At 70.4% G+C, this 55251-nt stretch carries 52 protein-coding genes (1 of these 52 running past the window's edge); 23 read left to right on the top strand and 29 right to left on the bottom strand.

The annotated features are described in order from the left end of the window. Positions 1 to 626, bottom strand: partial view of an SPFH domain-containing protein gene (locus V2J18_RS22285; RefSeq protein ID WP_336132942.1) — the 5' portion only. It extends 439 nt beyond the left edge of the window; 626 of the gene's 1065 nt are visible here — the first part of the coding sequence; the start codon lies at positions 624 to 626; its stop codon lies off the left edge, out of view. A gap of 500 nt (positions 627 to 1126) precedes the next feature. Between V2J18_RS22285 and V2J18_RS22290 the strand changes: the two genes are divergently transcribed. Continuing rightward, positions 1127 to 2170 carry an energy transducer TonB gene (locus tag V2J18_RS22290; protein WP_336132943.1) on the top strand — a complete coding sequence of 348 codons (1044 nt, stop codon included), beginning with the start codon at positions 1127 to 1129 and terminating at the stop codon, positions 2168 to 2170. Positions 2171 to 2278: 108 nt separating this feature from the next. Here V2J18_RS22290 and V2J18_RS22295 read toward each other — a convergent pair whose 3' ends face one another. The 4 genes from V2J18_RS22295 to V2J18_RS22310 form a co-directional block, all read right to left on the bottom strand. Further along, a complete protein-coding gene (locus V2J18_RS22295; protein WP_336132944.1) occupies positions 2279 to 3466 on the bottom strand; it encodes an ABC transporter permease in 1188 nt (395 codons plus the stop codon). Further along, positions 3463 to 4209, bottom strand: coding sequence for an ABC transporter ATP-binding protein (locus tag V2J18_RS22300; protein WP_064748070.1), 747 nt, complete (start codon positions 4207 to 4209; stop codon positions 3463 to 3465). The genes V2J18_RS22295 and V2J18_RS22300 overlap by 4 nt, the downstream gene beginning before the upstream one ends. Positions 4210 to 4316: 107 nt before the next feature. After that, positions 4317 to 5858: an alpha/beta hydrolase gene (locus V2J18_RS22305; protein WP_336132945.1), complete on the bottom strand. Its 1542-nt coding sequence runs from the start codon at positions 5856 to 5858 to the stop codon at positions 4317 to 4319. Positions 5859 to 5967: 109 nt separating this feature from the next. Next, the gene (locus V2J18_RS22310; protein WP_064748069.1) at positions 5968 to 6717 is read right to left on the bottom strand and encodes a ferredoxin--NADP reductase; all 750 of its coding nucleotides are present in this window, start codon (positions 6715 to 6717) and stop codon (positions 5968 to 5970) included. A 296-nt stretch (positions 6718 to 7013) separates the two neighbouring features. Between V2J18_RS22310 and V2J18_RS22315 the strand changes: the two genes are divergently transcribed. From V2J18_RS22315 to V2J18_RS22330, 4 genes are all read left to right on the top strand, one after another. After that, the gene (locus V2J18_RS22315) at positions 7014 to 7940 is read left to right on the top strand and encodes an ABC transporter ATP-binding protein (RefSeq protein ID WP_064748073.1); all 927 of its coding nucleotides are present in this window, start codon (positions 7014 to 7016) and stop codon (positions 7938 to 7940) included. Next, complete coding sequence (locus V2J18_RS22320; protein WP_064748068.1) at positions 7937 to 8749, top strand: ABC transporter permease; 813 nt, start codon at positions 7937 to 7939, stop codon at positions 8747 to 8749. The genes V2J18_RS22315 and V2J18_RS22320 overlap by 4 nt, the downstream gene beginning before the upstream one ends. After that, on the top strand, positions 8746 to 9114 hold the full coding sequence (locus tag V2J18_RS22325) for a hypothetical protein (RefSeq protein WP_064748067.1): 369 nt from the start codon (positions 8746 to 8748) through the stop codon (positions 9112 to 9114). Before V2J18_RS22320 ends, V2J18_RS22325 begins: the two co-directional genes overlap by 4 nt. A 118-nt stretch (positions 9115 to 9232) precedes the next feature. Next, positions 9233 to 9754 (top strand): hypothetical protein, encoded by a 522-nt coding sequence (locus tag V2J18_RS22330; RefSeq protein WP_064748066.1) that lies wholly within the window; start codon positions 9233 to 9235, stop codon positions 9752 to 9754. 42 nt (positions 9755 to 9796) lie between these two features. On the opposite strand, the gene V2J18_RS22335 is transcribed toward V2J18_RS22330, so the two are convergent. Beyond that, the gene (locus V2J18_RS22335) at positions 9797 to 10672 is read right to left on the bottom strand and encodes a hypothetical protein (RefSeq protein ID WP_336132946.1); all 876 of its coding nucleotides are present in this window, start codon (positions 10670 to 10672) and stop codon (positions 9797 to 9799) included. Between the two features lie 203 nt (positions 10673 to 10875). Here V2J18_RS22335 and V2J18_RS22340 point away from each other — a divergent pair, with 203 nt between their 5' ends. Together V2J18_RS22340 and V2J18_RS22345 are read left to right on the top strand one after the other, a co-directional pair. Further along, complete coding sequence (locus tag V2J18_RS22340; protein ID WP_141233483.1) at positions 10876 to 11343, top strand: hypothetical protein; 468 nt, start codon at positions 10876 to 10878, stop codon at positions 11341 to 11343. A 297-nt stretch (positions 11344 to 11640) separates the two neighbouring features. Next, positions 11641 to 14790, top strand: a complete 3150-nt coding sequence (locus tag V2J18_RS22345) for a TonB-dependent receptor domain-containing protein (protein WP_064748063.1) — start codon at positions 11641 to 11643, stop codon at positions 14788 to 14790. Between the two features lie 120 nt (positions 14791 to 14910). Here the strand turns inward: V2J18_RS22345 and V2J18_RS22350 are convergent, their stop codons facing one another. Further along, positions 14911 to 15702 (bottom strand): TatD family hydrolase, encoded by a 792-nt coding sequence (locus tag V2J18_RS22350; protein WP_064748062.1) that lies wholly within the window; start codon positions 15700 to 15702, stop codon positions 14911 to 14913. A gap of 253 nt (positions 15703 to 15955) precedes the next feature. On the opposite strand from V2J18_RS22350, the gene V2J18_RS22355 reads away from it, so the two are divergent. The 3 genes from V2J18_RS22355 (at position 15956) to V2J18_RS22365 (ending at position 19658) form a co-directional block, all read left to right on the top strand. Then, positions 15956 to 16441, top strand: a complete 486-nt coding sequence (locus V2J18_RS22355; protein ID WP_064748061.1) for a hypothetical protein — start codon at positions 15956 to 15958, stop codon at positions 16439 to 16441. Positions 16442 to 16503: 62 nt separating this feature from the next. Continuing rightward, entirely contained in the window at positions 16504 to 19056 is a 2553-nt protein-coding gene (hrpB, locus tag V2J18_RS22360; RefSeq protein ID WP_336132947.1) for an ATP-dependent helicase HrpB, read from the top strand. A gap of 233 nt (positions 19057 to 19289) precedes the next feature. Further along, positions 19290 to 19658 (top strand): hypothetical protein, encoded by a 369-nt coding sequence (locus tag V2J18_RS22365; RefSeq protein WP_336132948.1) that lies wholly within the window; start codon positions 19290 to 19292, stop codon positions 19656 to 19658. Between the two features lie 144 nt (positions 19659 to 19802). On the opposite strand, the gene V2J18_RS22370 is transcribed toward V2J18_RS22365, so the two are convergent. Next, complete coding sequence (locus V2J18_RS22370) at positions 19803 to 20903, bottom strand: hybrid sensor histidine kinase/response regulator (RefSeq protein WP_336132949.1); 1101 nt, start codon at positions 20901 to 20903, stop codon at positions 19803 to 19805. Positions 20904 to 21147: 244 nt separating this feature from the next. Between V2J18_RS22370 and V2J18_RS22375 the strand changes: the two genes are divergently transcribed. From V2J18_RS22375 to V2J18_RS22385, 3 genes are read left to right on the top strand one after another with little or no spacing between them, the layout of a single operon-like run. Beyond that, positions 21148 to 22101 carry an aldo/keto reductase gene (locus V2J18_RS22375; RefSeq protein ID WP_064748057.1) on the top strand — a complete coding sequence of 318 codons (954 nt, stop codon included), beginning with the start codon at positions 21148 to 21150 and terminating at the stop codon, positions 22099 to 22101. Further along, positions 22098 to 23066 carry a DMT family transporter gene (locus tag V2J18_RS22380; RefSeq protein ID WP_079248186.1) on the top strand — a complete coding sequence of 323 codons (969 nt, stop codon included), beginning with the start codon at positions 22098 to 22100 and terminating at the stop codon, positions 23064 to 23066. Before V2J18_RS22375 ends, V2J18_RS22380 begins: the two co-directional genes overlap by 4 nt. 11 nt (positions 23067 to 23077) lie before the next feature. Next, the gene (locus V2J18_RS22385; RefSeq protein ID WP_336132950.1) at positions 23078 to 23533 is read left to right on the top strand and encodes a hypothetical protein; all 456 of its coding nucleotides are present in this window, start codon (positions 23078 to 23080) and stop codon (positions 23531 to 23533) included. Positions 23534 to 23584: 51 nt separating this feature from the next. On the opposite strand, the gene V2J18_RS22390 is transcribed toward V2J18_RS22385, so the two are convergent. From V2J18_RS22390 to V2J18_RS22400, 3 genes are all read right to left on the bottom strand, one after another. Then, on the bottom strand, positions 23585 to 24118 hold the full coding sequence (locus tag V2J18_RS22390; protein ID WP_336132951.1) for a pseudouridine synthase: 534 nt from the start codon (positions 24116 to 24118) through the stop codon (positions 23585 to 23587). Between the two features lie 55 nt (positions 24119 to 24173). Further along, entirely contained in the window at positions 24174 to 25058 is an 885-nt protein-coding gene (locus V2J18_RS22395; RefSeq protein ID WP_064748054.1) for a class I SAM-dependent methyltransferase, read from the bottom strand. Positions 25059 to 25192: 134 nt separating this feature from the next. Further along, positions 25193 to 26161, bottom strand: coding sequence for a LysR substrate-binding domain-containing protein (locus tag V2J18_RS22400; protein WP_064748053.1), 969 nt, complete (start codon positions 26159 to 26161; stop codon positions 25193 to 25195). A gap of 132 nt (positions 26162 to 26293) precedes the next feature. Here V2J18_RS22400 and V2J18_RS22405 point away from each other — a divergent pair, with 132 nt between their 5' ends. Next, on the top strand, positions 26294 to 26506 hold the full coding sequence (locus V2J18_RS22405; RefSeq protein ID WP_064748052.1) for a hypothetical protein: 213 nt from the start codon (positions 26294 to 26296) through the stop codon (positions 26504 to 26506). Between the two features lie 249 nt (positions 26507 to 26755). On the opposite strand, the gene aceK is transcribed toward V2J18_RS22405, so the two are convergent. Further along, positions 26756 to 28483 (bottom strand): bifunctional isocitrate dehydrogenase kinase/phosphatase, encoded by a 1728-nt coding sequence (aceK, locus tag V2J18_RS22410; protein ID WP_336132953.1) that lies wholly within the window; start codon positions 28481 to 28483, stop codon positions 26756 to 26758. A 104-nt stretch (positions 28484 to 28587) separates the two neighbouring features. On the opposite strand from aceK, the gene V2J18_RS22415 reads away from it, so the two are divergent. Next, complete coding sequence (locus tag V2J18_RS22415; protein WP_064748050.1) at positions 28588 to 29031, top strand: hypothetical protein; 444 nt, start codon at positions 28588 to 28590, stop codon at positions 29029 to 29031. A 760-nt stretch (positions 29032 to 29791) separates the two neighbouring features. Here V2J18_RS22415 and V2J18_RS22420 read toward each other — a convergent pair. Continuing rightward, positions 29792 to 30283 carry a hypothetical protein gene (locus tag V2J18_RS22420; protein WP_064747358.1) on the bottom strand — a complete coding sequence of 164 codons (492 nt, stop codon included), beginning with the start codon at positions 30281 to 30283 and terminating at the stop codon, positions 29792 to 29794. Continuing rightward, positions 30280 to 30672, bottom strand: a complete 393-nt coding sequence (locus V2J18_RS22425; RefSeq protein ID WP_064747359.1) for a hypothetical protein — start codon at positions 30670 to 30672, stop codon at positions 30280 to 30282. The genes V2J18_RS22420 and V2J18_RS22425 overlap by 4 nt, the downstream gene beginning before the upstream one ends. Before the next feature lie 245 nt (positions 30673 to 30917). Between V2J18_RS22425 and V2J18_RS22430 the strand changes: the two genes are divergently transcribed. Then, entirely contained in the window at positions 30918 to 31943 is a 1026-nt protein-coding gene (locus V2J18_RS22430) for a DUF4344 domain-containing metallopeptidase (RefSeq protein ID WP_336132955.1), read from the top strand. 194 nt (positions 31944 to 32137) lie between these two features. Here the strand turns inward: V2J18_RS22430 and V2J18_RS22435 are convergent, their stop codons facing one another. Both V2J18_RS22435 and icd read right to left on the bottom strand, forming a co-directional pair. Beyond that, the gene (locus tag V2J18_RS22435) at positions 32138 to 32620 is read right to left on the bottom strand and encodes a hypothetical protein (protein ID WP_336132956.1); all 483 of its coding nucleotides are present in this window, start codon (positions 32618 to 32620) and stop codon (positions 32138 to 32140) included. Between the two features lie 138 nt (positions 32621 to 32758). Then, positions 32759 to 34087, bottom strand: coding sequence for an isocitrate dehydrogenase (NADP(+)) (gene icd, locus V2J18_RS22440; protein WP_064747362.1), 1329 nt, complete (start codon positions 34085 to 34087; stop codon positions 32759 to 32761). 311 nt (positions 34088 to 34398) lie between these two features. On the opposite strand from icd, the gene V2J18_RS22445 reads away from it, so the two are divergent. Beyond that, the gene (locus tag V2J18_RS22445) at positions 34399 to 34632 is read left to right on the top strand and encodes a hypothetical protein (protein ID WP_087960689.1); all 234 of its coding nucleotides are present in this window, start codon (positions 34399 to 34401) and stop codon (positions 34630 to 34632) included. Positions 34633 to 34720: 88 nt separating this feature from the next. Here V2J18_RS22445 and V2J18_RS22450 read toward each other — a convergent pair whose 3' ends face one another. Further along, on the bottom strand, positions 34721 to 35089 hold the full coding sequence (locus V2J18_RS22450; RefSeq protein ID WP_064747363.1) for a YkgJ family cysteine cluster protein: 369 nt from the start codon (positions 35087 to 35089) through the stop codon (positions 34721 to 34723). Between the two features lie 327 nt (positions 35090 to 35416). Further along, the gene (locus V2J18_RS22455) at positions 35417 to 36124 is read right to left on the bottom strand and encodes a UPF0149 family protein (protein ID WP_064747364.1); all 708 of its coding nucleotides are present in this window, start codon (positions 36122 to 36124) and stop codon (positions 35417 to 35419) included. 71 nt (positions 36125 to 36195) lie between these two features. Between V2J18_RS22455 and V2J18_RS22460 the strand changes: the two genes are divergently transcribed. Continuing rightward, a complete protein-coding gene (locus V2J18_RS22460) occupies positions 36196 to 36594 on the top strand; it encodes a YchJ family protein (protein WP_336132959.1) in 399 nt (132 codons plus the stop codon). 152 nt (positions 36595 to 36746) lie between these two features. Here V2J18_RS22460 and V2J18_RS22465 read toward each other — a convergent pair whose 3' ends face one another. The 5 genes from V2J18_RS22465 to V2J18_RS22485 form a co-directional block, all read right to left on the bottom strand. Then, positions 36747 to 37241, bottom strand: coding sequence for a hypothetical protein (locus tag V2J18_RS22465; RefSeq protein ID WP_336132960.1), 495 nt, complete (start codon positions 37239 to 37241; stop codon positions 36747 to 36749). A gap of 49 nt (positions 37242 to 37290) precedes the next feature. Continuing rightward, complete coding sequence (locus V2J18_RS22470) at positions 37291 to 37593, bottom strand: LysM peptidoglycan-binding domain-containing protein (RefSeq protein WP_064747367.1); 303 nt, start codon at positions 37591 to 37593, stop codon at positions 37291 to 37293. A gap of 228 nt (positions 37594 to 37821) precedes the next feature. Beyond that, a complete protein-coding gene (gene queF / locus V2J18_RS22475; protein ID WP_336132961.1) occupies positions 37822 to 38649 on the bottom strand; it encodes an NADPH-dependent 7-cyano-7-deazaguanine reductase QueF in 828 nt (275 codons plus the stop codon). Between the two features lie 143 nt (positions 38650 to 38792). Then, positions 38793 to 40118, bottom strand: a complete 1326-nt coding sequence (locus tag V2J18_RS22480) for a M20 family metallopeptidase (protein ID WP_336132962.1) — start codon at positions 40116 to 40118, stop codon at positions 38793 to 38795. A gap of 400 nt (positions 40119 to 40518) precedes the next feature. Beyond that, positions 40519 to 41520 carry an aldo/keto reductase gene (locus V2J18_RS22485; protein WP_336132963.1) on the bottom strand — a complete coding sequence of 334 codons (1002 nt, stop codon included), beginning with the start codon at positions 41518 to 41520 and terminating at the stop codon, positions 40519 to 40521. A 185-nt stretch (positions 41521 to 41705) separates the two neighbouring features. Here V2J18_RS22485 and V2J18_RS22490 point away from each other — a divergent pair, with 185 nt between their 5' ends. The 5 genes from V2J18_RS22490 to V2J18_RS22510 all read left to right on the top strand — a co-directional run bounded on the left by V2J18_RS22490 (position 41706) and on the right by V2J18_RS22510 (position 48898). Beyond that, a complete protein-coding gene (locus V2J18_RS22490) occupies positions 41706 to 42602 on the top strand; it encodes a LysR family transcriptional regulator (protein ID WP_336132964.1) in 897 nt (298 codons plus the stop codon). A 284-nt stretch (positions 42603 to 42886) separates the two neighbouring features. Continuing rightward, positions 42887 to 44239, top strand: a complete 1353-nt coding sequence (locus V2J18_RS22495) for an APC family permease (protein ID WP_336132965.1) — start codon at positions 42887 to 42889, stop codon at positions 44237 to 44239. A 350-nt stretch (positions 44240 to 44589) separates the two neighbouring features. Then, entirely contained in the window at positions 44590 to 46242 is a 1653-nt protein-coding gene (locus tag V2J18_RS22500) for an MFS transporter (RefSeq protein WP_336132966.1), read from the top strand. Between the two features lie 17 nt (positions 46243 to 46259). Next, positions 46260 to 47492 (top strand): HlyD family secretion protein, encoded by a 1233-nt coding sequence (locus V2J18_RS22505; RefSeq protein ID WP_064747374.1) that lies wholly within the window; start codon positions 46260 to 46262, stop codon positions 47490 to 47492. Continuing rightward, on the top strand, positions 47489 to 48898 hold the full coding sequence (locus V2J18_RS22510; RefSeq protein WP_222423734.1) for an efflux transporter outer membrane subunit: 1410 nt from the start codon (positions 47489 to 47491) through the stop codon (positions 48896 to 48898). The genes V2J18_RS22505 and V2J18_RS22510 overlap by 4 nt, the downstream gene beginning before the upstream one ends. A gap of 59 nt (positions 48899 to 48957) precedes the next feature. Here the strand turns inward: V2J18_RS22510 and V2J18_RS22515 are convergent, their stop codons facing one another. The 6 genes from V2J18_RS22515 to V2J18_RS22540 all read right to left on the bottom strand — a co-directional run bounded on the left by V2J18_RS22515 (position 48958) and on the right by V2J18_RS22540 (position 55138). After that, positions 48958 to 49770 (bottom strand): aminoglycoside phosphotransferase family protein, encoded by an 813-nt coding sequence (locus V2J18_RS22515; protein ID WP_064747376.1) that lies wholly within the window; start codon positions 49768 to 49770, stop codon positions 48958 to 48960. Between the two features lie 248 nt (positions 49771 to 50018). Continuing rightward, the gene (locus tag V2J18_RS22520) at positions 50019 to 50297 is read right to left on the bottom strand and encodes a hypothetical protein (RefSeq protein ID WP_064747377.1); all 279 of its coding nucleotides are present in this window, start codon (positions 50295 to 50297) and stop codon (positions 50019 to 50021) included. Between the two features lie 254 nt (positions 50298 to 50551). Continuing rightward, positions 50552 to 50935, bottom strand: a complete 384-nt coding sequence (locus V2J18_RS22525; RefSeq protein WP_064747378.1) for an HU family DNA-binding protein — start codon at positions 50933 to 50935, stop codon at positions 50552 to 50554. Positions 50936 to 51325: 390 nt separating this feature from the next. Next, entirely contained in the window at positions 51326 to 52414 is a 1089-nt protein-coding gene (gene zapE, locus V2J18_RS22530) for a cell division protein ZapE (RefSeq protein WP_064747379.1), read from the bottom strand. A gap of 108 nt (positions 52415 to 52522) precedes the next feature. Further along, positions 52523 to 53215: an alpha/beta hydrolase gene (locus V2J18_RS22535; RefSeq protein ID WP_064747380.1), complete on the bottom strand. Its 693-nt coding sequence runs from the start codon at positions 53213 to 53215 to the stop codon at positions 52523 to 52525. 135 nt (positions 53216 to 53350) lie between these two features. Next, positions 53351 to 55138: an ExeM/NucH family extracellular endonuclease gene (locus V2J18_RS22540; protein ID WP_336132971.1), complete on the bottom strand. Its 1788-nt coding sequence runs from the start codon at positions 55136 to 55138 to the stop codon at positions 53351 to 53353. Positions 55139 to 55251: the final 113 nt, after the last annotated feature.

The raw sequence follows: 55251 nt of genomic DNA on the forward strand, positions 1-55251 counted from the left end.
ATGCCGTACTTGGCGGTCATCGCCGGGTTGATCAGCGGCAGGAGCGCTTCGCCGAGTTCGCCATAGCGCGAGGCCACGTCCAGCGCCGGCACCTTGGCCGTGGCCAGGGCGTCGGTGAACACGCTGACGATGCGCGAGCGCATGGTGTCGGCGAATTCGTCGAGGCGGAAATTCTGGTCGGTGCCGGCCACTTCCTTGAGGAACTTGGGCGGGTCGACGATGCGGAAATCGTAGGTGCCGAAGGCGCGCAGGCGGACCACGCCGAAGTCGGCGTCGCGCATCATCACCGGGTTGGACGTGCCCCACTTGTTGCCGGTGAACAGGCGCGTGTTGAGGTAGTAGACGTCGCACTTGAACGGCGAGTTGAAGCCGTACTTCCAGCCCAGGATGGTGGACAGGATCGGGATGTTCTCGGTCTTGAGCGTGTGCTTGCCCGGGCCGAACAGATCGGCGTACTGGCCGGCGGCGACGAACTGGACCTGCTGCGACTCGCGCACGATCAGCTGGGCGCCGTTCTTGATCTCTTTGTCGTCGTCGGGAAAGCGGTACGACAGGGTGTCGCGCGAGTCATCGGTCCACTCGATGATTTCCAGCAGCTCGCCCTTGATGAAACCCAGAATGCTCATGTTCCGCTCCCTGCCCGTGGTGATCGGCCCGCCTGCGATGGATGGGCTCGTCTGTGATGGGTTCGATTCTAGTGGACCCAGGTCGAAAGGACGTCGGACGGGGCCGGGACCGGACGGGCCCCCCGCTGCCGCCGGCGCGGCGCGGCCGGACCCGCGCCCGCTTTGCGGATTCTGGCGGGTCGCCCGCGCGGCCGGCTGCCCGCGACGGGACCGGCCCGGCGGGCCGGTCGCACCCAGGCGAGCGGCGGCGCCCCGGCCGTTTTCATGCCGTTGCCCGCGCCAACGTCGAACTGAGCGCCCGGTCGCGTCCCAACGGGCGAACCGACACACCCGGTATCGGTGGCAGCCGCGATGGGTGGCACACTCGGCATCTGACGCCTATCGCGGGGACCTCGCCAACCTGAACGCTTGACAAACGCGGCGCGCTAGCGCGTCCTATCGGGCGTGCGCCCGGCCCCGTATCGGACGGGTCTCGCGTACTTCAGGGGAGTTTTTAATCAATGATCGTCGCCAACAATGACCGGCAATACAGCCGGCTGTCCGCTGTAAAGCAGGTGTCCGTCGTGCTCGCGCTCGGATGCGCGCTGGCGGCCTGCGGAAAGAAGGAAGACGCCGCACCCGCCACGGACGCGGCGCCCACGGCCGCGGCCACCGCTCCGGCGGTGACTGCGCAGACCGCCGTCTCGGCCAAGGTTTCGGCCATGTCGGTGGATCAGTTGCGCGAAGCCGCGCGCAAGGCTTATGTCGAAAACCGCCTGTACGCCCCGGCCGAAGACAACGCGGTCGAGTACTACCTGGCCCTGCGCGAGAAGGCTCCGGCCGATGCGGCGGCGTCCAGCGCCCTGACCGACCTGCTGCCGATGACGGTCATCGCGACCGAACAGAGCGTGGGCCGGGAAGACTTCAGCGAAGCCCAGCGCCTGTCGGCGCTGATCGAACGCGCCGATCCGCAGCACCCGGCCCTGGCCCGGCTCAAGGCCAGCGTCGGCGCCGCCCAGGACGCCCAGGCCAAGCGCGCCGAGCAGGAAAAGCTGACCGCCGAAGAGCAGGCCAAGAAACAGGCCGAGCTCGAGAAGCAGCGTCAGCAGCAGCAGCAACAGCAACAGCAGCAGGCCGCCCAGCAACTGGCGACCCAGCAGGCCGCCGAGCGCCAGGCGGCGACGCAGCGCGAAGCCGAGCAGCGTGCGGCCGAGCAACGCGCCGCCGAACAGCGCGCCAGCGAGCAACGCGCCGCGGCGCAGCGGGCCGCGGCCAGCGAGCGCGCGGCCCCGGCCGCGGCGGCGCCGAGCGAACTGCGCGCGGTGTCGACTCCGGCTCCGCGTTACCCGCCCGAAGCCCTGCGCGCCGGCCAGTCCGGCGAAGTCCAGGTCGAGTTCACCGTCGCCACCGACGGTTCGGTCACCGCCGCGCGCGTGGTCCGTTCCAACCCGGCACGGGTGTTCGACCGCGAGGCGGTCAATGCGGTGCGCAAGTGGCGGTTCCAGCCGGTGCCGTCGCCGGTCACCACCCGCCGCACGATCGGCTTCAACCCGGGCGGCGGTTGATCCGTCGCGTTCCGGGGCACTCCCGCAACAACGAAAAAGCCCGGCGCGAGCCGGGCTTTTTCGTGTCCGCGGCCCGGCCCGCGCGGGGCCGGAGCCGAGAGCCGGGGCTCAGCCCGACACCGCCAGCGACTCGTTGTGATAGCGGCGCACGGCCGCGTACCAGAGCAGGCCGGCGAGGGCGAAGCTGCAGCCCAGGTACACGCCCCACACCGACGGCTCGATGGCTTCGGCCCGGATCACCTTCAGCAGCAGCTGGTTCTGGGCCAGGAACGGCACCGCGAACTGCCACAGCTGGGTTTTGATCGGGTTGACCATCAGCACGAAGGTCGGCAGCAGCGGCAGCAGCATCAGCCAGGTGAAGTGGCTCTGCGCTTCCTTGACGCTCTTGGCCGTGGCCGCCAGGAAGGTCAGCAGGGCGGTGCCGAAGAAGCACATCGGGGTCAGGATCAGCAGCATCTTGCCGATCGCCGCCAGGCGCACGTCGAGCATCTGGCTCAGGCCGCGGCCCAGCTGCGCGCTGAGCTTGAACGCGAGCAAGGTTAGCAGCAGCGACAACAGGCCGAGCAGACAGGCCGCGGCGATCTTGCCGCTGACGATCGCGCCGCGCGAGGCCGGCGTGGCCAACAGCGGTTCCAGCGACTGGCGTTCGCGCTCGCCGGCGGTGGCGTCGATGATCAGGTGGGCGCCGCCGATGAACGAGGTCAGGATCAGCAGGTAAGGCAGCAGCGACGACAGCAGCAGGCCGCGCTTGGCCTCGGCGGTGGCGATGTCGCGATCGCCGACGTTGATCGACTGGGCGACGCTGGGGGCGATGCCGCGCGCCAGCAGGCGCAGCGAACCGACCTGGCGGCTATAGCCTTCCAGCGCCGCGCGCAGGCGCCGGCTGGGGATCTCGGCATCGCGGCGGGTGCTGTCCTGGACGATCTCGACCAGCGCCGGGCGGCCCTGCTTCCAGTTTTCGGCGAAATCCGCCGCCACGATCAGGGCCACGTCGTGGTCCTGGCGATGGATCGCGCCGTCGAGGTCGGCGGGCGCCGGGATCGCGACGATGTTCTGGATGGCCAGGAACTTGATCAGGTTCGGCGCATGCTCGGCGCCGCGCACCGGCAGGCGCAGCTCCGCGTCGAGCTGGGTGCGGGCGCGGTTCTCGGCCAGCGAACCCATGCCCGCCATCAGCAGCGGGTACAGCAGCGGGCCCAGCAGCAGGGCGATGGCCAGGGTGCGGCGGTCGCGCGAGATGTCGAGCAGTTCCTTGCGGACCACCGCCCACATCGCGGAAAGGGAACGGAGATTCATGCGAGCAGTCCTTCTTCGCTGCCGATCGCCTTGACGAAGGCGTCTTCCAGGTTGGGTTCGCCGGTCAGCGCGCGCAGCTCGTCGGCGGTGCCGGCGGCCACGACCTGACCCTTGGCGACGATCACGATGCGATCGCAGAGCGCGGCCACCTCCTGCATGATGTGGCTGGAGAAGATCACGCAGCGACCTTCTTCGCGCAGGCCGCGCAGGAAACCGCGCATGGCGCGGGTGGTCATCACGTCCAGGCCGTTGGTCGGTTCGTCCAGGATCACGTTGCGCGGGTCGTGGACCAGGGCGCGGGCGATCGCGGTCTTGGTGCGCTGGCCCTGCGAGAAGCCCTCGGTCTGGCGATCGAGGATGTCGTCCATGTCCAGCGCGCGGGCCAGTGCGCGGGTGCGCTGCTCGACCACGCTGCGCGGCAGGCCGTGCAGTTCGCCGAAGTAGGCGATGTTCTCGCGCGCGGTCAGGCGCTTGTAGACGCCGCGCGCATCGGGCAGCACGCCCAGCGCGCGCCGCACCGCGGCCGGATCGCGCGCCGCGTCGACGCCGTCGACCCGCACTTCGCCGCGGTCGGGCCGCATCAGGGTGTAGAGCATGCGCAAGGTGGTGGTCTTGCCGGCGCCGTTGGGGCCGAGCAAGCCGGTGATCTGGCCGTCGCGGGCCTCGAATTCGACCCCCTGCACAGCGTGCACCGTGCCGGTCTTGGTCTTGAAGGATTTATGCAGATCGTGGGCGGTGATCATGGTCTTTCCACGGGAATCGGGATTGGGATTCGGGATTCGCAACAGCGGCAGGAAGGGGACGAATCCGGGCGTTGGCTCTGCCAATCCCGAATCCCCAATCTCCGCTGTTACGGCTCCCACCCGCTGAACGACACGAACGGCGGCACGTAGCCGAGGCTGTCCAGGCAGCGCGCGTCGAGCTGCTTGGCGTTCGCGGTTTCCAGGAACTGGCCGAGCAGCTTGGGCGTGCAGCCGATGCGCAAGGCGCCGTGGCCCTGGCCGCGCAGGATCAGATGGCGGCCGTTGCGCAGGTGCTTGACCACCTGGTCGCCGTAGCGCGGCGGCGTGACCGGATCGAGTTCGCCGGACAGCAGCAGCGCCGGCGCGTCGCTCTTGAGCGGCTCGTGGAAGTTCTTCGGCCGGGCGCCGGTCGGCCAGGCCTTGCACTGTTCGGTCAGCGAGCGGGTCAGGCTGTCGCCTAGCACGGTGTCGGCATCGGCCGGGTCGGGGCGGAACAGATCGACGTCCTCGGCGCAGCTCACCGACAGCTGCATGCCGAAGTTGATCTCGTCGCCGAGCTGGGCCTCGAGCATCTTCGACAGCGCCATCAACGGCGCGTAGCGGCCCTGGTCGGCCTCGTTGAGCACCAGCGGCAACAGCGCCGCCGCTTCCGGCGCGTAAGAGAACATCCGGGTCAGGATCGCGACGTGGCCGGCGGTGATCGGCGCGCGCTTCTGCTCGCCGGTACTGGGATCGCGGTAGTCGATCTCGACCGGCGCGGCCTGCAGCCGCGCCATCAGCTGGCGCAGCTGTTCGCGCGGATCGGCGCCGAAGCGCTGGCGGCAGGCGGGCGTCTGCTGGCACAGCTTGAATTGCAGGGCCAGCGCGGCGTCGAGGTTGCGCGCGTGCTCGCTGCCCAGCACCAGCTCGTTCGGCGCCACGCCGTCGAGCACCAGGCTGCGCACCCGCTGCGGATAGCGCATCGCGTACTGCTGGGCGACGCGGGTGCCGTAGGACACGCCGACCAGGTTGATCCGGTCCGCGCCGATCGCCGCGCGCACCGCGTCGAGGTCGGCGATCGCCTCGGTGGTGGTGAAGTAGCGCGGATCGACCGAGAGGCCCTGCACGCACTGCTTGATGGCGCGCAGCGAGGCGTCCAGGGCGGCGGCCTGGTCCTGGATCGGGTCGCCGCCGACCGCCTCCGCGCACGTCAGCGGAGCCGATTGGCCGGTGCCGCGCTGATCGATCAGGACGATATGGCGGCGCTTGCGCACCTCGCGGAATGCGGCGTCGACCATCGGCCAGGAGGTGGTCGCGGCCTGGCCCGGTCCGCCGGCAAGGAAGAACACCGGATCGGCGCTGCCGGCGCCCTCGGTGGCCGGCAGCCAGGCCAGGTTGAGGCTGAGCTTGCGGCCCTTGGGCTCGGCCGGGTTCTCCGGCACGTCATAGCGCGCGCATTGCGCGGCGAAAGTGCCGTTGGCGTACGGCGTCGACAACGTGCACGGATCGAACGCGATCCGGCCGTAACGGCGTTTGTCGCCCTCCCCGGAGCCGGTGTCGGCGCCGCGGCCGCGGTCGCCGCAGCCGCTCAATGCGGCCGCCGCGAGCAACGCGGCCAGGCCGGCGACCGCGACGGCGCGCGGTCGGTGTGACGTCAGTGCTGAGTGCATGTCCGTGTCTCATCCCAAGGCGGTGCGCCTTCAAGGATGACAGACGGTCGGTCCGGGAAAAATGTGACCGGACCCGGCAGCGGCCTCGCGCCGCCGGCGGTGCGCGGGCTTACTTGGACGAGACGTACTTCTCGCGGCGGATCTGCGGCACCGGCAGGCCGTGGCCTTTGAGCGCTTCGAAGCAGGCATCGACCATGTTCGGATTGCCGCACAGGTAGGCGATGTCGCCGGCCGCATCGGGCGCGAACTCGTCGAGGAACTGTTGCACGTAGCCGCGGCGCACGTCCGCATGCGGCTGCTCCGGCAATTCGCGCGAGAAACACGGCACGAAGCGGAAGTGCTGCGGATGGCGGTCGGCGAAAGCACGGAATTCGTCGCCGTACAGCAGCTCGGCCGGGGTGCGCGCGCCGAACAGCAGCACCACCTGGATGCCGCGTTCGCGGATCAGGGTTTCCAGCTGCGGCAGCATCGAGCGGTACGGGGTCACGCCGGTGCCGGTGCCGATCAACAGATAGCGCCGGTTGCTGTCCGCGGGCATCAGGCAGAAGCGCCCGAACGGGCCGCTGGCCTGGACCTGTTCGCCGTCGCCCAGCCCTTCGAACAGCGCGGTGGCGGCGCCGCCGGGCACGAAGCTGACCGCGATCTCGACCGTTTCGCCGGCGCCCAGGGCGTGGTCGTGGAGGGTCGCCAGCGAGTAGCTGCGCTTGGTCGCGGTGCCGTCGGCGTACTGGAAATGAACCTGGATGAACTGTCCGGGGATGAAGTCCAGCGGCTCGCCGTCGTCGCGCAGGAACACGTAGTGGCCGACGGTCGGGGCCAGCATGCGGCGGGACACGAGCTTGAGGGGGAATTGCTTCATTGCAGCGCGTTTCTCGATCGTGCTCCCGCGGCGGGCGGCCGCGGGCGCAATAGGACCGGGCGCGGGGCCCGGTGCGGCGGTTGCGCGGGGCCGGGGACCGGTCCTGGGCTGCGCAACGCGGATTTTCGCAACAGTCTGTGGCCGGAGCGCCGCCACGGGGCCGCCTATACTAAGCCATTCGCCGCGAGGCCCGCGGCCCAGCGATCCGAGACCCTCCCACGATGACCCAGCCAACGGCCCCCGCCACGGGCCCCCGTCCGGTCCCGTCCGGCACCGCCGAGGTGCCCGCCCTGCGCGTGCGCGACCTGCGCAAGACCTACGACAACAAGGTGCAGGCGCTCAAGGGCGTGTCCCTGGACGTCGCCGAGGGCGACTTCTTCGCCCTGCTCGGCCCCAACGGCGCCGGCAAGTCGACCCTGATCGGCATCGTCAGCTCGCTGGTCAACCTCAGCGACGGTTCGGTGGAGATCTTCGGCACCGACCTCAATCGCCGCCGCGACCAAGCGATGCGCCTGATCGGCCTGGTGCCGCAGGAGCTGAATTTCAACATGTTCGAGAAGCCGCTCGACATCCTGGTCAACTACGCCGGGTTCTACGGCGTGCCGCGCGCCGTCGCCCTGCAGCGCGCCGAGGAAGAGCTCAAGCGCGCCCAGCTGTGGGACAAGGCCGACAAGATGAGCCGCACCCTGTCCGGCGGCATGAAGCGGCGGTTGATGATCGCCCGCGCGATGATGACCCGGCCGCGCCTGCTGATCCTCGACGAGCCCACCGCCGGCGTCGACATCGAGATCCGCCGCGGCATGTGGAAGACCTTGCGCGAGATCAACGCCGCCGGCACCACCATCATCCTGACCACGCACTACCTGGAAGAAGCCGAGAGCCTGTGCCGCAACCTGGCGATCATCGACCAGGGCCGGATCGTCGAGCAGGGGCCGATGAAGGCGCTGCTGGCCAAGCTCGACGTCGAAGGCTTCCTGCTCGACATCGACGGCCGCCTGCCGGCGACCCTGCCGGCGATCGAAGGCGCGACCCTGAGCGCCGCCGACGATCACACCCTGGACCTGGAAATGCCGCGCGCGATGGACCTCAACCGGGTCTTCGCCGCGCTCGGCGAAGCCGGCATCCGGGTGCGCTCGATGCGCACCAAGTCCAATCGCCTGGAGGAGCTGTTCGTGCGCATGATCGCCCAGCCCTCGCCGGCCGCCACCGGGAGCGCCGCATGAGCAGCCATACCGACGCCGCGCAAACGCGCGAGCTTTCGCCCGCGCGGCGCAACCTGATCGCGCTGGGCACCATCGTCCGGCGCGAAGTCGCGCGCATCCTGCGCATCTGGGGCCAGACCCTGGTGCCGCCGGCGATCACCATGACCCTGTACTTCCTGATCTTCGGCGGCCTGATCGGCTCGCGCATCGGCGACATGGGCGGTTACAGCTACATGGAGTTCATCGTCCCCGGCCTGGTGATGATGAGCGTGATCCAGAACAGCTACGGCAACATCTCCTCGAGTTTCTTCGGCGCCAAGTTCGGCCGCCACGTGGAGGAGCTGTTGGTCAGTCCGATGCCGAACTGGGTGATCCTGTGGGGCTATGTCGCCGGCGCGGTGCTGCGCGGGCTGATGGTCGGCGCGATCGTGCTGTTGATCGCGATGTGCTTCACCTCGGTCCGGGTGCCGCATCCGCTGGTGACCCTCACCACCGTGCTGCTCGGCGCGACCATCTTCTCCCTGGCCGGCTTCGTCAATGCCGTCTACGCCAAGAAGTTCGACGATGTGGCGATCGTGCCGACCTTCATCCTGACCCCGCTGACCTACCTGGGCGGCGTGTTCTACTCGGTCAAGCTGCTGCCGGCCTGGGCCGAAGCGGCGACCCACGCCAATCCGATCTTCTACATGGTCAACGCGTTCCGCTACGGCCTGCTCGGCAGCAGCGACGTGCCGCTGTGGGTGGCCTATGCGTTGATGCTCGGCTTCGTGGCCGCGCTGTCGTCGCTGGGCCTGTGGCTGCTCAAGCGCGGCGTCGGGCTGCGCAGTTGAGCCCTCGCGCCTGGCTGTTGGCCGCCGCGCTCGGCCTGGTCCCGGCGGCGGTCGCCGCCGCGACGCCGGGGCAAGAAACCGCGGCGCGCCACGCCGCCGACGGCATGCGCCTGGCTCAGGCGCGCTATTGCGGTCTGGCGCAGGAACCGCTTAGCCGGATCGCCGAGGCACTGCGCGACGCCGCCCGCCGAGAGGCACGGGCGCGCGGCGAGGGCTTCGACGAGGCCGCCTATGGCGACGCGTTCCGCCGCGGGGCGCGCGAGATGGATGCGATCTTGCAGCGTCTGCCGGCGAATCCCGAACGCGACCGCGACCAATGCCGCGAGGTCCGCGCCGAACTGGACGCGCTGCAGGCGCCGCATTGATCCGGCCTGCACCGCGCTCGGGCTACAAGGGCGGAGCCTCGTCCCGGCGCTCAACGGCGCCGGCCTGCAAGAGCGACGGCCTTTTAAGTGCCATGTTTCCGATACCGAGGACTGCCCCATGCGTTCGATTGCCCTGACCGCGGCCCTGTGCGCCGCCCTGCTGGCCGGCTGCGCCGCGCCGGAGCCAGCCAAGACCGCCGAACCCGCGGCGCCGGCTGCGAACCAGGCCGGCGACACCGGCGCGAGCGCCGTCGGCGGCGAACGGCCGCTGGGCAAGATCGGCGCCGACCAGGTCGGCAAGCTCAGCCCGGTGCCGGCGCTGAAAGGCTTCGGCGAGCACTGGAGCATCCAGATCCAGGCCACCGGCGAGATGAACCACCGGGTCGAGCTGACCTGGGGCAGCGGCAGCGAGAAGGCCAGCGGCCAGGCGCGCTACCTCGGCCAACCGGCCGATGCGCCGGCGGACCTGATCGTACTCAGCGGCGAGCTGAGCACGGTTCAGGGCGCCAAGCCGATGACGATCGAGATCGACCGCATGGAGTGCATCGACGACGGCGACGGCCGCCACCGCAACAGCATCCGGGTCAGCGTCGACGGCATGGACAAGCTGGAAGGCTGCGCCGACCTGGCGATGTACTGAGGCCGACCCCAACCCCGCGGCGCCGTAGCGGGCGCCGCCGGTTCAATCCGCCGGTGCGACGGGCCGCCCGCGCCGATGCAGTGCGCGCACCGTCAGCCACGCCAGCAGCGGAGCGGCGACGATCAGCGCCAGGGCCAGCGCGATCAGCATCGGCAACTCCAGCGCCTGCCCATACAGCGCCAACGGCACCGCCGCGGCCAACAACAGCAGCGGCGTCAGCGCCGCCGCCGCCAGCGCGCCGAGCGCACCGTGACCGGAGCGCAACGGCCACACGCCGGCGACCAGCGCCAGCACCGCGCCGACCGCGAGCGCGACCGCGCTCATGCCGCTGCGATGGCCGTCGCCGTCGAGCGCGGCGAAGCCGGCCGCGCCCTGCTGCAGCGCCAGCACCAGGCCGGCGCAGACGCCGCCGCCGACCAGGGCGCCGATCGCGCGCCGTGCCGCGCCGCTCCAGGCCACCGGCGTCGCACCGCGACCGCCGATCCACCACGCCAGCGGCCAGGCCACGGCGATCTGCGCCGCCGCCTTGAGCAGGCCGGACCCCGCGAAGGCCGCTTCCAGTTCGCGCCGCTGCCCGCCGAGACGGCCGTACAGCCAGGCGTCGACGGTGGTCGACCACAGCAGGGCGACGGCGAACGCCAGCAACAGCGCGCAGATCGCAGCGCCGATCGGCCGCCGCGGCGCACCGCGGCGCTGAGTCAGCACGCAGGCGACGGCCAGTCCCAGGCCCGCCAACAGGCCGTCCTTGCACAGCCACTGCAGCAGGATCGGGGCCAGCTTGAGTTCACTGCGCACCGCCTCGGGGACGGCGAGCGCCCCGATCAACAACAACAGCGCGGAAGCGGCGAACAAGGCGGCGGCCAGCGCCAGCGGCACGAGCAGCGGCGAACGCGCCGCTGCGGTCGGAGCGAGAGACATGCGCAAATCCATGGGGTCGGGGAAGCGCCGCGCCGCCGGGCGGCGTCGCAGCGGCGCCTAGCTTAGCGACTGGGCCGGCGTCCGCAGCCGGCACGATCGCGGCGTGGGTCGCAGTCCCGCGCCCGGCAACGCTTCACGCCGGCCGGCTTGCGCCGTTTGCAGCGTTACGGCGACTGGTCGTCGCCACTCAAGAGGAGTCGTTCATGCGTATTTCGTCCGTCGTTGCCGGTGCGGTGCTGGGCCTGGCCGCGTTGCTCGCTGCGTCGCCCGCACCGGCCCAGCAGATCACCTTCCCCGCGCCGGTGTTCCGCGGCGGCAACACCGACTGGCAGGTCAAGCTGACCACCGCCCGTGACCTGTCGGTCGGCTACGAGCTGAGGGTGCCGCGAGCCAAACGGCTCAGCGGCCCGTTGCAGCAGCAGGCGACCGAGGGCCACGGCCGTTACACCCTGGTCGGCAAGATCGCGCTGAAGACCACGACCAATATCTCGGTGCAACTGGCGCCGGTGAAGCTGGGCGAGGTCTGCAAGGACAAGAAGGGCAACACCAAGGATCCGAACGGCCAACCCTTCACCTACGCGATCCAGATCTTGGACTTGGACAAGCCGGTCAAGATCGGTTCGACCGTAATACCGCTGTGGTTCGGTTGCGGCCGATTCACCGACCAGTGAGCCCGTCGCCGCAGTCCGGGCGCCCCCGATGCCGGGGCGCCGGCGCGGCCGGGTCAAGACCTTCATCCAGGCGGCTCGCGCTATAGGCGAAAGCCGCCTTTTCATTTGCCATTTCTGGCGCAATTCTTTGCCGCCCTGCAGTGAAACGACCGTTCGATCTGCCGCTATAGGCACGTGAAATCAATTAGTTACATAGGAAAACAAACAAAAAAACCGGGCCTCTTGCGCGTGTTGTGTTTAACAATCTATTAATGCGCATCCGACCCGTCGGTCGGATGTCCATTCGGGGGAAAACTTATGGTTACGACTCAGGCCCGTCGCGCGTCCCTGCGCCGCCGCCCGCTGTTGCTCGGCATCCTCGCGGTCATCGCCGCTCCGGCGTTCGCGCAAGACCCGACGCCCGCTCCGCAAACCGCGACCACGGCCAAGCCGGAGGCCTCCGAAGGCTCGGCGCCGACCGACCTGGACCGCATGGTCGTGACCGGTTCGCGCATCCGCCGCGCCGGCTTCGACACGCTCGAGCCGGCCACCGTCGTGACCAAGGAATACATCGCCGACCGCGGCCTGACCAACGTCGCCGATGCGCTCAACGAAATTCCGGGCTTCGGCGTCGGCGTGACCCCGGAAGGCGGCCAGGCCACGTTCGGCACCGGCGTCAACTTCGTCAACCGCTTCGGCATCGGCAGCAACCGCACCCTGACCCTGGTCAACGGCCGCCGCTACGTGTCCAGCTCGCCGACCACCCTGTTCGGCCCGGCCGCGCCCGGCGTGCAGGTCGACCTCAACGCGATCCCGACCGCGATGGTCGAGCGGGTCGAGAACATCGCCATCGGCGGCGCCCCGACCTACGGTTCGGACGCCATCGCCGGCGTGGTCAACGTGATCCTGCGCAAGGACTTCGAAGGCGTCCAATTCGGCGGCAACTACGGCGTCACCGAGGAAGGCGACAACGAGCGCTACAACGTCTGGGCCCTGGTCGGCGCCAACTTCGACGACGGCCGCGGCAACGTCACCTTCTCGCTGACCTACGACAACGTGAAGGGCGTGCTGCAGCGCGAGCGCGACTACTTCCGCGAAGGTTTCTTCAACAGCACCAACCCCAACGCCACCCAGATGGCGACCTTGTTCCCGGGACGCACCCCGGCCAACGACGGCCGCTACAACCCGAACATCCCGTTCAACACCGGCGCGACCGACGGCATCCCCAACGGCGTGCTGATCCGCGACCGGCGCATCTGGACCACGCCGTTCGGCGGCCTGATCTCGCCGACCACCGGCGCGTTCCGCACCGGTTCGGGCAACCTGATCCCGAACGGCTTCGGCACCGGCAACCGCACCGTGCTGGCCTTCGACCCGAACGGCAACCTGGTGCCGTACAACCCGGGTTCGACCTTCTCCGCCACCGACGCCAGCGGCGGCGACGGCCTGAGCCTGATCGAGGCCGGCCAGATCACCTCCGACCTCAAGCGCATGTCGTTCAACACCACCGCGCGCTGGGGCCTGACCGACAACATCGACGTGTTCCTGGAAGGCTCGTTCTACTCGGCCGAGAGCACCGAGCTGGTCGACCAGTGGGCCTACAACTCGCCCCTGTTCGCCGGCGCCAGCGGCATGATCCGCTTCCCGACCACCTACGCCGGACTGACCGACCAGGCCCGCACCACCCTGCAAGGCCTGGGGGTGACCTCGTTCAATCTGTCGCGCGCTTCGCGCGACCTGGTCACCAACAACGGCAGCGCCACCACCGAGCTCGGCCGCATCGTGGTCGGCCTGGAAGGCGACTTCGAGCTGGCCGATCGGGTGTTCTACTGGGAAGCGTCGGGCAACTACGGCCGCAGCGATTCGCGCGCCTACGGCACCTCGCTGGTGCAGCAGAACTTCGTCAACGCGCTGCACGTGGTGCGCAACGCCCAGGGCCAGCTGGTCTGCAACGGCGCGCCGGTGGCCGGCGTGGTGGTGCCGGGCGGCATCGCGCCGCGTCCGGACCCGAACTGCGTGCCGCTGGACCTGTTCGGCGAAGGCCGTCCCAGCGCGGCGGCGCGCAACTACGTCACCACCCGCACCGAGTCGCAGGCGCTGCAGGAGCAGAAGGTCTTCAACATCAACCTGTCGAGCACCCTGTTCGACCTGTGGAGCGGCCCGCTGCAGTACAACATCGGCTACGAATACCGCAAGGAAAGCGGCCTGTTCGATCCGGGCACCTTCCTGACCCAGGGGCTGGGCCGGTCGGTGCCGATCACCCCGCTGCAGGGCGAATACTCGACCAAGGAGTGGTTCGGCGAGTTCGTGCTGCCGCTGGTCAATCCGGAAGCCGATATCCCGCTGCTGAAGAAGCTGGACGTGGTCGGCAAGTACCGCCAGGTCGACAACAGCATCAACGGCAAGTTCGACACCTACACCTACGGCCTGCAGTGGAAGCCGTTCCAGGATCTGGAAATCCGCGGCAACTTCACCCGCTCGCTGCGCGCGCCGGCGATCACCGAGGCTTTCCTGCCGCAGGCGACCTCGTTCCAGTTCGTCACCGGCGATCCCTGCGACACCCGCTTCATCACCGGCGGCAACAACCCGGCGGTGCGCGCGCGCAACTGCCAGGCCTTCCTCAGCTACTACGGCCTGACCAGCTTCAACTCCAACGCCAACGGCGCCTCGATCCAGGGCGTGTCCGGCGGCAACCCGAACCTGCGCAACGAGTCGGCCGATTCGCACACCTACGGCTTCACCTGGGCGCCGTCGTTCCTGGAAGGCCTGACCGTCGCCGCCGACTACTACAAGATCAAGATCACCGACGTCATCAGCAACCTGACCGCGACCGAAATCGCCACCGCCTGCTTCGACGCGCCCGACTTCGATGCCTCGAACGTGCCCAACGCGAACGCGTTCTGCAGCCGCATCACCCGCAACGCGCCGGGTACCGGTCCGGCCAACGCCGGCCAGGCCACGACCTTCGTCAGCGGCTTCGTCAACGGCAAGTACCTCAACATGGAGGCCTACTCGGCCGAAGTGTCGTACCGTTTCGACACCGACCGCTTCGGCCGCTTCGCGTTCGGCGTGACCGGCTACTTCCCGAAGGAACTGACCGTCGACAACACCGGCGTCAGCCCCAACCCGGCGGTCGGCGAGATCGGCACCTCCAAGCGCCAGTACCAGTTCAGCGGCGCTTGGGAGAAGGGCAAGTTCGGCGCCAACCTGTCGGCGAACTACCTCAGCAGCGCCGAGTTCGACGTGCTCAACACGCCGGAAACCCGCGACATCCTCAAGGTCGGCGACTACTGGCTGTTCAACGGCGGCGTGCGCTACCGCTTCAACGATCGCACCATGGTGCGCCTGGCGGTCAGCAACCTGTTCGACAAGGACCCGCCGTTCCCGGCGCAGACCTCGGCGAACTTGTTCAGCACTTACGACATTCTCGGCCGTCGCTACAACCTGGCCTTCGAATGGAAGTACTGATCTGAGCCGATGCGCAGGAAAAAAAGCCCCGATCTGAGGATCGGGGCTTTTTTGTTGCGCGCGATTCGGGATTCGCGATTCGGGATCGGGGATTCGGCGACGGCAACAGCCGACTTGGGATCAGGCCGGCAGGCGAAAGAAGGCGCTGGCGGTGGCGGTGCTGTGGGCGGCGGCGACGGCGACGTCCTCGCCGCGGTCGCGGGCCAGCTCCTCGACGATGTGGGCCAGGTACATCGGTTCGTTGCGCCGATGCGAGGGCGCCGGCTTGACCGTGCGCGGCAGCAGGTAGGGCGCGTCGGTTTCGATCATCAATCGCTCAGCCGGGATGTGCTTGACCAGTTCGCGCAAGTGCAGGCCGCGGCGTTCGTCGCACAGCCAGCCGGTGATGCCGATGTGCCAGTCCTGGTCGAGGTAATCGAACAGTTCCTCGCGCGTGCCGGTGAAGCAGTGCACCACCGCCGGGCCGAGCTTGCCGTCGAAGTTCTTCATCATCGCCATGAAGTCGGCATGGGCGTCGCGCTGGTGCAGGAACAACGGCTTGCCGGTGTCGGCGGCGGTCTGCAACTGCATTTCGAACGCGCGCCGCTGCGCCGGGCGCGGCGAGAAGTCGCGGAAGTAATCCAGCCCGCATTCGCCGACCGCGACCACCTCGTCGTGGCCGAGCAGGGCGCGCATCTCGGCGTCGCATTCGGCGGTGTATTCGACGGCATGGTGCGGATGCACGCCGGCAGTGGCGAACAGCTCGCCCGGATAGCGCCGGGCCAGTTCCAGCGCCTTGGGCGAATGCTCGCGACTGGCGCCGGTGATCACCATCCGCGCCACGCCAGCCTCTCGCGCGCGCTGCAGCACCGCCTCGCGGTCGTGGTCGAAGCTGTCGTGGGTGAGGTTGGCGCCGATGTCGATCAGTTGCATGGGGCGGGCACAGCGGGAACGGAGCAGCGCGCAGTGTAGAGGCTCGCCGCGTCCGACCCAACCCGGCGGCGTTGCGGCGCTGCGCGTCCGCCGGGTCCGACCGGAGCCGCACAGCGATCGCGTTCGCACCGACGACGTCCGCGCTTTCCCCGCGCCGATTCGCAGCCCACTTTCCTGCAGCCGCTTTTTCACAGCCTGCGTTCCGCCGCGTTGTTGCGTAGAAGGCGCCGTCCGGCCGCCAAGGGAAACCCTCATGCGCATCGTCACCTTGCTTTTGGCCGCGATCCTGGGCTGGGCCGTTCCCGGCCATGCCGAGCAGACCGATGCAGCGGCCGCATCGGCCAAGCCCAAGTTCGATTTCTCCGCCCAGCCCTTCGATGGCGGCAACGTCGGCAAGCTGTCGTGGAACATCCAACTGCAGCGCACCGTGCCCGGTGCGGCCGAGTTCCACCTGACCAAGCCGCGCGGCGTACTGCTGGCCGCCGGCGGCCTGACGTCGACCGTGCCGGTGCTGGACCTGCCGGTGCTCGGCGTGCTCAAGGGGCGCTACGGCCTGGCCGGCACGATCACGGTCGGCATGCAGACCCGGCCGATGAGCGTGCTGATCGCGCCGAGCAAGCCGGACGAACCGTGCCAGGACGCCAAAAAGAACACCTACGCCAACGCGGTGATCGTGGTGATCGGCGACGTCAAGAACCCGACCCATTTGCTGATGGGCTGCGGCGAGTTCGAGGACTGACGCGACCGGCGCCGGCGGCCGCGCCATTCCGGGCGCCGCCGCCGGTCCGTATCCTTGCGCGGGTGAACAGTCCCGCCTTCCCGATCGATTCCCTGCTGCCGCAGATCCGCGCCAGCCTCGCCGAGCACCCGCGCCTGGTGCTGGAAGCCCCGCCCGGCGCCGGCAAGACCACCCAGGTGCCGCCGGCCCTGCTCGACGCGCCGTGGCTGGGCGGGCGCAAGATCGTGATGCTGGAACCGCGTCGGGTCGCCGCGCGCGCCGCCGCGACCTTCATGGCCCGCCAGCGCGGCGAGGCCGCCGGCGACACCGTCGGCTATCGCATCCGCTTCGAGAACAAGGTCTCCGAGCGGACCCGGATCGAGGTCGTCACCGAGGGCATCCTGACCCGGATGATCCAGGACGACCCGACCCTGGACGGGGTCGGCGCGCTGCTGTTCGACGAATTCCACGAACGCCACCTGGCCGCCGACCTCGGCCTGGCCCTGGCCCTGGACGTGCAGGCCTCGCTGCGCGACGACCTGCGCATCGTGGCGATGTCGGCCACCCTGGACGGCGAGCGGCTGGCGCAGTTCCTCGACGCGCCGCGACTGAGCAGCGCCGGCCGCAGCTATCCGGTGACGCTGGCGCACTTTCCGGCGCGGCGCGAGGAAAAACTCGAGCACCAGCTGCGGCGCGCGGTCGAACATGCGGTCGCGCAGCATCCGGGCGATGTGCTCGTGTTCCTGCCCGGCCAGCGCGAGATCGGCCGCGCCGATGCGGCGTTGGCCGGCAGCGAGGCCTTGCGCGGCATCGACGTGCTGAGCTTGCACGGCGAGTTACCGGTCGAACAGCAGAGCCGGGTGCTGCAGGCCGATCCCGACGGCCGCCGCCGGGTGGTGCTGGCGACCAATGTCGCCGAATCCAGCGTGACCCTGCCCGGCGTGCGCGTGGTGATCGACAGCGGGCTGGCGCGCGAGCCGCGCTACGACCCCAACAGCGGCTTCTCGCGCCTGGACGTGGTCGCCATCGCCCAGGCCTCGGCCGACCAGCGCGCCGGCCGCGCCGGTCGCGTCGCCGAGGGCTGGGCGTATCGCCTGTGGCCCGAATCGCAGCGGCTGGAACCGCAGCGGCGGCCGGAAATCGCCCAGGTCGAACTGGCCGGGCTGGCTTTGGAACTGGCCGCGTGGGGCGATGCCGGGCTGCGTTTCCTCGATCCGCCGCCGGGCGGCGCGATGGCGGCGGCGCGCGAGCTGTTGCTGCGGCTCGGCGCGCTGGAAGGCGTCGGCAAAGCGGCGACCATCACCGCCTTCGGCCGGCGCATGCTCGCGCTGGGCACCCATCCGCGCCTGGCGGCGATGCTGCTGGCGCCCAACGATCCGCACGAACGCGCCCTGGCCTGCGATCTGGCGGCCTTGGTCGAAGCGCGCGATCCCTTGCGCGGCGGCGGCGATGCGCTGGCCGCGCGCTGGCAGGCATTGGCCGCGTTCCGCGCCGGCCGCGCCCCGGCCGAGGCCGCGCGTTCGGCCTTGGCGGCGCTGGACCAGGCGGCCCGGCAATGGCGCCGGCGCCTGCGCGTCGACGCCGCGCCGCCGGCGTCGGTGCCGGCGCACGCATTGGGCGATCTGCTGCTGCATGCGTTTCCGGACCGGATCGCGCGCCAGCACCCCGGCGACCCGTATCGCTACCAGCTCGCCAACGGCCGCAGCGCGCGTCTGTTCGACGACAGCGCGGTGTACGGCGAACCCTGGCTGGTCGTCGCCGAACTGCGCGACGACCCGCGCGACGCGCGCATCCTGCGCGCCGCGCCGCTGGACGAGGCGCGGCTGGAGCGCGAGTTCCCGCAGCGCTTCGTCAGCGAAGACCGGGTGGTCTGGGACGCCGCCGCGCGCGGCATCGCCGCGGTACGCGAGCGTCGTTACGACCGTATCGTGCTCGACAGCCGGCCGCTGGCGCGGCCGGACCCGGCGCGCTATGCCGATGCCTTGGTCGATGCGGTGCGCCAGCTCGGCCTGTCGGCCTTGCCGTGGACCGAATCGCTGCAGCAGTGGCGCGCGCGCATGCGCTGCGTGCGCGCGTGGATGCCCGAGCTGGCCGATGGCGAGGCCGCTCTGCCCGACCTGTCCGATGCGGCCCTGCTCGACGGCCTGGAGCATTGGCTGAAGCCGGCCCTGAGCGGCAAGACCCGGCTCGATGCGCTCGACGAGGCCGGCTTCGGCGAAGCCCTGCGCTCGCTGGCCGACTGGACGTGGCGGCAGCGGCTGGAGGCTTTGGCGCCGACCCGGATCGTGGTGCCCTCGGGGATGGAACGGCGGATCGAATACGCCTACGACGACGAGGCCGACAACGGTCGCGGCGACCGCGGCGCGCCGCAGCCGCCGGTGCTGGCGGTCAAACTGCAGGAGTTGTTCGGCCTGGCCGATACGCCGCGCATCGCCGACGGCCGCGTGCCGCTGACCCTGCACCTGCTGTCGCCGGCCGGGCGTCCGCTGCAGGTCACCCAGGACCTGCGCGGCTTCTGGGAGCGCACCTATCCGGAAGTGAAAAAAGAAATGAAGGGCCGCTATCCCAAGCACCCCTGGCCCGACGATCCCTGGACCGCGACCGCGACCCATCGCGCCAAGCCGCGCGGCACCTGAGCGCTGCGCGGCGCGCGCCGCCGCGCTCGTCCGCTCGTCCGGCTGTCGCGCGCCGTGGGCGGTCCGTATCATCCGGCGTGGTTGTGCGCAGCGGCAGATCTGGCCGCCGTTTCGTGCCGCTCGCGGCGTCGCCGGCATTCAGCCGCGAGCCGGACCGGCGCGCGTGCGATCACAGAATTTCAACGGCAACGCGCCGACACTGAAGCCCTTTCCCTCATCACAGGATTGCAACGATGAGCAAATTCGAATCCCTGCCCGACCGTGCCATGGAACTGGTTCACGCGCTCAGCGCCAACCTCAAGGACGCGGCGCCGAAGGCGGGCCAATGGCTGGAAACCGGCGCCAAGCTCGGCGCGCTCAAGGCCGGCGCACGCACCGCCGGCGGCTTCGTGCGTCGCAACCCGGTGATCGCGGTGGCCGCGGTCGCCGGCGCCGGTTTGCTGTGGTACGCCGCCGCGCGGCGCAAGGCGCGCAAGCAGGCCGAAGGCGATCCGATCGAAGGCAGCGCGCGCCGCATCGACGCGCGCCGCGCCGAGTCCGGCAGCGGCCGTCGCCGCAGCAGCGCGCAGCGCAACGGCAACGGCGAAGAGTCGGCCGAATAAGCCACGGCGGTAGCGCGATCGCTGCATCGCCGATCCGACATCGGCTCTGCGGGCCGCAGGCCGGTCGATCCCCGTCGCTCCGTCGCCCTCGTCGGGTGGAGCGCGGGGCTCCCGGCCTGCGGTCGTGGCAGGCCGGGCGGCCGGCTACTTCGCCGCTTCCGGCAACTCGATGATGAAGCGCGAGCCGCCGTTGCGGCGCTCTTCGTACCACAGCTGGCCGCCGGCATTGACCACGATCTGCTTGGCCAGCGACAGGCCCAGGCCGCTGGACAGGCCGTCGTCGACGGCGTCGTCGTGCAGGCGCACGAAAGGCTTGAACAGTTCGCGCTGGCGCGCCACCGGAATGCCCGGGCCGCGGTCGGCGACGATCAGCTGCCAGAAACCGGGCGCGCTGTTGCGCGCGGCCAGCAGCAGCTCGCTGTTGGGCGCGTACTTCATCGCGTTGGTGACCAGGTTCTCGCTGACCTGGCGCAGCACCCGCGCGTCCATCGCCACCAGCGCGGCGCCGTTCGCCGGCGGCGGCACCACCTGGATGCGGATGCCGCGCGCGTCGAGCTGCATCTCATAGCGCCGCACCAGCCACTCCAGGGTCTCGCCGAGGTCGGCGCGGCCTTGCGCGCCGGCCGGGTCGCGGGGTCCGGCCTGGCTTTCCAGGTAATGGCGGATGTAGCCCAGCGCGTCGTCGGCGCTCTCGTGGATCATCTGCAGATAGCGCGGCACGCGCTCGGGCTTGCAGCCGTCGTGCAACAGCAGGTCGCTGGCGAACAGCACGCTGGTCAGCGGGTTCTTGAGATCGTGCGCGACCAGGTTGACCAGTTCCTCGCGCTCGCGCGCGACCCGTTCCAGGCGGTCGCGGGTCAGCTTCAGGCCGACGTGGGCGTTGACCCGCGCCAGCAGTTCCTCGGGCAGGAAGGGCTTGGTGACGTAATCGACCACGCCGGCATCGAAGGCGCGCAGCAACAGATCGCGGTCGTGCGCGGCCGTCACGAACACCACCGGCACGCGCAGCGGCGAATCGGCGCGCAGCGCGGCCATGACTTCGAAACCGTCCATGCCCGGCATCATCACGTCGAGCAGGATCAGGTCCGGCGGCTGCTCGGCGTACAGGCGCAGCGCCTCGTCGCCGGTGGCGGCCGACACCACTTCGTAGCCCTGGCGCGAAAGCAGCGCGGTGACCACGCGCAGGTTCGCGGCCTGGTCGTCGACGACGAGGATCCGGCCCGTGGATGTCGCGGGAGTACTCATTGCGTCCAGTAGATCCCCAGAGGCGGGTTTTTCACGCGGAATTCGCATAAATGAACCCGCATGAGCGTTCCGAAAGTTAACAGAAACCCACTGCCAAAGGCGGGCGGGCGAAGGAAAAAAATGAATCGTTCACTGCCGCGGCGCAGGCCGATCGCCGCATCCGGCACGCTGCGTTTGCGACGCGGGTATCGCAGCGGCTTTTGCGGCGGCGCATCATGAGCGTTCCCCGATTAAGGAATCCGCAATGAGCCTTCGCCCGCTCGGCCGTTCGCCCCTGGCCGTGGCCCCGATCGCGTTCGGCGGCAACGTATTCGGCTGGAGCGCGGACGCTGCGACCAGCTTCGCCCTGCTCGACGCATTCAGCGACGCCGGCTTCAACCTGGTCGACACCGCCGACATGTATTCCTCCTGGGCCCCGGGCAACGCCGGCGGCGAATCGGAAAGCCTGATCGGGCGCTGGCTGGCGCAGGGCGGCGGCCGTCGCGAGCGGATCGTGATCGCGACCAAAGTGGGCAAATGGGGCCCGCGGCGCGGTCTGGCGCCGGCCAACATCCAGGCCGCGGCCGAGGAGTCCCTGCGTCGTCTCGGGGTGGAGACCATCGATCTCTACCAGGCCCACGAGGACGATCCTTCCGTGCCGCTGGAAGACAGCCTCGGTGCGTTCGCGCGCCTGATCGAGCAAGGCAAGGTGCGCGCGATCGGCGCCTCCAACTACAGCGCGGCGCGCCTGGCGCAGGCCCTGGACCTGGCCGAGCGCCACGGCCTGCCGCGCTACGAGACCCTGCAGCCGGACTACAACCTGGCCGACCGCACCGGCTACGAGGCCGAACTGGAACCGCTGGTGCGCGAACGCGGGCTCGGCGTGCTCAATTACTACGCCCTGGCCGGCGGCTTCCTGACCGGCAAATACCGCAGCCGCGCCGACCTGGACAAGAGCCGCGTCCGCGCCGGCAAGGTCGAGCGCTATCTCGACGCGCGCGGCCTGCGCATCCTCGATGCGCTCGATCGGGTGGCGGCCGGCCATGCCGCGACCCCGGCCCAAGTCGCCCTGGCCTGGCTGCTGGCGCGGCCGTCGGTCAGCGCGCCGATCGCCAGCGCGACCAGCGTCGCCCAGTTGCGGGAGCTGCTCGCCGCGGCGCGGCTGCGCCTGAGCGCCGAGGAGATCGCCGCGCTGGATGCGGCGAGCGCGCCGGCATGAGCGCATCGGCGTCTCCGCTGGCCGAGTCGGGCGTCATCGCCGCGACCCGCGCGCGCCGGATCGGCATCGCCCTGGCCGCGACCGGCGCGGTGCTGTTCTCGGCCAAGGCGATCCTGGCCAAGCTGCAGTACCGCTACGGGGTCGACTCGCTCGACGTGCTGGCCCTGCGCATGGGCCTGTCGTTGCCGCTGTTCCTGGTCCTGGGCCTGCGCGAAACCCGCCGCGCCAAGGCCCGCGGCGCCTTGCCGACCCGGCGCGACCTCGGCCTGATCGCGGTGCTCGGCGTGCTCGGCTATTACTTGTCGAGCCTGCTGGATTTCTGGGGCCTGGAATACGTGCCGGTCTCGCTGGAGCGGCTGATCCTGTTCCTCAACCCCACCATCGTGCTGCTGATCGGCTTGTTCGCTTACGGCCGCCAGGTCGCCGCGCGCGAGTGGATCGCGCTGGCGGTCTGCTACGCCGGGGTGATCCTGGTGATGGTCGAAAACCTGCGCGTGGAAGGCGACCATGTGCTGCTCGGCAGCGCGCTGGTGCTCGGCGCCGCGGTCAGCTACGCGCTGTACCTGGCGATGTCGGGCGAACTGGTGAAGCGGCTGGGTTCGCTGCAGCTGGTGGCCTGCGCCATGGTGGTGTCGACCGCGGCGACCCTGATCCATTACCTGATCGCGCGCGACGCCGCGGCGCTGTTCGGCCTGCCCTGGCAGGTCTATGCCTTCGCCGCCGCCAACGCGCTGTTCTGCACCTTCCTGCCGGTGACCTTCACCATGGCCGCAGTGAGCCGGCTCGGCGCCGGCAGCGCGGCGCAGTTCTCGGTGATCGGGCCGGTGTCGCTGGTGTTCCTCGGCGCCTGGGTGCTCGGCGAACGCATCACCGCGATCCAGCTGATCGGCACTGCGGTGGTGCTGGGCGGGGTGGTGCTGGTCTCGCGGCCGGGCGCCAACTCGGTGCCGATCGAGCGCAAGTGAGCCGCCGGCGCATGCCCGCGGCGCCGCGGGCATACTGCCCCGCCGCTCCGACCGCCACGCACAGGCAACGGATTCTGCTGCTGATCGCCCTCGCCGCCGCCGGCGGTTTCGTTTACCTGCAGTGGTTCGCCGCGCCGTCGCGCGGCGATTACCGCATCGCCGAGATCGAACGGCGGCCGATCCCGAAGACGGTCCTGATCGAGCTGTGGCGCGACATCGCGCTGGGGCAGTGCGCGCGCGCGCAAGATCGCTACCGTCTCGCGCCGGATGCCTGCCGCGGCATCGTCCGCGAGCGTCATGCGGCCTGCGCCGCCAGCGCTTCCGCCGGCGCGCCCGAGCTCATCGCCGGCAAGCAGGCCTCGCGCCGGATCGCCCGGCCGTACCTGGATTGCGTGTTGCCGCATCCGCATTGCCGCGGGGTCGAGGTGCGCACCGAGGAACAAGCGCGGCAGCACTGCCGCGACTGAGCCGGCGCGGCGAAGGCGCGGCCGGTGAAAGCGCTGCGGGGGGCGGAACGCTCAGCAGGCCCGCCACTGTCCCGGCGCGAGCCCGTCCAGGCGCTGGCCGCCGACCGCCACCCGCACCAGGCGCAGGGTCGGCAGGCCGACCGCGGCGGTCATCCGTCGCACCTGGCGATTGCGGCCTTCGCGCAGGGTGATCGCCAGCCAGGCGTCGGGCACGGTCTTGCGGAACCGCACCGGCGGATCGCGCGGCCACAGCGCCGGCGGGTCCAGGCGTTCGACCTGCGCCGGCAGGGTGCGGCCGTCGTTGAGCTCGACGCCGCGGCGCAGCGCCTGCAGTTGTTCCTCGCTCGGGTCGCCTTCGACCTGAACCCAATAGACCTTGGGCTGCTTGTGGCGCGGGTCGGTGAGCCGATGCGCCAGGCCGCCGTCGTCGGTCAGCAGCAGCAGGCCTTCGCTGTCGTGGTCCAGGCGTCCGGCGGCGTACACGCCGGGCGGCAGGCCGAAGCCGGCCAGGGTCGGCCGCGGCGGTTGGCTGCGGTCGGTGAACTGGCACAGCACGCCATAGGGCTTGTTGAACGCGATCAGCACGGGCGAAACCTGGACATCGCGCCGGCGGCGGTGCGCACCGCCGCCGGCGTGGGGATCAGCGCGGCTTGCGGAAGCGCAGGGTCATGCGGTCGCTTTCGCCGATCGCCTGATACTTGGCGTCGTCGGCCGCGTCGTGGCGGTTCACCGGCGGCAGCGTCCACACGCCGTTGGGGTGATCCTTGGTGTCGCGCGGGTTGGCGTTGACCTCGCTCTTGGCCTCGAGCTTGAAGCCGGCCGCTTCGGCCAAGGCGATGACCTGGGCCTGGCCGACGTAGCCGCTCTTGTCGTCGGCCGGCACGTCGCCCTGGGCGCGGTGTTCGACCACGCCCAGCGTGCCGCCCGGCTTCAGCACTTCGAAGAAGCCCTGGAACATCACTTCGGCCTGGCCGGCGCTGCGCCAGTTGTGCACGTTGCGGAAGGTCAGCACCGCGTCGGCCGACGCGGGCGCGCCGAACGCCGGTTTATAGCTGTCGTAGGCGGCGAACACGGCCTTGTCGTACTGCGCCGGGCCGGCGGCGAACTTGGCTTCCAGGTTCTTCTTGGCGTTGGCGTAGTACTTGCGCGAATCGGCGCTGGATTGGGTGTCCGGGTCGACGATCGCGGCGACGTAGCGGCCGCGTTCGCGCAGATAGGGCGCGAGGATTTCCGAGTACCAGCCGCCGCCCGGAGTGATCTCGATCACGGTCTGGTCGGGGCGGATGCCGAAGAACTGCAGCGTTTCCAGCGGATGGCGCGCGCCGTCGCGGGCGACGTTCTTCGGGTCGCGCCAGCTGCCGGCGATGGCGGCCTTCAGCGCGGCGTTGGCGGCCGGTTCGGCGGCGGCCGTCGCCTTGGGGGAGGCGGCGTCGGCCTTGGCCGGCTTCTGGGCGTGGGCGATCAGGCTCAGGCCGGGCAGCAGCGCGGCCAACAGCCACAGGCGGGCGGGGCGGTTACGTTCCATGCAACGGACTCCGGGGCAACGGGAAAGGGCGCCAGCCTACCGCAAGCCCTTCGCCGCCGGGTACCGCAGTGCGGCAAACCTGGCGGCAACGCGTCGCCAACGCAGCGCTCGGCGCGGCGAACCCGAGGCCGCGCTCAGCGGCGCTTGCGCGCGGCCTTGGCCGGGGCGATCGCGAGCGTGCCGGGGTCGGCGGCGCCGCGCTGGGCGAGATCGGAATCCATCGCCGCAACGTAATCGCGCGCCTGCTCGTGCAGCCAACTGCGGAAAGCTTCCAGGCCGGCGTGGTCGACCGAACGCTCCGGATACACCAGGTAATGGCCCCAATCGATCTTGAGCCGGCCCTGGCTGAGCGGAATCAGCTGGCCGTTCTGGATCAGCAGGCGGGTGCGCGCCAAGCGGCCCAGGGCCACGCCCAGCCCTTCGACCGCGGCGCGGTGCATGGTCTCGGAATCGTCGAAATGGGCGACGAAGCGGTTCGGGCGTTTGCCGCCGTAGCGGTCGAACCAGTCCTGCCAGTAAGTCGACAGATCGCCGAGCAGCGGCCAGCGGTGCAGGTCTTCCTGCGCCGGCAGGCCGCCCATGCGTTCGACCAGGGCCGGGCTGGCCACCGGCACCAGGGTTTCGTCGAACAGGTGCTCGATCACCAAGCCCGGCCAGCGCCCGTAGCCGCCGCGCATGGCCGCGTCGATGCCGGGTTCGCGGTCGAAATCGACCAGGGCCGAGGTCGAAAACAGATTCAGTTCCAACTGCGGGTGGCGGGCGACGAAGCCGCCCAACCGCGGCACCAGCCAGGACGAGGCCATCGAGGCCATCAGGCTCAGGGTCAGCACGTCGTTGCGGCGCGGACTGTAAGGGCGCAACGCATGGTCCAGCGCGTCCAGATGCGGCGCCACCACCGACAGCAGCCGGTCGCCGTCCGGGGTCAACCGCACCCCGCGCGGGCCGCGCTCGAACAGGCGCCGGCCGAGCCGGTCTTCGAGGGTGCGGATCTGATGGCTCAGCGCGCTGACCGTGAGGTTCATGGTCTCGGCGGCACGGGTCAGGTTGCCGAGCCGGGCGGCGGTGGCGAAGCCCAGCAGGGCGTGCAGCGGGGGGCGGTTCATCTTGAGCACCCTTCAAGTCTGGCTTGCAAACGGCGCGCTTTTTCGCCGCACCGGGCGAGCGTACCTTGCGAATCACTCAATTGGCCAGTGCGCGACGGGGTGTCGCGATGGCCCTGGACCGGGAGTCCGATCATGAACGTCTACAAGAACCTGATGTTCCTGCATGGCCATTTCGTCGACCCGCGCGATGCCGACGACGAGGCGGTCGTCGCCGAGGCCGCCGTGGCGGCGCCGGCGGCACGCACGCCGGCCAAGCCGGCCCCGCGCTGGTGGTCGGCGTTCGCCCGCACTCCGGAAAGCGCGCAGCGCGCCGACGGCTGCGGCGATGCGCATGGGTGTGCGTGAGGCGGTTCGAGGAGCGAGCGCGATTCCCTTCTCTATCCCCATTTCAGAAGGGGAATCGGCGAAAGCTTGCGCGATCGCGACGGCTGCGCTTGCCGCTCTCCTGCGCTTGGTTCGCAACGTCCTGGGGCGCGATCGGGCGAGCCGGCTCGCGCCCTTTGCAAAGCGGGCCGGTGCCCGGCATAGGCACGCCGTCGCACCGTCGCAAGCAGCGCGGGGATCGGCCCGCCGTCGCTCACGCCGCCTACAGGCTTACGGCAGCCGCCGCTCCGAGGGATACGGCGCGATGTCGTTGTGGCGGCCCTGCACCAGCCCCTCCTGCACCTGCTGCCACCACTCGACCCGGAAGATGTCGGCGTGCGCATGCATCAGCGCGCCGAGCAAGGGCGGCGACAGGCCGAGGAAGCGCGGGAACTGGGCCGGGAACACATCGTGCCCGGCGGCGTAGAACCAGGCGCCGGCCTCCATTTCTTCTTCGTGGTTGCGTGGCTGCGGCACATGCCGGAACCGGCAGTCGGTGACCAGGCACAGCTCGTCGTAGTCGTAGAACACCGCCCGGCCGTGGCGCGACACGCCGAAATTCTTCAGCAGCAGGTCGCCGGGGAAGATATTGCTCAGCGCCAGGTCGCGGATCGCCTGGCCGTAGTCGATCACCGCCGCGCGCGCGGCCTCCGGGGTCTGTTCGCGCACGTATAGGTTGAGCGGGCGCAGCCGGCGTTCGACGTAGCACAGGTGCAGCACCAGGTCGTCGCCGTCCAGGCTGATGCTGCTGGCGCAGGTGCTGAGCAGTTCGTCGAGCAGGTCGGGGGCGAAGCGCGCGCGCGGGAAGCGCAGGAACCGGAACGGCTGCGCGTCGACCAGGCGGCCGACGCGGTCGTGCTTGAACACCAGCGCGTACTTGGCCTCGACCTCCTCGCGCGCGACCTCCTTCGGGTAGGCGAAGCGATCGCGGATCAGCTTGAACACCAGCGGATAGCTGGGCAGGGTGAACACCGCCATGACCATGCCGCGCTCGCCCTCGGCGCGGATCAGGCGCTCGCCGGACTGGCTGGCGAACTGGCGGAAGAAGGTGCGGTAGCGCTCGGTCTTGCCCTGCTTGGCCCGGCCGAGCACGGTGTACAGCTCGTCGATGGGCTTACCCGGCAACAGGGTGCGCAGGAACACCACCGCGTCGCCGACCGTGCCCAGGTCGGCATGGAAATAACTGCGCGAGTAGCTGAACAACTGCACCACTTCGCTGCGCAGGGTCAGCACCGCATCGACCCGCAGCGCGCCGCCGTCGTTGACCAGGGCGATCACGCAGGGCGAGAACGCGCGCTCGCCGAACACGCGCCCGACCAGATACGCGCGCCGCTCGCGGTAGAACACCGTGTCCAGCAGCTCGACCGCGCGCACCGGGTGCGGTCCCCAGTGCTGCAGGTCCTCCTGCAGCCGCACCGCGATCCCGGCCGCGCAACGGGTGCGGTGCGCGTACGGCACCGCGAACGGGTAGTCGCCGAGCACGCGCACGAAGGTGTCGATCAGGCGTTCTTCGGACACCGCATAGCTGTGGCGCGCCACCGGATGGGTGATGGCGTCGGTCGGCTCGATGTCGAGGGCGACGAATTCGATCGCCGCATCCACGCCGCGGGTCTTGAAGAAGCGCCGGGTGAGGGTATTGAAGAAAGTCTTGTACAGCTCGCCGTCGAGCAGCGGCGCGACCGCTTCGGCGTAGGCGGCATGCACCGCCGACCACAGCGCGCGATCGCGGTCGCGTTCGCCCAGGCGCGCTTCCAGCGCGTCGCTGGCTTCGGCAATGCAGCGGTCGTACAGCTCGATGCGCTCGAGCGCGTCGTCGCGTGCGCCGCTCCAGTCGCAGCGCTCGAACCGGTCCTTGGCGCGACGGGTGATCGCGGCGAAGCGGGCGTGGTAGTCGGCGAAGGCGTCGCGGATCTGGCCGGCGACGGCTGCGGCTTCGGCGGCGTGGGCGGGAGAGGCCATGCCGGCAGTGTAAGACGACGGCGCGGCGGCTGTGGCATGCTCGCCGCCGCCGTTATTCCTTTCCGATGAAACTTTCAGGTGACCGCATGACGCTCAGGACATGGATGCCCATCGCCGCTTTGCTGGCCGCAACTCTCCTGCCGCGCGCCGCCAGCGCCGGCGACGAGACCACGGTCGCGCAGTACACCGGCCGGGTGGGCGAGCGCGCGGTGACGATGTACCTCAAGGACGAGCCGGCCCCATGCGGCGGCGTCGCCCGCATCGTTACCGCCATCTACCGCTACGACCACGTGTCGAAATGGTTGTTGTTGCGCGCCAACAGCGACGACCAGGGCCACCTGGCCCTGGTCGAGTCCGGCCTTGAGGCCGGGGTCAGCGGCGCGCTGATGCTGGTGCGCGACGGCACGGTCCTGAAGGGCAAGTGGATCAGCCCCGACGGCGAACGGCTGCTGCCGGCGCGGTTCGATCGGGCCCCGACCTCGGCCAAGAAGCGCGCGGAGATCGAGGACACGCTGGAAAAGATGCACTACGAGAACGACGATTGCTGACGCTCTGCGTTAGCCGGGCCGCCGAAAAGCCTGTGACGATAGCGGTAGCTGCTGCTGCTGCTGCTGCTGCTGCTGCTGCCGCCGCTGCCGTTGCCGTTGCCGTTGCCGTGAAAAGCTTGGCGTGGTTTCGAACTCGCGAGAACGCCCTGAAGCCCCGGAGGGCGGGCCGCAGGTATGCGGGCCGTGCGCAGCCAGGCCAGGGATGGCCTGTGCGGAGCAGCCCCGCGCAAGCTCCGTCCCATCGTGGCTTTTGATTCGAAACAGATATGGCGTTTTCTTTGGTTACTTTCTTTGTCGCCTTGGACAAAGAAAGTGACCCGGCCGCTTGCGGACGGAAGCTCTGTTTTTAGGGCTTAGAGCTTTTAACCTTTCGAAGCCTTTGAACGACAGACGGCGCGAGACCGCAGCAACGCGGTCGCGGCTTACGCCGCTCCTACAGGGGCGTAGGACAAAGACGCGGCGAACGGGCGAGATGGCGGTCGCGGCTTACGCCGCTCCTACAGGGGACGCGGGACAAAGACGCGGCGAACGGGCGAGATGGTGGTCGCGGCTTACGCCGCTCCTACAGTGATGCAAGACGAAGGCGCGGCGAGATCGGGGCGATGGTTTCGGGCTTCGATCGATGGCGGAGGCGTTGATTCCTCTGCGCGTCCCTTGGTCGCGGCTCACGCCGCTCCTACAAAGGCGCAGGACAAAGACGCGGCGAGATTGAAGGATGGCCGTCGCGGCTCGTGCCGCTCCTATCCCTGCGCAGGGTGGGTCATCGCTCCGGCGCTTGGCGGAGGGCGTCGACGTCGGCGTCCGCCGGCGCCGGTTTCGCGGCCCCGCCGCGTAGCTCCAACGCCACCGCGACCGCCACGCAAGCCGTGATCCACGGCCACTGCGGCAGGAAGAAGCCGAAGGTGGGTTCCAACAGGCCCCAGGTGTTTCCGTAGAAGCGCGCGTAATCGGTGAGATTGGCGTGCAGCGCCAGCAGCAGGGACGCGGCCGAGATCGCCGCGAACGCAAAACGATCGTGGCGGCGCGGGCCGCGCCGGCGCTGGCGCCAAAGCAACAACAGCGACCCCGGCAGCAGCGTCGTCGCCATCAGCGCCAGGCTCAGCAGGGCCAGCTCGCCGAGGAACACCTCCGGCGTCAGGATCCGCATCCAGGCCGCGTCGAGCTCGTCGACCACGTCCAGCCACAGTGCGTTTGCCGGGACCACGACGCTGGCGGCCAAGTACCACAGGCAGCGCAACAACAGGCGGCTCATGCCCGATGCCCCAACAGCGTGCGCAAGGCGTCGCCAGCGTAGAAGCGGGTGGCGCTCAGCGCCGGCACCTGCGGCGCGATGGTCGGGTCGAAGCGCAATTCGGGCCCGTAGACCAGACCGTCGACGCCGCCGAGCCGGGCCAGGCGCTTGAGCACGAACAGGCGATAGCCGCGACCGAGATAGGACAGGCTGCCGCCGTCGCTGAGCATCGGCGCGTCCGTCTCCAGCGCAGCGTGGCGCGGCGCGCGGCCGGCCAGCGCATCGAGGTAGTCCTCGCCGGCTTCACCCAGGCAGCGTCGCAGCTCGGGCGCCAGAAGATTCGGGTCCAGTCCGGCGTAGGGGCCGTCGGCGGCGAAGGCGGCGGGACGGTCGGGCGGGGCGGCGGTCATGGCATCCGGTCCAGGACGTTCGGCGGCCGGCGCGGACGGCCTCGGGGTTGCCGCGCAACTGTCAGAAATTCGATGCCATCCTCGGAACGAACGGAGTACCATCCGCCCGACGGTGCATGGACGCTGCTGGCGCCGATTGGAACGGCCGGCCTTCCGGTCGGAGGCAATCCAGTCGTCGACCGCGTCTTGTGCGCTCGGAACCGGGATCGTCGTGTCCCGCAACGCAGCAGACAAGAGCCACAGACATGGTACAGAAAATCATCATCGGCATTCTGGCGACGGCCCTGATCGCAGTCTGCTCGATTTGGGGCTACACCGAATGGCAGAAGCGTCAGGTCGCCGCGCCCGTGGCGGCGGTCGTGCCCGCGCCGGTCAAGCCGCCGGAACCGGTGAAGGCCGAAACCGAACTGGCGCCGACCGTGGCCGAAGTGCCGGCGGCGGAGAAGGCCGACGGCACCCACTTCACCTACCAGTACGTCTCGCCGCGCAACCCCGAGCTGTTGGCCATGTACAACATGGCGCGCGAGATCGACGTGCTCAAGCAATTGCCGGAGATCAAACAGCTCGACGGTTGGCTGACCCTGCCGCGGCCGATCAATTTCATCGCCGCCGAATGCGGCACGACCAACGCCTTCTACGCCAAGGACAAGGGCGACATCGTGCTGTGCTACGAGATGCTCGAGCTGCTGGTGCGCCAGGGCGGGGCGATGGCCCAGGCCAGCGGCGGCGGCACCCGCGATCAGCTCGAATACCTGATGGCGAACCTGCGTTTCCTGATGTTGCACGAGACCGGCCATGCCCTGGTGGACATGCTCGACTTGCCCTCCACCGGGCGCGAAGAGGACGCGGTCGACCAGCTCGCCACCACCCTGATGCTGTCGCTGGTCAGCGCCGACGAGTCGCAGGGCGATATCGCGCAGAAGCTGCAGTTGGCGTCGAACTTCTTCCTGATGACCGACGACGGCAACCACGACATGGCGACCTACGCCGACGAGCACTCGGTCGGCGCACAGCGTTTCTTCAATCTGCAGTGCATGATCTACGGCAACAACCCCGGCAAGTACCTGCGCATCGTCACCAGCGGCCGCCTGCCGGAGGCGCGCGCGCTGCGCTGCGAAGAGGAAAGCAAGCAGATCACCCGCAACTGGATGCGCCTGATCGAGCCGAACATCGCGCCCAAGCACCGCATGACCCGCGAAGAGGAAGCGGCCAAGATCGCCGAGATCCAGCAGAAGCAGGTCGAGAACAGTCAGGCGCCGTACATGCGCTGAGCGCGAACGGGCGCCGGTATCGCACGGCCTGTGTAGGAGCGGCGCAAGCCGCGACCGAACGAAGCGATGAACAACGCGTCGCGTCCGAGGCCCGGTCGCTCAAGGCACGTAGGTCAGGGCTTCGGTTGCCTCGCTTGCGTACATTGCTTCGTTTGGTCGCGGCTCACGCCGCTTCTGCAGGAGCAGGCGGCGACTCAGGGCTCGTGCCCGTCGGGCATCAGCAGCACCAGCGGCTCGCAGGCTGCGGCGTCGCAGCCCCATTCGCGCACCGTGTCGCCGTCGCGCCAGGTCGCGGTCGCGGCGGCGTTGATAGAGAACGACCACTCGCGACCGTCGGCGCGCAGGCGGCCGCCGATCGTGCAGGGCAGCCAGTAGAAGTCGTGGCGGCCGCCCTCGCGCAGCTCGCGGCTGACGGCGAAGAACGCGGCGATCTGGCCTTCGCTCAGTCGCCAGGCGCGGCAGGCCGGCCGCAGCGCGGCGTCGCGGCCCGCGGGGTCGTCGAACACGGCCGCTTCCACCTGCAACACGTCGATAACGCCGCGGCCGGTCGCGGGCGGCGGCGCATGCGCGCAGGCCGCCGCCAGCACTGGCAGCGCGGCAGCGGCGGCGATTCCTCGCCATGCCGGCGTAGCCGATCGGATGAATCCGAGCGCGGTGCGCTGAAATCGCGTGCTCATCGGCGGTCCTCGGTCTCGGTGCCGGCGGATGCGCCGGCACTGGCCTGCATGGTAGCGGCCGCGAGCGGCGGACGCGCGCAAAAAAGACACGGGGCGCCGAAGCGCCCCGTGCCGGTATCGCGGTGCGCGTCGCGCGCCTCAGAGATGCTTGATGATCTCGTCGGCGAACTCCGAGCACTTGACCTCGGTCGCGCCGTCCATCAGACGGGCGAAGTCGTAGGTCACGCGCTTGCTGCCGATGGCCTTGTCCATCGCGGCGATGATCGCGTCGGCCGCTTCGGTCCAGCCCATGTAGCGCAGCATCATCTCGCCGGACAGGATCACCGAACCCGGGTTGACCTTGTCCAGGTCGGCGTACTTCGGCGCGGTGCCGTGGGTCGCTTCGAACACGGCGTGGCCGGTCACGTAGTTGATGTTCGCGCCCGGGGCGATGCCGATGCCGCCGACCTGCGCGGCGAGCGCGTCGGACAGGTAGTCGCCGTTGAGGTTCAGGGTCGCGGAGACGTCGTATTCCTTCGGCCGCAGCAGGATCTGCTGCAGGAAGGCGTCGGCGATCGCGTCCTTGATGACGATGCCGGCGCCCGGCTTGCCTTCCGGAATCACGTGCCACGGGCCGCCGTCGAGCTCGACCGCGCCGAAGTAGTCGCGCGCCACCTGATAGCCCCAATCACGGAAGCCACCTTCGGTGAACTTCATGATGTTGCCCTTGTGGACCAGGGTCACCGACTTGCGCTTGTTCTCGATCGCGTAGGCGATGGCGCTGTGCACCAGGCGCTCGGTGCCGAGGCGGCTGACCGGCTTGATGCCGATGCCGACTTCGACCGGCAGCTCGCGCGCCGGGGCGCCGATGGCCTGCAGTTCCTTCAGCCACGCCGCGTTCTTCTCGGCGGTGCCGAAGCGGATCTTGTCGGCGGCCTGGGGGAATTCCTTGCTCAGGAAATCCAGCACCTTCTGCGCCTCGGCGCTGCCGCCGGCCCATTCGATGCCGGCGTAGATGTCCTCGGTGTTCTCGCGGAAGATCACCATGTCGACATCGCCCGGCTTCTTGACCGGCGAGGGCACGCCTTCGAACCAGCGCACCGGGCGCAGGCAGACGTACAGATCGAGCATCTGGCGCAGCGCGACGTTGAGCGAGCGGATGCCGCCGCCGACCGGCGTGGTGAGCGGACCCTTGATGCTGACCAGGTAGTCGCGGCAGGCCTGCACGGTGCCGTCCGGCAGCCAGGTGCCGTAGGTGTTGTTGGCCTTCTCGCCGGCGTAGACCTCCATCCACTCGATCTTCTTCTGGCCGCCGTAGGCTTTGGCGACCGCCGCATCGAGCACGCGCACGGACGCGCGCCAGATGTCCGGGCCGGTGCCGTCGCCTTCGATGAACGGGATGATCGGGCGATCCGGCACGTTGAGGCCGGTCGGGGTCTTGGTGATCTTGGCGCCGCCTGCGGGCGGCGTCGCTACGAACTCGGTCATTACGATCTCCAGTGGGGCCGCCGTGCGCGTGCGCATGGACGGTGCAGGGTGCCTGCGGGTCGTGGTGGCGAGCCGACCCGGCCCGCCATTGTCGCGGTTCGGGCCGGACGAGGCAAAGCGCACGGCTGTGCGCGAGCCGGCCGCGCCGCGGAACGCCCCGTTGCGCCCGCAGGCGCTTGCCGTTGATCGGGCGGCCGGCGCCGGACGCCGGATCGCGGTTCCGCGCTCGTCGCTTTGATGGATACTCGTGGCCGCGCCCTCGCAGCCGGTTCCGGGCCGTGCGAGCGGACAGCGACAGGAGGTCTGCCGATATGCAGCTGCTGCAATATCCCGACGGCCAGCGCATCCAGCCCGGCGATCGCGTGCGCATCGCCGACCGCTACCGCGGCACGGTCGTGGCCTGCATCGATACCGGCCGCTATCTGGACGGCTACGAGCAGTGGCTGTATCTCGGCGAGGGCATCATGGTCGACACCGATTTCGGCGGCCTGGTCCACTACCTCGACGCCGACGAACTGCAACTGCTGCGGCGTACCGCGCACTGAGTTTCGACGAGCTCCGTCCACCCGCATGCACGGGTGCGGCGGTGGCGTGCGTTGGCGCCGCTGCGGCCGGCCGCGATTCGGCGGCAGCTCAGGCAGCGCCCGCACCGGCGGGCCAATCCGCCGGCGTCAGCGGCGCCAGGCCATGGGCGACCCGTGCCTTGTCGCATTGCGGACTCGGCGCGCCCTGTTCCCAGGCCGGCTGCAACGCATGGCAGGGCGAAGGCCGCAGCGCATAGATCCCGCAATGCGCGTCGCGGCCGATCTGGCCGCGCAATTGCTCGCAACGTACCGCCGTTCCGCCGTAGGTGCCGCGCATGACCACCCGGTGCGGATCCAGGGGCTCGGTCAGGCCCTGCGGCGTCAGCCCGCCCGCGCAGGCGTCGGTCTCGCTCCAGTGGAAGGCGACGCGGAAAAAGGCGCAGCAGGCGCCGCAGCGCAGGCACGGATGGGAGGACATACGCCGATCGGCGGCCGGGAGGGGAGCGGTATTGTCCGGCAAGGCCGGGGTGCGAAGAAGAGCCGCAGCGAATCCCTGGCCCGTCCGGCCAACAGGCAGGGCCTGCGGGCGTTCGATCGCGCGCGAACCTGCGGCCCGCAAGCGCATGCTCTCGCTTCTTGAAAGCAGGAACAGCCAAACACCGGGCACGAAGTCCGACGCGGCCGGCGGCATGGGGGATCGGCTTTCGGCGCGCTGGAGCGGAGCCAGAGCGAATCCCTGCCCCTTTTTAGGCGCAACCACTGAACCACGACGGACGGGAAGCGTCCGTCGTCGGGACGGCGATCCTCAGGCCCCGCAGCACTTCTTGTACTTCTTGCCGCTGCCGCAGGGGCAGGGGTCGTTGCGGTCCGGGGTGTCGGCGCGGCGCAGCGGTTCGCGCGGGGTCAGCGCGTCGATCCGGTGGTGGTGCAGGTCGGCCAGCATGCCCGGCAGGCCGGCGACGATTTCCAGCCGCTCGCGGTAGCTGATCGGGGTCGCCGGCGCGGTCGGGTCTTCGCCCAGCACCTCGCCGCTGGCGAGGCGGTCGAGCAGGCCGAAGATCTCGTCGATCCAGTCGTTCTCGTCCAGCCAACGGTCCCAGCCGGCTTCGCGCAGTTCGACGCCGCGGAAGAAGCCGAACGCCCAGTCGCGGCCGACGTCGAGCTCGTCCGGTTGCTCGGTGTCGGGCTCTTCCGGCAGCCACAGCAGCGGCGCCAGGTGATCGGGCAGGTCGTCGTCGCCGTGGCGCACGCGGGCGCTGACCATGTTCCAGTGGCCCTGCAGCAGGGCGGCCACCTCGGCCGCCTCGGCCTCGTCGTTCCAGCGCGGTGCCTTGCCGCCCCACACCGGCGGCTGCCATTCCGTCGCCGGCGGCTGTTCCGGACCGACCACCAGGGCCGAGACGAACCCGTCCAGGGCCTCCAGGTTGAAGCCCTTGTAGGGCACGGCGCGCTGATCGAGCAGGTCGGCCAGGCGTTCGATCTGGTCGTCGTCGAGGTAGGCGGGCGCTTTCATGATCGGGTTCTGCGGACGAGAGGGGACGCGCATGGTAGTCGCTGCGGCGTGTTCGCGCCGAAAATGGCGCCATGACCGCCCGCATCGCCCTGCCCGCCGCCTGCCCCTGCGACCCCGCCCGCCGCTACGCCGCCTGCTGCGGCCGCCTGCACCGGGGCGACCCGGCCGAGAGCGCCGAGGCCTTGATGCGTTCGCGCTACAGCGCCTACGTGCTGGGCGATCTGGCGTATCTGCGGACCAGCTGGCACCCCACGACCTGCCCGGACGAACTGGAGTTCGATCCGGCCGTGCGCTGGCTGGGACTGCAGGTGAAGCGGCATCGCCAGGACGGCGCGGACACAGCGACGGTCGAGTTCGTCGCCCGCTATCGAGTCGGCGGCGGTTCGGCGGTGCGGCTGCACGAAATCAGCCGTTTCGCGCGGGTTGACGGCGGCTGGCGCTACCTGGACGGGACCTTCCCGCAGGGGTGAGCGCCCCCTCGGTACGGCCGCGCCCGCCGCGCCTGCGGCGACAGGCGGAGCACTGGGCCAGCGCATCGCCGGCCCCGAGCCGCGGACAAAAAAAGGGCGCGGCAGTGAGCCGCGCCCGGGCTTGCCCGCCCACGAGAGGCGGAGAGAGAGGGTTACTTCACTTCCAGTTCGGCAGTGTTGGCGATCGCGCCGTTGGCGCTGACTTCGACCTTGTACTTGCCGGCCGGCCACGGCGACTTCTTGGAGAAGTTGAAGTTGGTGGTTTCGGCGCCGGCGGTGTTGAGGGTCTGGGTCTCTTCGCCCGCCACCTGGCCGTCCTGGTAGGTCAGCTTGGCGCTCAGGCTGGCGTTGGTCGCGGCGCCGTCGGTGGCGACCGAGGCGACGATCGTGTCGGTCGGCTTGAACGAGGTGGTCGGAGCGGTGATCTTCTTGTCCGCGCCGGCGGCCGTGCCGAGGGTGACCGAAGTGACGCTCAGCGCGGCCGGAGCCGGGGTCGCAGCCGGAGCGGGTTCGGGCGCCGGAGCCGGGGTTTCGGCGGCCGGGGGCGGAGTCGGAGCCGGTTCTTCCTTCTTCTTGCAGCCCGCCAGCGCCAGAGCGGCGACCAGGGCGGCGGCGACGGCGTAGTGCGTGCGATTGCGGATCAGCATGGTGGATCTCCTGGGAAAGGCCGGGTAGTGAGGTGGAACGCCGTCGACGTCAGTCGTTGAGGGTCGGGATCTTGAGGATCTGACCGGGCTGGATCTTGTCCGGATCGTCGAGCTGGTCGCGGTTGGCCTCGAAGATCGCGTTCCACTTGCTCGCCTTGCCGTAGAACTGCTTGGCGATGTGCGAGAGCGTGTCGCCCTTCTCGACCGTATAGGTCTGTTCGCCGACCTTTTCCGCAGTGGTATCGACACTGACCGACACGTCGCTGAAGTCGGCCTTCTGGACCTTGTCCGCGGTGGTGTCGACGTTGACGTTCACGTCGGAGAAATCGGCTTTCTTATCCGGGGTAGTCATGGGTTGAGGGCTCCTGCCGAAGTGGCGCAGGCAACATGACACGAAGATTGTTAAAAATGCATAGCGCCGGCGTGAACTCACATTACAAATCTGAATAATCCGATTGCCGGTATTCAGTAGGCCGCGGTCGGTCGAACGCGCAGGCGCCGCCCGGCCCTCGGCGGACCAGGTGGCACACTAAATAAACAGTGTTATCGCGAGGTGCGGCGGTGCGACCGCCGCGCCCGCTTACTGGCGCAAGTCGCGCCCCGGCGTCGGCCGGTCGCGCCCCGGACTGCCGCGCCAGGGATTGATGTCGAGCCCGCCGCGGCGGGTGTAGCGCGCTTCCACCGACAGCCATTGCGGCTGCCCGCGTTGCCACAGGTCGGCATAGATGCGTTCCACGCACTGCTCGTGGAATTCGGCGTGGTCGCGGAACGAGATCAGATAGCGCAGCAGCGCCGGTCGGTCCAGGCGCGGGCCGCGGTAGGCGATGCTGACCCGCGCCCAGTCCGGCTGGCCGGTGACCGGGCAATTGGACTTCAGCAGCGCGCTGCACAGGGTTTCTTCGACCACGGTGCCGGCGTCGGCGAGCAGATGTCCGGCATTGGGCGGGCCATAGTCGTCGATGGCGACATCGAGCTCGTCGATCGAGTCGGCAACCGCTGCGGTTCCATCGCCGCGCTCGTCGATCGGCGGCAGGCCGAAAGCGACCTCGACCGGCGCACCGGCCGCGCGGGAGAGGTCGGCGACGATGCGCGCCAGCACCTCGTCCTCGCGTTCGAAACGCGTGGCGTTGAACGAATTCAGGTAGAGCTTGAGCGACTTGGATTCGATCAACTGCGGCGAAGCGGCCGGCACCGAAATCGTGGCCGTGCCGACCCGCGGCTTGCCGCGGCCGTCGAGCCAGCTCAGCTCGTAGGCATGCCAGCGATCGACCCCGACGAAGGGCAGCGCCTGGTCGGACAGGCCGATATGGGCGCGGCCGAGCGAGCGGGCGATGGGGAACAGCAGCGAGGGGTCGTACTCGCGCGGGTAGTCGACGTGGCGGCCGAGGGGCAGGTCATGGGAGGTCATGGCGATATTTTAGCCGCTGCGGCCGGTCCCGGCCCCAACCGGCCGTCCGCCGCTGATCTCCGCTGATCTCCGCTGAGCTTCCGCCCTTTGAAAAAAGCGGACGAGCGGGAATTCGATCTCGCTTAGCCCCTACCCGCCGCGACTTACCCCGCCGGCGGTCCGTGCAGGTAGTCCAGCGTCACCTGCAACATCGCGCGCAGGCCGAGGTCGAGCGAACTCTCGTCGAGCTTGAATTGCGGCGAGTGGTTGCTCGGCGCGGTCGCCGGGTCGACCCCGGCCTCGGTCGAGCCGACGAAGAAGAACATCGCCGGCACCTGCTTGGCGTAGTAGGAGAAGTCCTCCGCGCCCATCACCAGCGACATCTCCACCACCTTGTCCGCGCCGGCCGCCGCCTTGAGGCTGGGCAGCATGCGCGCGGTCAGCGCCGGGTCGTTGTAGGTCACCGGGTTGCCGTCCTGGTCGGGCACCTTGGATTCGGCGCGCGCGCCGTGCGCGGCGCTGACGTGCTCGGCGACGTTCCTGAGGTCCTTGAAGATCGCCTGGCGCATGCCTTCGTCGAAGGTGCGGATGGTGCCGATCATCTCCACCTCGTCGGGGATGATGTTGTAGCGGATGCCGCCCTTGATCGCGCCGAAGCTGACCACCGCCGGCAGTTTGGCGATGTCGCTGCGGCGGCTGACGATGGTCTGCGCGCTGCCGATCACGTCGGCCGCGGCGACGATCGGGTCGATGCCGCCCCAGGGGCGCGAGCCGTGGGTCTGGCGGCCCTTGATCTTGATCGAGAAGCGGTCCGAGGCCGCCATCAGCGGGCCCTGGCGCACGCCGATCTGGCCGGCCTGCAGGGTCGAGAACACGTGCAGGCCGAACATGGCCTCGGGCTTGAAGTCCTTGAACAGGCCTTCCTCGAGCATCAGCGGCGCGCCGCCGGCCTCGTCCGCGGGCGGGCCTTCCTCGGCCGGCTGGAACACCAGCATGACCTGGCCGGGCAGGTCTTGCTTCATCGCCACCAGCGCGTCGGCGACGCCGAGCAGGATGCCGGTATGGGCGTCGTGGCCGCAGGCGTGCATGACCCCGACGGTTTCGCCGCGGAAGCTGGCGGTGGCCTTGGACGCGAACGGCAGGTCGACCTGCTCGGTCACCGGCAGCGCATCCATGTCGGCGCGCAGGGCGATCTTCGGCCCGGGCTTGCCGCCCTCGACGATCGCCACCACGCCGTGCCGGGCGATGCCGATGCGCGGCTTGAGCCCGAGCGCGCGCAGGTGTTCGGCGACCTTGGCCGCGGTGCGCTGTTCGCGGTTGGACAGTTCCGGATGCTGGTGGAAATCGCGCCGCCAGCGCACCACGTCGGCCTTGAGCTTGGCCGCCGCGGCGGTGACTTCGGGACGCTCCGCGGCGGCGGCCGGAGACAGCGCGGCGAGGGCGGTACAGCCGAGGGCGCAGCTCAGCGCGAGGGTCAGCGGACGCTTCATCGACGCAACTCCGGGCGGGAAGACCCCGATCCTAGCCCAAGCCCGCCGCCGCGGCTGCGCGACTTTGGTGGGTGCGCGATCGGCGCACAACACCGTCTGGGCGCGCAGGGACGATGGCCTGGCGTGCGCGGGGAGTGCCAGGGCGTAAAGCAAATCCCCTCGCGTCGCTGCAGGGCCGACTGCGTACCGGCGTCCGGCGCGCGCCCCTTTTCCCAGGGCGGCAACAGGGCCTGCACCTTTGCGGGCCCACCCGCCATGTGCTGGACTCCCTTCAGAGCAACAACGCTTGCGCGCTTTACTGTTCCCCGCTCTCAGACCGCTGGGCTGTTCCACCCTTTGAAAAAGGGGCGTAGGGGGATTTGCTTCCGCTCTTCCCCAGCAAGAAACCACGCTGCCTGCGTCACCGCCCGATCAAGGCCATGCCCGCTTCGGTGTAGCGAGCGCCGGCGATCGCTTCCGGGCGGAACCACGCGTCCAGTTGCGCCAGTTCCGCCGGCGACAGGCTCACGTTCACTGCGCCGACGTTGTCCTCCAGGTACTTGCGCCGCTTGGTGCCCGGGATCGGCACGATGTGCTCGCCCTGCGCCAGCACCCAGGCCAGGGCCAACTGCGCCGGGGTGCAGCCCTTGGCGGCGGCCAGCGCTTGCACCTGTCGCGCCAGCGCCAGGTTGCGGTCGAAGTTCTCGCCCTGGAACCGCGGCGTGCTGAGGCGGAAGTCGTCGCGGGCGAGCGCGCCGGCGTCGGTGATGGCGCCGGTCAGGAAGCCGCGGCCGAGCGGGCTGTAGGGCACGAAGCCGATGCCCAGGCGCGCGCAGGCCTCGAGCACCCCGTTGCGTTCGGGGTCGCGCGTCCACAGCGAGTATTCGCTTTGCACCGCGGCGATCGGGTGCACCGCCTGGGCGCGCTCCAGGGTCTGCGCCGACGGCTCGGACAAGCCGAGATAACGCACCTTGCCCTGCGCGACCAGTTCCGCCATCGCGCCGACGGTGTCTTCGATCGGCACGGTCGGGTCGACGCGGTGCTGGTAGTACAAATCGATACGGTCGGTGCGCAGCCGCTTCAGGCTGCCTTCGACCGCGCTGCGCACGTACTCGGGACGGCCGCTGAGGGTGCGCAGGTTGGGGTCGACGGGGTCCGGCACGAAGCCGAACTTGGTCGCCAGGAACACCCGCTCGCGGCGGCCCTGCAGGAAGCGGCCCAGCAGTTCCTCATTGGCGTGCGGGCCGTAGATGTCGGCCGTATCCAGGAAGCCCACGCCCAGTTCCAGGGCGCGCTCCAGGGTGGCCAGCGATTCGGTTTCGTCGGCGGCGCCGTAGGCGAAACTCATGCCCATGCAGCCCAGGCCGAGGGCGGACACGGCGGGGCCGGCGGGGCCGAGGCGGCGGGTCGGAAGCGTGCTCATGCGGAAGCTCCTTGCGGATGAGGGGGAGGTAAAGCGATGCGCCGGTCCGGGACGACGCCGAAAATCGCGTCCCCGGGGCGTGAGCGGCACTCTAGGCCGGTGCGATTGCGCGAAAAACCGGCTCTATCCTTACGCCTTATGAAGTGTTGCTTCATAATCGAGCCCTCGTCCGTGCCGCCCGCCGCATGTCCGCCCATCCCCTGCCCGCGGTCCTGGCCTTCGCCCGCGTCGCCCACTGCGGCAGCTTCACCCGGGCCGCGGCCGAACTCGAAGTCTCGCCCTCGGCCTTGTCGCAGACCGTCCGCGCGCTGGAGGCACGGCTGGGCGTGCGCCTGCTCAACCGCACCACCCGGCGGGTCGGGCTGACCGAGCACGGCGCGCGCTTTCTCGGGCAGATCGCTCCGGCGTTGGCCCAGATCGAAGCCGCCTTCGACGACCTCGACGCGGTGCGCGATCGCCCGACCGGGCGCTTGCGGATCAATACCGGCCGCACTGCGCTGAAGATCCTGGTTGAGCCGCATCTGCCGGCGTTCCTGGCGCGCTATCCGGAGCTGGAGGTCGAGCTCTTCGTCGACGACACCTTGGCCGATCTGGTCGAGGGCGGCTTCGACGCCGGCATCCGGCTCGGCGAAACCCTGGCCCGCGACATGGTCGCGGTGCCGGTCGGCGGCGCGCAGCGGCAGGTGGTGGTGGCCGCGCCCGGTTACTTCGCCCGGCGGCCGGCGCCGCGCACGCCGCAGGATCTGGTCGGCCACGACTGCATCCGCTTGCGCCTGCCGGGCCGCCGCCGCTTGCATCCGTTCGAATTCCACAGCGACGGTCGCGATGTCGCCGTCGAAGTGCAGGGCCGGCTGATTCTCAACGAGGGCGGCGCGATCCTGGACGCCGCCCGCGCCGGGCTCGGCCTGGCCCAGTTGTTCGAGCCGATCGCGCGGCAGGACCTGCGCGCAGGGCGCCTGGTCGAGGTATTGCAGGACTACCTGCCGCCGTTCCCGGGCTTCTACGTCTATTACCCGGCGCGCCGGCAACTGCCGCCGAAGCTGCGGGTGTTCGTGGATTTCCTGCGCGAGGCGTTGGGGTAGGGCAGGGCGAGCCGGCTTACACCGTATCCGTCGCTGCCCACTCCCCGCCTCGCAAGCCGGCTGTTTTTCTCTTCGTAAAAAGACTGGTTGGTCGCCCTCCGGGAACGCACCGGCCGGCGCGGCGGCAACGCGTTGCCGAGTGTCGCCGAGTCGATTTGCGCGGCGGCCTGCGCCCGCACCTTGTTCCGCGCCGCACTTCTCATTCTGCGGTTCCGGCTTCGATCCGCTCCCTTCTCTGCGTTGCCTCGGCGTGCGAGGCTGCCTCGATCCGCCGGGGAGCCGCCATGACCGCTGCCGTTCCGTCCGACCCGCCCGCGCCCGCACAACGCGCCGGCGCCTTGCGCGGCGAGGCCGCGCTGGTGCGTGCGCTGGGGCCGTTCCAGCTCGGCGCTTCGATCATCAACATCATCGTCGGCGCCGGCATCTTCATGTTGCCGGCGTTGCTGTACGGACGGCTGGGACCGGGCGCGCCGCTGGTGTTCGTGGCCGGTGCGCTGGCGATCGTGCCGATCGCGCTGTGCTTCTCCGCGATCGGCAGCCGCGCGGCGGCGACGGGCGGGCCTTACACCTTCGTCGGCGCCGCGTTCGGGCCGTTCGCCGGCTTCCTCGCCGGTGCGCTCATGTGGGTCTGCAACACCGCCTCCAGCGCCGGCGTCGCCGCGGCGCTGGCCGAGCAGGCGGCGCATGCCTGGCCGGCGTTGCGCGATCCCGTGCCGCGGGGGACGTTCCTGGCCGCGGCGTATGCGCTGCTGTTCGCGCTCAACGCCTTCGGAGTCAAGCTCGGGGCGCGCGCGATCGTGGCCCTGGCGACGTTGAAGCTGACCCCGCTGGTGCTGCTGGTCGCGGTCGGGATCTGGTTCGTCGACTGGAGCCGGATCGGCCTGGGGGTCGCGCCGCCCTCCTGGAGTGCGCTGGGTTCGTCGATGGTGCTGGTGGTGTTCGCCTACTCGGGCATGGAAACCGCGCTGGTGCCCACCGGCGAAGTGCGCGATCCCGCGCGTCACGTGCCGCGCGCGACGATGACGGCGATCGCGCTGGTGGTGCTGCTGTACCTGGGCATCCAGGTCGCCTGCCAGGGCCTGCTCGGGTCCGCCCTGCGCGACAGCACCGCGCCTGTGGCGGCCGCGGCCGGTGCGGTGTGGCCGCCGGCGCAGGCGCCGCTGCTGGTCGCCGCCGGGGTGTCGATGGCGGGCTTCCTGATGGGCAATCTGTTTTCGTCCTCGCGCCTGTTGTTCGCGCTGGGCCGCGACGGCTACCTGCCCGACGCTTTCGGCCGCGTCGACGCGCGCTATCACGTGCCGCGCACCGCGCTGGCGGCGCATGCCGGGATCGCATTGGCCTTGGCCCTGGCCGGTACCTTCGAGACCCTGGCGCTGATCTCCGGCGGCGCGATCTGCCTGTTGTTCCTGGCGGTGTCGGTGGCGGCCTGGCGCGCCGAAACCCTGGACCTGCGCGGCGCGGGCGCGCCCTTCCGCCTGCCCGGCGGACGCTGGCCGGTGCCTGCGCTGGCGACGGCGATCATGGCCGCGGTGCTGGCGACGATGAGTGCGGCGCAATGGGCGGCGATCGCGGTGTCGCTGCTGGCCCTGGTCGGCGTGTACGGGCTGTTGGCGCTGCGCCGGCGCGGGGCGCGCTGAAGCATCACATTCCCGCGACGCCGGATCGGCACCATGGCCGGCAGGGAAAGCGGACTCGAACGGACAGGCCAATCGCCTCGCGCGCGCTTGATCGTTGACCGGCCGCTGAGGCCTACTCTTCCATCGTAACGCCGACGCATGCGGGAGCCGTGCGCTTGCAGATGGCCAGCACCGCCGCCACCGCCGCGTCCGATTCCGCCCTGCCGCACGCCACGGCGTCGTCCGCCGCCGCCGCTTCCGTGCCTGCCGGTTCGCCCGCCGGATCTTCGCTACCGACCGCCGCTGCGGACGCCGGCGCCGTGCCGCCGGCCGGCGCTCCGCCCGCGGGACCGCCCGGATCGGCGGCGCCGATGCCGCGTTGGCGCGCTGCCGCCTTCGTCGCGATCTCGCTGTTGCTGGGCCTGACCCAGAGCCTGGGCATGAACCTGGTCGCCTCGAACCTGCCGCAGGTGCAGGGCGCGCTCGGCGCGACCGGCGCCGAGGCGACCTGGCTGCTGACCGTGTACTTCGCCACCAACATCCCGGCCAGCCTGCTGTTGACCAAGTTCCGCCTGCATTACGGCTTGCGTCTGTTCGCCGACCTCGGCATCGGCCTGTTCGTGGTCGCGGCCGTGGTGCACCTGCTGGCGAAGGACCTCCAATCGGCGCTGGCCGCGCGCGCCGCGCTGGGCATCGCCGCCGCGCCGCTGAGTTCGCTGACCGTGCTGTACATGGCCGAAGTGTTCGACGGGCCGAAGAAGGTGCTCGGGCTGATGTTCGGCTTCGCCGCGCTGCAGACCGGCGCGCCGGTGTCGCGGATCGTCGCCGAAAGCTTGTTCCTCAACGGCCAGTGGCACGGCATCGTCTACTTCGAGCTCGGCCTGGCCTTGATCTGCCTGGCCGCGATCAACCTGTTGCGGGTCACCCCGGTGCCGCGCCAGCCGATGTTCGACCGCCTCGACATCGTCAGTTTTCCGCTGTATTCGGCGGCCATAGGCCTGGTCACGGTGGTGTTGACCCTGGGCCGCCTGCGCTGGTGGCTGGACACGCCCTGGCTGGGCGAGTGCCTGGCCTGGGCGGCGGTCTGCGCCGGCGCGTTCGTGCTGATCGAGATCAACCGTTCCAAGCCGATGGTCAACCTGCGCTGGTTGTTGCACGGCGGCTACATGGTGCGGCTGGGGCTGGCGATCGTGCTGTCGCGCATCGTGCTGTCGGAACAGTCGGTCGGCGCGGTCGGCCTGCTCAACGTGCTCGGCCTCAACAACGACCAGATGCACACGATGTTCTGGCTGGTGCTGGCCGGCACCGTCGCCGGCTTCGTGGTGACCCTGCCGTTCCTGCCGGGCCGGCGCTTCGACATGCTCGGCCTGATCGCGGTGGCCTTGGTCGGGGTGTGCGCCTACGTCGATTCGCACGCCAGCAACCTGACCCGGCCGGCCCAGCTCTACCTCACCCAGACCGTGATCGCGATGGCGGCGTCGATGTTCCTGGCCAGCTCGATCCTGCTCGCCCTGGTGCGGGTGGTCGCCGACGGGGTGCGCAACCTGGTGACCTTCATTGTCTTGTTCACCACCACCAACGCGCTCGGCGGCCTGCTTGGCTCGGCGGTGCTCGGCACCTACCTGGCGCAGCGCCAGACCGCGCATTACCAGCACCTGATGCAGCCGATGACGCTGGGCGATCCGCAGGTGGTGCTGCGCACCCAACAGCTCGGCGGCGCGGTCGCGCGGGTGGTCGGCGACGGCGCCGCGCGCAGCCAGCAGGCGCTGGCCAGCCTGAGCCAGCAGGTGCTGCGCGAGTCCTGGGTGCTGGCCTACAACGACGTGTTCCTGGCGGTGGCCTGGCTGGCGCTGGCGGTGCTGGTCTGGGTCGGGTTGCTGAAGTGGCAACTGTGGCGGCGCGGCCACACCGTGGTCAGTTTCGCCTCGCAGGTGCCCGGACCGTTCGCCGCGCCCACGCCCGACGGCGTCCAATCCGCTGCAACCGTCGCCCCCTTACCCGCTTCCCCCGCATCCACCTCCTGATCCGCGAAGGACGCCCCATGCCGCTGAAGACGCCCTTCCGCTCCAAAGCCTCGATCCCGGTGATCCTGATCGCCGTGGTCGGCGTGCTGCTGATCCTCTACGCCTGGCGCTTGCCGCCGTTCTCCAGCGCGCGCCAGACCACCGAGAACGCCTACGTGCGCGGCAGCGTCACCGTGATCGCGCCCAAGGTCGACGGCTACGTCGCCCAAGTGCGGGTGCAGGACTACATGCGGGTCGAGGCCGGCCAGGTGCTGGTCGAGCTGGACGACCGCAACTACCGCCAGCGGGTCGAACAGGCGCGGGCCAATCTGGCCGCGCAGGAAGCCAATCTGGCCAATTCGACCCAGGCCCAGCGCGTGCGCGAAGCGGCGATCGCCAACGTCGAGGCGCAACTGGCCGCGGCCCAGGCCAACCTGGCCCGCGCCCAGGCCGACATGCGCCGCGCCAACGCCCTGGTCGGCGACGGCTCGCTGTCGCAGCGCGAACGCGACCAGACCCTGGCCGCGTTGCGCCAAGCCGAGGCCGCACTCGGTCAGGCCCAGGCCGCGCGGCGTTCGGCCGGGGAGGACGTGCGTTCGGTGATCGTCAACCGCGAAGCGCTGAGCGCCGCGGTCGGCAACGCCAAGGCGGCGCTGCGGCTGGCGGAAATCGACCTCGCCAACACCCGCATCCACGCGCCGCAGGCCGGCCAGCTCGGCGAGATCGGCGTGCGCCTGGGCCAGTACGTCACCCCCGGCACGCAGCTGATGCAACTGGTGCCGCGGCGTCTGTGGGTGGTGGCCAACTTCAAGGAATCGCAGACCGCGCGCATCCGCGCCGGACAGGCGGCCTGGTTCCGGGTCGACGCGCTGGACGGCGCGGTGCTCAAGGGGCGGGTCGAACGCTTGTCGCCGGCGACCGGTTCGGAGTTCAGCGTGATCAAGACCGACAACGCGACCGGCAATTTCACCAAGGTCGCGCAGCGCTTGCCGGTGCGGATCGCGATCGATCCGGACCAGGAGCTGGCGCAGCGGCTGCGGCCGGGCCTGTCGGTGGAAGCCACCGTCGATACCGCCAGCGCGATCGACGAAGCGGCGGTGCGTCGCGCCGAACAGGCCGCCGCCGCCGAAGCCGCGCGCGATGCGGCGGTGCCGGTGGCGGAACTCGATGCCGCATCGATGCCGGCGCGCCGCGTGCAGGACGGTCGCTCGGAAGGCGCTGTCCAGGCGGCGGGTGGGCCCGTGCCGGCGCAACCGGAGCCGCGGCGATGACCCCAATGCAGGCGCGTCCGACGGCGCCGGCCCGGCGGCGCTGGTTCGGCCTGGCGGCCGGGGTCGCGCTGTTGAGTGCCTGCGCCGGTGTGCCGGCGCCGCCGGAACGGCCCGAGCCGCCCGCCGCCTGGCGCGACGCGCCCGGTGCCGGCATCGCGGTGCAGCGCGACTGGTGGCGCGGCTACAACGACCCGGTGCTGGCCGAGCTGGTCGAACGCGCCCTGCGCGACAACACCGATCTGCGTGTCGCCGCGGCCCGCGTCGCCGAAGCGCGCGCCTTGCTCGCGGCGCAGGGGGCGGCGCAATGGCCGAGCCTGGACCTGGCGGTGAGCGCGACGCGCTCGCGCAGCCTTGCCGCCAGCGGCCGCGCCGTGGTGTCGGAGGTGACCCAGCCGCAGTTCCAGGCCGCGTTCGAAGTCGATCTGTGGGGTCGGCTCGATGCGCTGACCGATGCGGCGCGGGCCAATCTGCTGGCCAGCGAAACCGGTGCCGACGCGGTCCGGCTCGGCATCGCCGCGGCGGTGGCCCAGGCCTATCTGGGACTGCGCGCTGGCGATGCGCGTTTGGCGGTGGCGCAGCGTACCCTGGCATCGCGCGAAGGTGCGCTCAAGGTCGCGCAGCGGCGTTTCGATACCGGCTACAGCTCGCGCCTGGAGCTGGCCCAGGCGCAGGCCGAATATCGTGCGACCGCTCAAGTCGTGCCGCAGCTGCAGTTGGCGATACGGCGCCAGGAAGACGCGTTGTCGGTGCTGCTCGGCCGTGCGCCGCAGGCGGTGCCGCGCGGCCTGGCGCTGGGCGACATCGCCGCGCCGGCGCTGCCCGATGCGGGCATGCCCTCGCAGTTGCTGCGCCGCCGCCCGGACATCGCCCAGGCCGAGGCGCAGGTCGCTGCGGCCGACGCCGGACTCGCCGCGGCGCGCGCGCAGTTGCTGCCGACGCTGCGCCTGACCGGTTCGCTGGGGCAGTTGGAATCGAGCTTGCTGCACAACGACCCGATCCGCCTGTGGAGCGTCGGCGGCAGCGTGCTGGCGCCGTTGTTCAATCGCGGCCGCCTGCGCGCCCAGGTCGATGCGAGCGCGGCCCGGCGCGACCAGGCGGTGCTGGGCTACCAGAAGACCGTCTTGACCGCGTTCGCCGAGGTCGAGGACGCGCTGGCCGCGATCGCGCGCCTGCGCGAGCAGGGCGAACAGGCCGAGCAGCAGCGCCAGGCGCTGGCCGAGGCTTTGCGCATCGCCCACAACCGTTACAACGAGGGCTATGCCTCGTACCTGGAAGAGCTGGACGCGCAGCGCAATCTGTTCAATGCCGAGCTGACCGTGCTGCAACTGCGCGGCGAGGCGCTGGCGGCGGAGGTGAATCTGTACAAGGCGCTGGGCGGCGGGTGGGGCGCGGCGGCGGGGCCTTAGACGCGAAGCGCGGCTCCCATTGGCCTGCCGCTTCAACAGCGGGCAACGGCCGTGCCGGTTCAACCCCGATCCAACTCCGCCAACGCCAGCTCGATCGCTGCGAATTCCTTGTCGGCCTCGTCCTCGTCGCTGAGGAACCAGGCCGCCGACAACGCCTGGAAGGCGGCGATCCACTGCAGCAGGCGCCGCCGCTCCAGGCCGGCGCGCTCGACCACGATGCCCACGCGCCGTTCGAAACGGCCCGGCGCCAACGCGGTTTCTTGGTCGGGATCGGTGAACAACACCGCGTACTCGAAGCCGCGCTCGCCGATCACCCGCTTGGGGTCGATGGCGATCCAGCCGCGTTCGGGGCCGGCGTCGAGCACGTTCTCGTGATGCAGGTCGGCGTGCAGGGGCACGACTTCGCGCGGCTCGGCGAGCAGGCCCTGGGCGATGTCCCAGCCGCGCGCGAGCAGGCCGCCATGGCTGCGGGCGTAGGTTTCCAGATCGGCGAACCAGGGGCGCAGCGGCACCAGGTCCTGCGGCACCGGCGTCGTGCGCGGCGCATGCAGGCGCGCGGCGGTGTCGCACAGGATCGCGGTGGCTTCGTCGTCGCGGCCGTCGCGCGCCATCTGCGCCAGCGAACGCGGGCCGCAGGCGCGTTCCAGCAGCAAGGCGTCGGCGTCGCTGGCCAGCACCCGCGCGGCGCCGTCGCCGTTCCACCACTGCATCAGCAGGCGGCCGTGGCGTTCCTCGGTTTCGCGCGCGAGCTTGAGCATCGCCGGCGCGCCGGCGTGGCGGACCGGCAGCAGATCGCTGCTGTGGGTGCGGATCGGACTGCCGTCGGGAGTCAGGTTCCAGTCGGCGAGGTGGCGGTCGAAGGGCGAAGTCATGGGCGCGCAGGCGAGAGGCGATGATGCCGATATCGGGACCGCCCCGGAGTTGCGCAAGCGCCGGCGGCATGGCCGCGACGCGTTTCGTGCCGCGCATCGCATCCATCCGCCATGGCGGCTGCGTCGGACCATGCCGGCTTGGACGGCGGTGGGGGGACGGACTCGCGCGACCGCCTGCGGGGTATCGGAGCGGACGCCGCGGCCTCGGTGTTGCGACGGCGTTGCGGCGACGGCCGATCGCGCGGCGCTCAGTCGCTCGAGGCGTCCGCCTGTGCGGCTGCCGCCGCTTCGCGTTCCTGCAACACCAGCGCCGCTTCGGCGTCGGCGGCGACGCGATGGCGCAGCGATTTGCAGCGTTCCACGCCAGCGTCGGTGAGACGCAGACCGTCGTCGTCGCCGGCTTCGACCAGGGCGGCTTCGATCAGGCGTTCGCGCAGGGCGAGCGAATGCGCTCCCGGCGCGTGCCCGGCATCGATGCGCTGGAGCACGTCCAACAGGGCCAGTTCTTCGAGACTGATCGGGTCCATGCGGCGCTCCTGTGCGACGGCGCGATTGCGCGCACTATGCCACGGCGGTCGAAGTGTGCTGAATGAGTTCGTATTCAGCGAAGGAGGCGTCAGCCGCGGGGATCGATGGCGCCGCAACCTCGTTGCGAGGGCGGCGGCGATACAAAAAGGAACCTCGCCCCGGCGCGGCGGCGGCACCGCAAAAGGAACGCCGCCCGAAGGCGGCGTTCCGGCAAAGCGGGCGATGCGACGCGCGGTGCGCCGCATCAGCGACCTCAGGCCGCGGCGTCCTTCAGCTTCTTCAGCGGACGGACCTTGACCTTCACCGTGGCCGGCTTGGCGGCGAACCACTGCTCTTCCTTGGTGAACGGGTTGATGCCCTTGCGCTTCGGCTTGGCCGGAACGTTGACGGCGGTGATCTTCAGAAGGCCCGGCAGGGTGAACGCACCGGCGCCCTTCTTGTTGATCGAGGCATGCACCGCGCCCTCGAGCGCGCCGAGCACCGCGCGGATGTCCTTGGCGACCACGCCGGTGGCTTCCGCCAGGTGCGCGACCAGACCCGACTTGCTCAGCACTTCCTTGATCGGCTTCGGAGCGGCCGGCTTGGCGGCGGCCTTCGGCGCGGCCTTCTTCTTTGCAGCGGTTTTCTTGGTAGCCATAGTTTCTTCCGGTAGTACTCGTTGGATGGATGGGTTGCCTGGATAACCCCTCGGCAAGGCGGAATGTAGGGCATGCCCGACGCGCCGCCAAGAGTTTTCGAGCAAAAATTAGCTGTTTTTCAGTGCCGCCTCGGCGTGGGTCGGTTCCGACGCGGGCAAAACCCCCGTCCGGCGAGGCGTTTTGCGACCGCGTGCGCAGCGGCCGCAGGCCACGCAAGAAGCGGAAAAACCCGGACTTCGCGCATTCCTGCGGCGGCGCAGCGACGGTTTGCGCGCATGCGGCGCGCGGCGTCGTCGCGCGCCGCGGCGCCGGTACGGGCGTTCAGTCGCGGTGCGGGCGGGCACGCTCGGCACACATGCCGCGGGACGGCGCGGCGCGGTTTCGCCGGCTCAGCCGCGATGTTCCAGCGCGAGGTACTCGGCCGACTGCATTTCGATCAGGCGCGAGGCGGTGCGTTCGAACGCGCCGGCCAGGCGTTGGCCGCGGTACAGCGCGGTCGGGAGCTCGGCGGCCGTGCACACCAGATTCACATGGCGGTCGTAGAACTCGTCGATCAGATTGATGAAACGCCGCGCCGGGTCGTCGTTGAGGCCGTCGAACAGCGGGATGCCGCCGACCAGCACGGTGTGGTACTCGGTCGCGATCTCGATGTAATCGCTGGCCGCGCGCGGGCCCTCGCACAGGGCGGCGAAGTCGAACCAGCCGTGGCCGTCGGCCAGCGCGCGCACCGGGATATCGCGGCCGTCGATGCGCAGCGGGCCGGTTTCGGCGATGCAGGCGGCGGTCAGCTCCTTCCAGCGCCCGCTCAGCCACAGGTCGGAATCGGCGTCCAGCGGCGCCCGGTACACCGGCGAGCGGGTCAGCGCGCGCAACCGGTAGTCCTGCGCGCTGTCCAGCAGCAGCACTTCGCAGTGGGCCTGGAGCTGCGCGATCGCCGGCTTGAAGCGGTCGCGCTGCAGGCCGTCGGCATAGAGGTTGGGCGGCGCGGTGTTGGAGGTGGTCACCAGGGTCACGCCCTCGGCGAACAGGCGTTCCATCAGCCGGCCGAGCAGCATCGCGTCGCCGATGTCGATGACGAAGAACTCGTCCAGCACCAGCACCCGCAGGTTCTCGCGCCATTGCCGGGCGATCCGCGCCAGGGGGTCGCTCTCGCCGGCGTGTTCGCGCAGCTGGGCGTGGATTTCGCGCATGAAGCGGTGGAAATGGGTGCGGCGCTTCTCGGCGATCGGCAACTGCTCGTAGAACAGGTCGATCAGGAAGGTCTTGCCGCGACCGACGCCGCCCCACAGGTACAGGCCGCGCACGCCTTCGCGCGGCTTGCCGCGCAGGCGGTCGAACAGGCCCTGGCGCGGCGGTGCCTGCAGGGCGGCATGGATGCGGTCGAGTTCGCGCAACGCCGGGCGCTGCGCCGGGTCGTCGCTCCAGTCGCCGCGGGCGACGCCGGCGGCATAGGCTTGTGAAGGGGACAGAGCGGTCATGCGCAGTAGGGCTCGTCGGGCCGGCTCATGCCGCCGCGGCGTCGGCGGACGCGGCGCAGGCGCGGCGCGTCCCGCAGGGCCGGTCGGGGAACATGGGCCGCGTTCCGGTCAGTTCGGGGCCGGCGCGGAAGCGCCGGGAAGTTCCGGCGGCAGGTGCGGGCGCACGCCGTTCTTGATCGCGCCGCGCAGGTCGATCAGGCGGCGATGGAAGAAATGCCCGGTGTCGGGCATGCGCACCAACTCGGGCGGCTGGCGCAGGCCGTCGATCCAGGCGTATACGGCCTGCGGATCGACGATCTCGTCGGCCTCGCCCTGGATTACCAGCCATGGATAGCCGCTGGGCGGAGCGATGCGGTCGAAATCCCAGCGCCCGGCCGGCGGCGCGATCGAGATCAGCAGCTTGGGCTGCAGCTCGTCGGCCATGCGCAGCGAGACATAGGCGCCGAAGCTGAAACCGGCCAGCCACAGTTGCGCGTCGGGCCGGGTCGCGCGGACCCAGGCGGCGACCGCACGCAGGTCGTCGCCTTCGCCTTCGCCCTGGTCGAACTCGCCTTCCGAGCCGCCGACGCCGCGGAAGTTGAAGCGCACCGTGGCCGCGCCCGACTCGCGCAAGGCGCGCGCGGTCATGGTCACGACCTTGTTGTGCATGGTGCCGCCTTCGGTCGGCAGCGGATGGCAGACGATGGCGACGATCGGCCGCGGCGCGGATTCGGCCGCTTCGACGATCAGCTCGAGCGCGCCGGCGGGGCCGGGCAGGGTCAGCGTCGCGGCTGCGTCGCCGGGGAAGGCGGGAAGGTTCATGGGGCGCATGATACGGGCCGCCGTCGGCGAGGTGTTACGCCGCTGTGTAGTCCGCGCCGCGCATCGCACGCGCGGCGGTCTGCGGGCAGACCGGGCACAGCCGTGTGCGGCCGGCCCTCTCGTCGCGGCCGGCGCTCAGTGCGCCTGCAGATCGAAGCCGAGCAGCAGCGGGTCGTGATCGGAGCTGCGCCACGGACCGCCGCCGCCGTCGCGGTAGCCGGCCTCTTCGGGTTCGTCGGCGTTGACGTGCCATTCGGCCGCGCCGCGCAGGCGCGGCGCCAGCGCCGGCGACAGCAGCGCATGGTCGAGCCGGCCGAGTTCGCCGCGGTACACATAGCTGTAAGGCGCCTGGACGCCGGCGACCGCGAACGCGTCGCGCCAGCCGGCCGCGTACAGCGTGCGCAGCGGCGCTTCCTGCGCATGCGCGTTGAGGTCGCCGACGATCAGGTTCATGGCGCTGCCGCTGGTGGTGGGGTCGCGCCGCAGCCAGGCGTCCAGCCGGCGCGCGGCGTCGACCCGCGAGGCGTTCCAGCACGAAGCGCCGTCGCCCTGGTCGCGGTCGGCGCCTTCGGCCTTGCCGCAGCCCTTGGACTTGAAGTGATTGGCGGCGACCACGAAGGCCGGGCCGCGCGCGCCGCCGGGGCCCAGGGCCTGGAACGCCTGCGCCATCGGCACCCGCGCCAGCGGGCCGAACGGGTCTTGCTGCAAGACCGCGGCGACGCCCTGCGCGGCCACCCGCTGGCTGCGGTAGATCAGGCCGACCCGGATCGGGTTGTCGCCCGGGCCGCGTTGCGATTGCGCGCAGGGCTGCTTGCATGGCGCCGCGAAGCGCCAGTCCTGGGCGCCGCCGACCACGGCGTCGGCGCGGTCGAGCGCCGAGACCAAGGCGGCGAGGGTGGACTCGGGGCCATAGCCGTCGTTCTCCAGTTCCATCAGCGCGGCGACGTCGGGGTTCAAGGCGTGGATGGTCGCGACCAGCTTGTCCAACTGGGCCTGGTACTCGGCCGGAGTGCGCGCGCCGCGCAGGGTCGGGAAACCGCCGCCGCGGCCGTCGCCGTTGAACAGGTTCTCCAGGTTGAACGCGGCGATGCGCAGATCGCCGGCGACCTGCGGCGGCGCCGGGCGCGGCGCCGCGTGCAGCGTCGGCGCGGCATCCGGCTGCAGCACGTAGCCGTCTTCGCCCGGCACGACCACGCCTTCGACGCTGTCCAGCCGGCTGCCGCTGCGCGCGACGAAGGCGGTCGCGCCGAGCGCGGCTTCGCCGCCGCTCAGCGACAGGCGCCGGCGGGCGTTATCGGCGGCGATCGCGCGCGCCGCCTCGCTGCCGGGTTCGGCGCGCTCGGTCGGCTGCCACAGCGGACCGTCGAACGACACCAGCAGGCGACCGCGCTTGCGGTCGCGTTCGGCCAGGGTCAGCGGAGCGGCGATGCGTACGCGCATGCCTTCCAGCCGGCTCCATTGCGGCGGCTGCGCCACCGCGACCGGCATCAGTCGCCCCAACGCCTTGCCGGCGCGCGCCGGCAAGGCCTCGCTGCGCTGCGCGTCGAGCGCGGTCAGCGACGAACCGCGGCCGTGCGGCGCTTCGTAGACCCGGCCGTGCACGCGCACGGCGTGACCGAGCGCCAGCGAAGCCGCGGCCGGTCCGGTGATCCAGATCGCGTCGGAGGTGGCTTCCTCGCCGTCGCCGGCATCCTGCAGCAGCCAGCCGGGCGCGCCGTCGGCGCCGCGCAGGGAGGCGGTGATGCGGCCTTCGACCGTCGCTTCGCGCCCGACCCAGGCGCTGGCGGCTTCGCGGCCCTGGACCGTGCCGACCGCGACCGCGTCCGGGCTCCGCGGCGGGCCGGGCGTGCGCGTGGGCGCACCGGCGCAAGCGGCGAGCAGCAGGCAGGGGGCAAGGGCGCAGACGGAACCAAAACGCGGCATGGCGGAACTCGGGTCGGGCCAGGACAACCGGCATTATCGGCAGCGCCGCGGCCGCGCGTCGCGTGCCGGCGGCGGCGCAGCGGTCGCGTCCGGGCGGCTCGCCTCGCAGCCGG

Origin of the sequence: Lysobacter firmicutimachus (assembly GCF_037027445.1) — a bacterium.
Lineage (GTDB): Bacteria > Pseudomonadota > Gammaproteobacteria > Xanthomonadales > Xanthomonadaceae > Lysobacter > Lysobacter firmicutimachus.

Coding starts and splice junctions, on each gene's coding strand:
- V2J18_RS22290 (WP_336132943.1), top strand. CDS start 1,127: ATGATCGTCGCCAACAATGACCGGCAATACAGCCGGCTGTCCGCTGTA.
- V2J18_RS22295 (WP_336132944.1), bottom strand. CDS start 3,466: ATGAATCTCCGTTCCCTTTCCGCGATGTGGGCGGTGGTCCGCAAGGAA.
- V2J18_RS22300 (WP_064748070.1), bottom strand. CDS start 4,209: ATGATCACCGCCCACGATCTGCATAAATCCTTCAAGACCAAGACCGGC.
- V2J18_RS22305 (WP_336132945.1), bottom strand. CDS start 5,858: ATGCACTCAGCACTGACGTCACACCGACCGCGCGCCGTCGCGGTCGCC.
- V2J18_RS22310 (WP_064748069.1), bottom strand. CDS start 6,717: ATGAAGCAATTCCCCCTCAAGCTCGTGTCCCGCCGCATGCTGGCCCCG.
- V2J18_RS22320 (WP_064748068.1), top strand. CDS start 7,937: ATGAGCAGCCATACCGACGCCGCGCAAACGCGCGAGCTTTCGCCCGCG.
- V2J18_RS22330 (WP_064748066.1), top strand. CDS start 9,233: ATGCGTTCGATTGCCCTGACCGCGGCCCTGTGCGCCGCCCTGCTGGCC.
- V2J18_RS22335 (WP_336132946.1), bottom strand. CDS start 10,672: ATGTCTCTCGCTCCGACCGCAGCGGCGCGTTCGCCGCTGCTCGTGCCG.
- V2J18_RS22340 (WP_141233483.1), top strand. CDS start 10,876: ATGCGTATTTCGTCCGTCGTTGCCGGTGCGGTGCTGGGCCTGGCCGCG.
- V2J18_RS22345 (WP_064748063.1), top strand. CDS start 11,641: ATGGTTACGACTCAGGCCCGTCGCGCGTCCCTGCGCCGCCGCCCGCTG.
- V2J18_RS22350 (WP_064748062.1), bottom strand. CDS start 15,702: ATGCAACTGATCGACATCGGCGCCAACCTCACCCACGACAGCTTCGAC.
- V2J18_RS22355 (WP_064748061.1), top strand. CDS start 15,956: ATGCGCATCGTCACCTTGCTTTTGGCCGCGATCCTGGGCTGGGCCGTT.
- V2J18_RS22365 (WP_336132948.1), top strand. CDS start 19,290: ATGAGCAAATTCGAATCCCTGCCCGACCGTGCCATGGAACTGGTTCAC.
- V2J18_RS22370 (WP_336132949.1), bottom strand. CDS start 20,903: ATGAGTACTCCCGCGACATCCACGGGCCGGATCCTCGTCGTCGACGAC.
- V2J18_RS22375 (WP_064748057.1), top strand. CDS start 21,148: ATGAGCCTTCGCCCGCTCGGCCGTTCGCCCCTGGCCGTGGCCCCGATC.
- V2J18_RS22380 (WP_079248186.1), top strand. CDS start 22,098: ATGAGCGCATCGGCGTCTCCGCTGGCCGAGTCGGGCGTCATCGCCGCG.
- V2J18_RS22385 (WP_336132950.1), top strand. CDS start 23,078: ATGCCCGCGGCGCCGCGGGCATACTGCCCCGCCGCTCCGACCGCCACG.
- V2J18_RS22395 (WP_064748054.1), bottom strand. CDS start 25,058: ATGGAACGTAACCGCCCCGCCCGCCTGTGGCTGTTGGCCGCGCTGCTG.
- V2J18_RS22400 (WP_064748053.1), bottom strand. CDS start 26,161: ATGAACCGCCCCCCGCTGCACGCCCTGCTGGGCTTCGCCACCGCCGCC.
- V2J18_RS22405 (WP_064748052.1), top strand. CDS start 26,294: ATGAACGTCTACAAGAACCTGATGTTCCTGCATGGCCATTTCGTCGAC.
- aceK (WP_336132953.1), bottom strand. CDS start 28,483: ATGGCCTCTCCCGCCCACGCCGCCGAAGCCGCAGCCGTCGCCGGCCAG.
- V2J18_RS22415 (WP_064748050.1), top strand. CDS start 28,588: ATGCCCATCGCCGCTTTGCTGGCCGCAACTCTCCTGCCGCGCGCCGCC.
- V2J18_RS22420 (WP_064747358.1), bottom strand. CDS start 30,283: ATGAGCCGCCTGTTGTTGCGCTGCCTGTGGTACTTGGCCGCCAGCGTC.
- V2J18_RS22425 (WP_064747359.1), bottom strand. CDS start 30,672: ATGACCGCCGCCCCGCCCGACCGTCCCGCCGCCTTCGCCGCCGACGGC.
- V2J18_RS22430 (WP_336132955.1), top strand. CDS start 30,918: ATGGTACAGAAAATCATCATCGGCATTCTGGCGACGGCCCTGATCGCA.
- V2J18_RS22435 (WP_336132956.1), bottom strand. CDS start 32,620: ATGAGCACGCGATTTCAGCGCACCGCGCTCGGATTCATCCGATCGGCT.
- icd (WP_064747362.1), bottom strand. CDS start 34,087: ATGACCGAGTTCGTAGCGACGCCGCCCGCAGGCGGCGCCAAGATCACC.
- V2J18_RS22445 (WP_087960689.1), top strand. CDS start 34,399: ATGCAGCTGCTGCAATATCCCGACGGCCAGCGCATCCAGCCCGGCGAT.
- V2J18_RS22450 (WP_064747363.1), bottom strand. CDS start 35,089: ATGTCCTCCCATCCGTGCCTGCGCTGCGGCGCCTGCTGCGCCTTTTTC.
- V2J18_RS22455 (WP_064747364.1), bottom strand. CDS start 36,124: ATGAAAGCGCCCGCCTACCTCGACGACGACCAGATCGAACGCCTGGCC.
- V2J18_RS22460 (WP_336132959.1), top strand. CDS start 36,196: ATGACCGCCCGCATCGCCCTGCCCGCCGCCTGCCCCTGCGACCCCGCC.
- V2J18_RS22465 (WP_336132960.1), bottom strand. CDS start 37,241: ATGCTGATCCGCAATCGCACGCACTACGCCGTCGCCGCCGCCCTGGTC.
- V2J18_RS22470 (WP_064747367.1), bottom strand. CDS start 37,593: ATGACTACCCCGGATAAGAAAGCCGATTTCTCCGACGTGAACGTCAAC.
- queF (WP_336132961.1), bottom strand. CDS start 38,649: ATGACCTCCCATGACCTGCCCCTCGGCCGCCACGTCGACTACCCGCGC.
- V2J18_RS22480 (WP_336132962.1), bottom strand. CDS start 40,118: ATGAAGCGTCCGCTGACCCTCGCGCTGAGCTGCGCCCTCGGCTGTACC.
- V2J18_RS22485 (WP_336132963.1), bottom strand. CDS start 41,520: ATGAGCACGCTTCCGACCCGCCGCCTCGGCCCCGCCGGCCCCGCCGTG.
- V2J18_RS22490 (WP_336132964.1), top strand. CDS start 41,706: ATGTCCGCCCATCCCCTGCCCGCGGTCCTGGCCTTCGCCCGCGTCGCC.
- V2J18_RS22495 (WP_336132965.1), top strand. CDS start 42,887: ATGACCGCTGCCGTTCCGTCCGACCCGCCCGCGCCCGCACAACGCGCC.
- V2J18_RS22500 (WP_336132966.1), top strand. CDS start 44,590: ATGCCGCGTTGGCGCGCTGCCGCCTTCGTCGCGATCTCGCTGTTGCTG.
- V2J18_RS22505 (WP_064747374.1), top strand. CDS start 46,260: ATGCCGCTGAAGACGCCCTTCCGCTCCAAAGCCTCGATCCCGGTGATC.
- V2J18_RS22510 (WP_222423734.1), top strand. CDS start 47,489: ATGACCCCAATGCAGGCGCGTCCGACGGCGCCGGCCCGGCGGCGCTGG.
- V2J18_RS22515 (WP_064747376.1), bottom strand. CDS start 49,770: ATGACTTCGCCCTTCGACCGCCACCTCGCCGACTGGAACCTGACTCCC.
- V2J18_RS22520 (WP_064747377.1), bottom strand. CDS start 50,297: ATGGACCCGATCAGTCTCGAAGAACTGGCCCTGTTGGACGTGCTCCAG.
- V2J18_RS22525 (WP_064747378.1), bottom strand. CDS start 50,935: ATGGCTACCAAGAAAACCGCTGCAAAGAAGAAGGCCGCGCCGAAGGCC.
- zapE (WP_064747379.1), bottom strand. CDS start 52,414: ATGACCGCTCTGTCCCCTTCACAAGCCTATGCCGCCGGCGTCGCCCGC.
- V2J18_RS22535 (WP_064747380.1), bottom strand. CDS start 53,215: ATGAACCTTCCCGCCTTCCCCGGCGACGCAGCCGCGACGCTGACCCTG.
- V2J18_RS22540 (WP_336132971.1), bottom strand. CDS start 55,138: ATGCCGCGTTTTGGTTCCGTCTGCGCCCTTGCCCCCTGCCTGCTGCTC.